Source organism: Cupriavidus sp. FW216-B1, assembly GCF_058789195.1.
The window spans coordinates 227,466-281,986 of record NZ_JBYTEL010000006.1 but is presented as its reverse complement, the minus strand read 5'-3'; the positions used below and the strand labels follow the sequence as shown (position 1 = coordinate 281,986).

General features: G+C 71.4%; 47 protein-coding genes and 1 pseudogene. 11 read left to right on the top strand and 37 right to left on the bottom strand.

What is annotated here, in order from left to right; all coding sequences use genetic code 11:
- Positions 1-89: 89 nt before the first annotated feature.
- Positions 90-602 (top strand): CYTH domain-containing protein, encoded by a 513-nt coding sequence (locus AC3WXD_RS15740; RefSeq protein WP_020205703.1) that lies wholly within the window; start codon positions 90-92, stop codon positions 600-602.
- Positions 603-679: 77 nt separating this feature from the next.
- Here the strand turns inward: AC3WXD_RS15740 and AC3WXD_RS15735 are convergent, their stop codons facing one another.
- The 3 genes from AC3WXD_RS15735 to modA all read right to left on the bottom strand — a co-directional run bounded on the left by AC3WXD_RS15735 (position 680) and on the right by modA (position 2,976).
- The gene (locus tag AC3WXD_RS15735) at positions 680-1,399 is read right to left on the bottom strand and encodes an ATP-binding cassette domain-containing protein (protein ID WP_020205702.1); all 720 of its coding nucleotides are present in this window, start codon (positions 1,397-1,399) and stop codon (positions 680-682) included.
- 7 nt (positions 1,400-1,406) lie between these two features.
- Positions 1,407-2,078: a molybdate ABC transporter permease subunit gene (gene modB, locus AC3WXD_RS15730; protein ID WP_029044182.1), complete on the bottom strand. Its 672-nt coding sequence runs from the start codon at positions 2,076-2,078 to the stop codon at positions 1,407-1,409.
- Between the two features lie 82 nt (positions 2,079-2,160).
- A complete protein-coding gene (gene modA, locus AC3WXD_RS15725) occupies positions 2,161-2,976 on the bottom strand; it encodes a molybdate ABC transporter substrate-binding protein (protein ID WP_020205700.1) in 816 nt (271 codons plus the stop codon).
- A 294-nt stretch (positions 2,977-3,270) separates the two neighbouring features.
- Here modA and AC3WXD_RS15720 point away from each other — a divergent pair, with 294 nt between their 5' ends.
- Positions 3,271-4,038: a tetratricopeptide repeat protein gene (locus AC3WXD_RS15720; RefSeq protein ID WP_492324133.1), complete on the top strand. Its 768-nt coding sequence runs from the start codon at positions 3,271-3,273 to the stop codon at positions 4,036-4,038.
- A 131-nt stretch (positions 4,039-4,169) separates the two neighbouring features.
- Here AC3WXD_RS15720 and AC3WXD_RS15715 read toward each other — a convergent pair whose 3' ends face one another.
- On the bottom strand, positions 4,170-4,568 hold the full coding sequence (locus AC3WXD_RS15715; protein WP_029044166.1) for a RidA family protein: 399 nt from the start codon (positions 4,566-4,568) through the stop codon (positions 4,170-4,172).
- 156 nt (positions 4,569-4,724) lie between these two features.
- Between AC3WXD_RS15715 and AC3WXD_RS15710 the strand changes: the two genes are divergently transcribed.
- On the top strand, positions 4,725-5,627 hold the full coding sequence (locus AC3WXD_RS15710) for a LysR family transcriptional regulator (protein ID WP_492324132.1): 903 nt from the start codon (positions 4,725-4,727) through the stop codon (positions 5,625-5,627).
- A 9-nt stretch (positions 5,628-5,636) separates the two neighbouring features.
- On the opposite strand, the pseudogene AC3WXD_RS15705 reads toward AC3WXD_RS15710, so the two are convergent.
- Positions 5,637-5,794: pseudogene (locus tag AC3WXD_RS15705) on the bottom strand (DUF2274 domain-containing protein); the annotation flags it as partial.
- 29 nt (positions 5,795-5,823) lie between these two features.
- Positions 5,824-6,018, bottom strand: coding sequence for a DUF1059 domain-containing protein (locus AC3WXD_RS15700; RefSeq protein ID WP_020205628.1), 195 nt, complete (start codon positions 6,016-6,018; stop codon positions 5,824-5,826).
- Positions 6,019-6,205: 187 nt separating this feature from the next.
- Here AC3WXD_RS15700 and AC3WXD_RS15695 point away from each other — a divergent pair, with 187 nt between their 5' ends.
- Complete coding sequence (locus tag AC3WXD_RS15695; protein ID WP_020205629.1) at positions 6,206-6,745, top strand: nucleoside 2-deoxyribosyltransferase; 540 nt, start codon at positions 6,206-6,208, stop codon at positions 6,743-6,745.
- Positions 6,746-6,768: 23 nt separating this feature from the next.
- Here the strand turns inward: AC3WXD_RS15695 and AC3WXD_RS15690 are convergent, their stop codons facing one another.
- The 6 genes from AC3WXD_RS15690 to AC3WXD_RS15665 form a co-directional block, all read right to left on the bottom strand.
- Positions 6,769-7,401, bottom strand: coding sequence for a PqiC family protein (locus tag AC3WXD_RS15690; protein ID WP_492324131.1), 633 nt, complete (start codon positions 7,399-7,401; stop codon positions 6,769-6,771).
- Positions 7,398-9,032, bottom strand: coding sequence for a PqiB family protein (locus AC3WXD_RS15685; protein ID WP_020205631.1), 1,635 nt, complete (start codon positions 9,030-9,032; stop codon positions 7,398-7,400). The genes AC3WXD_RS15690 and AC3WXD_RS15685 overlap by 4 nt, the downstream gene beginning before the upstream one ends.
- A complete protein-coding gene (locus AC3WXD_RS15680; protein ID WP_231401697.1) occupies positions 9,019-9,699 on the bottom strand; it encodes a paraquat-inducible protein A in 681 nt (226 codons plus the stop codon). The genes AC3WXD_RS15685 and AC3WXD_RS15680 overlap by 14 nt, the downstream gene beginning before the upstream one ends.
- 86 nt (positions 9,700-9,785) lie before the next feature.
- On the bottom strand, positions 9,786-10,454 hold the full coding sequence (locus AC3WXD_RS15675; protein WP_492324130.1) for a paraquat-inducible protein A: 669 nt from the start codon (positions 10,452-10,454) through the stop codon (positions 9,786-9,788).
- On the bottom strand, positions 10,451-11,572 hold the full coding sequence (locus AC3WXD_RS15670) for an AI-2E family transporter (RefSeq protein ID WP_020205634.1): 1,122 nt from the start codon (positions 11,570-11,572) through the stop codon (positions 10,451-10,453). The genes AC3WXD_RS15675 and AC3WXD_RS15670 overlap by 4 nt, the downstream gene beginning before the upstream one ends.
- Positions 11,573-11,807: 235 nt before the next feature.
- Positions 11,808-13,025, bottom strand: a complete 1,218-nt coding sequence (locus AC3WXD_RS15665) for an HPP family protein (RefSeq protein WP_492324129.1) — start codon at positions 13,023-13,025, stop codon at positions 11,808-11,810.
- 200 nt (positions 13,026-13,225) lie between these two features.
- Here AC3WXD_RS15665 and AC3WXD_RS15660 point away from each other — a divergent pair, with 200 nt between their 5' ends.
- Complete coding sequence (locus AC3WXD_RS15660; protein ID WP_492324128.1) at positions 13,226-14,992, top strand: chloride channel protein; 1,767 nt, start codon at positions 13,226-13,228, stop codon at positions 14,990-14,992.
- Here AC3WXD_RS15660 and AC3WXD_RS15655 read toward each other — a convergent pair.
- The 7 genes from AC3WXD_RS15655 to AC3WXD_RS15625 all read right to left on the bottom strand — a co-directional run bounded on the left by AC3WXD_RS15655 (position 14,979) and on the right by AC3WXD_RS15625 (position 23,500).
- Positions 14,979-16,613 carry a M48 family metalloprotease gene (locus AC3WXD_RS15655; RefSeq protein WP_492324127.1) on the bottom strand — a complete coding sequence of 545 codons (1,635 nt, stop codon included), beginning with the start codon at positions 16,611-16,613 and terminating at the stop codon, positions 14,979-14,981. The two genes, AC3WXD_RS15660 and AC3WXD_RS15655, sit on opposite strands and share 14 nt — an antisense overlap.
- A gap of 5 nt (positions 16,614-16,618) precedes the next feature.
- Complete coding sequence (locus AC3WXD_RS15650) at positions 16,619-17,023, bottom strand: hypothetical protein (protein WP_059410693.1); 405 nt, start codon at positions 17,021-17,023, stop codon at positions 16,619-16,621.
- Positions 17,024-17,028: 5 nt separating this feature from the next.
- Positions 17,029-18,693 (bottom strand): CHASE2 domain-containing protein, encoded by a 1,665-nt coding sequence (locus AC3WXD_RS15645; RefSeq protein WP_492324126.1) that lies wholly within the window; start codon positions 18,691-18,693, stop codon positions 17,029-17,031.
- A gap of 220 nt (positions 18,694-18,913) precedes the next feature.
- The gene (locus AC3WXD_RS15640; protein WP_020205640.1) at positions 18,914-19,318 is read right to left on the bottom strand and encodes a Fur family transcriptional regulator; all 405 of its coding nucleotides are present in this window, start codon (positions 19,316-19,318) and stop codon (positions 18,914-18,916) included.
- A gap of 56 nt (positions 19,319-19,374) precedes the next feature.
- On the bottom strand, positions 19,375-20,061 hold the full coding sequence (locus tag AC3WXD_RS15635; RefSeq protein ID WP_020205641.1) for a Fe2+-dependent dioxygenase: 687 nt from the start codon (positions 20,059-20,061) through the stop codon (positions 19,375-19,377).
- Between the two features lie 68 nt (positions 20,062-20,129).
- Positions 20,130-22,445, bottom strand: coding sequence for a catecholate siderophore receptor Fiu (locus AC3WXD_RS15630; protein ID WP_020205642.1), 2,316 nt, complete (start codon positions 22,443-22,445; stop codon positions 20,130-20,132).
- Between the two features lie 632 nt (positions 22,446-23,077).
- On the bottom strand, positions 23,078-23,500 hold the full coding sequence (locus AC3WXD_RS15625) for an Lrp/AsnC family transcriptional regulator (RefSeq protein ID WP_020205643.1): 423 nt from the start codon (positions 23,498-23,500) through the stop codon (positions 23,078-23,080).
- 205 nt (positions 23,501-23,705) lie between these two features.
- Here AC3WXD_RS15625 and AC3WXD_RS15620 point away from each other — a divergent pair, with 205 nt between their 5' ends.
- Together AC3WXD_RS15620 and ocd are read left to right on the top strand one after the other, a co-directional pair.
- Positions 23,706-24,605: a dimethylarginine dimethylaminohydrolase family protein gene (locus AC3WXD_RS15620; RefSeq protein WP_492324125.1), complete on the top strand. Its 900-nt coding sequence runs from the start codon at positions 23,706-23,708 to the stop codon at positions 24,603-24,605.
- 40 nt (positions 24,606-24,645) lie between these two features.
- Positions 24,646-25,722 (top strand): ornithine cyclodeaminase, encoded by a 1,077-nt coding sequence (gene ocd / locus AC3WXD_RS15615; RefSeq protein WP_492324124.1) that lies wholly within the window; start codon positions 24,646-24,648, stop codon positions 25,720-25,722.
- Positions 25,723-25,768: 46 nt separating this feature from the next.
- On the opposite strand, the gene AC3WXD_RS15610 is transcribed toward ocd, so the two are convergent.
- The 7 genes from AC3WXD_RS15610 to AC3WXD_RS15580 form a co-directional block, all read right to left on the bottom strand.
- On the bottom strand, positions 25,769-26,371 hold the full coding sequence (locus tag AC3WXD_RS15610) for a helix-turn-helix domain-containing protein (protein ID WP_020205646.1): 603 nt from the start codon (positions 26,369-26,371) through the stop codon (positions 25,769-25,771).
- 564 nt (positions 26,372-26,935) lie between these two features.
- Positions 26,936-27,991 (bottom strand): glycosyltransferase family 2 protein, encoded by a 1,056-nt coding sequence (locus tag AC3WXD_RS15605; protein WP_492324123.1) that lies wholly within the window; start codon positions 27,989-27,991, stop codon positions 26,936-26,938.
- Positions 27,972-28,538, bottom strand: coding sequence for an LbetaH domain-containing protein (locus tag AC3WXD_RS15600; protein ID WP_020205648.1), 567 nt, complete (start codon positions 28,536-28,538; stop codon positions 27,972-27,974). Before AC3WXD_RS15600 ends, AC3WXD_RS15605 begins: the two co-directional genes overlap by 20 nt.
- A gap of 336 nt (positions 28,539-28,874) precedes the next feature.
- A complete protein-coding gene (locus AC3WXD_RS15595) occupies positions 28,875-30,197 on the bottom strand; it encodes a sigma-54-dependent transcriptional regulator (RefSeq protein ID WP_492324122.1) in 1,323 nt (440 codons plus the stop codon).
- On the bottom strand, positions 30,187-32,148 hold the full coding sequence (locus tag AC3WXD_RS15590; protein WP_492324121.1) for a sensor histidine kinase: 1,962 nt from the start codon (positions 32,146-32,148) through the stop codon (positions 30,187-30,189). Before AC3WXD_RS15590 ends, AC3WXD_RS15595 begins: the two co-directional genes overlap by 11 nt.
- 207 nt (positions 32,149-32,355) lie before the next feature.
- Positions 32,356-33,666, bottom strand: a complete 1,311-nt coding sequence (locus AC3WXD_RS15585; RefSeq protein ID WP_492324120.1) for a dicarboxylate/amino acid:cation symporter — start codon at positions 33,664-33,666, stop codon at positions 32,356-32,358.
- A gap of 515 nt (positions 33,667-34,181) precedes the next feature.
- Positions 34,182-37,571 (bottom strand): diguanylate cyclase, encoded by a 3,390-nt coding sequence (locus AC3WXD_RS15580; RefSeq protein ID WP_492324119.1) that lies wholly within the window; start codon positions 37,569-37,571, stop codon positions 34,182-34,184.
- Positions 37,572-38,519: 948 nt separating this feature from the next.
- Here AC3WXD_RS15580 and AC3WXD_RS15575 point away from each other — a divergent pair.
- Together AC3WXD_RS15575 and AC3WXD_RS15570 are read left to right on the top strand one after the other, a co-directional pair.
- Positions 38,520-39,188, top strand: a complete 669-nt coding sequence (locus tag AC3WXD_RS15575; protein ID WP_029044243.1) for a response regulator transcription factor — start codon at positions 38,520-38,522, stop codon at positions 39,186-39,188.
- A complete protein-coding gene (locus AC3WXD_RS15570; RefSeq protein ID WP_492324118.1) occupies positions 39,175-40,623 on the top strand; it encodes a sensor histidine kinase in 1,449 nt (482 codons plus the stop codon). Before AC3WXD_RS15575 ends, AC3WXD_RS15570 begins: the two co-directional genes overlap by 14 nt.
- A gap of 155 nt (positions 40,624-40,778) precedes the next feature.
- Here the strand turns inward: AC3WXD_RS15570 and AC3WXD_RS15565 are convergent, their stop codons facing one another.
- The 9 genes from AC3WXD_RS15565 to AC3WXD_RS15525 form a co-directional block, all read right to left on the bottom strand.
- A complete protein-coding gene (locus AC3WXD_RS15565) occupies positions 40,779-41,369 on the bottom strand; it encodes a biliverdin-producing heme oxygenase (RefSeq protein WP_492324117.1) in 591 nt (196 codons plus the stop codon).
- Between the two features lie 206 nt (positions 41,370-41,575).
- On the bottom strand, positions 41,576-42,091 hold the full coding sequence (locus AC3WXD_RS15560) for a hypothetical protein (RefSeq protein WP_492324116.1): 516 nt from the start codon (positions 42,089-42,091) through the stop codon (positions 41,576-41,578).
- Positions 42,092-42,174: 83 nt separating this feature from the next.
- Complete coding sequence (locus AC3WXD_RS15555; RefSeq protein ID WP_492324115.1) at positions 42,175-42,765, bottom strand: A24 family peptidase; 591 nt, start codon at positions 42,763-42,765, stop codon at positions 42,175-42,177.
- Positions 42,766-42,831: 66 nt separating this feature from the next.
- Complete coding sequence (locus tag AC3WXD_RS15550; RefSeq protein WP_020206017.1) at positions 42,832-43,617, bottom strand: heme ABC transporter ATP-binding protein; 786 nt, start codon at positions 43,615-43,617, stop codon at positions 42,832-42,834.
- 1 nt (position 43,618) lies between these two features.
- A complete protein-coding gene (locus tag AC3WXD_RS15545; protein WP_492324114.1) occupies positions 43,619-44,608 on the bottom strand; it encodes a FecCD family ABC transporter permease in 990 nt (329 codons plus the stop codon).
- On the bottom strand, positions 44,608-45,447 hold the full coding sequence (locus tag AC3WXD_RS15540) for a heme/hemin ABC transporter substrate-binding protein (RefSeq protein ID WP_020206019.1): 840 nt from the start codon (positions 45,445-45,447) through the stop codon (positions 44,608-44,610). The genes AC3WXD_RS15545 and AC3WXD_RS15540 overlap by 1 nt, the downstream gene beginning before the upstream one ends.
- A 20-nt stretch (positions 45,448-45,467) precedes the next feature.
- Positions 45,468-46,502 (bottom strand): hemin-degrading factor, encoded by a 1,035-nt coding sequence (locus AC3WXD_RS15535; protein WP_492324113.1) that lies wholly within the window; start codon positions 46,500-46,502, stop codon positions 45,468-45,470.
- Positions 46,503-46,524: 22 nt separating this feature from the next.
- Positions 46,525-47,862, bottom strand: a complete 1,338-nt coding sequence (locus tag AC3WXD_RS15530; RefSeq protein WP_492324112.1) for an HmuY family protein — start codon at positions 47,860-47,862, stop codon at positions 46,525-46,527.
- A 27-nt stretch (positions 47,863-47,889) separates the two neighbouring features.
- A complete protein-coding gene (locus AC3WXD_RS15525) occupies positions 47,890-49,875 on the bottom strand; it encodes a TonB-dependent receptor plug domain-containing protein (protein ID WP_059410708.1) in 1,986 nt (661 codons plus the stop codon).
- A 315-nt stretch (positions 49,876-50,190) separates the two neighbouring features.
- Here AC3WXD_RS15525 and AC3WXD_RS15520 point away from each other — a divergent pair, with 315 nt between their 5' ends.
- Both AC3WXD_RS15520 and AC3WXD_RS15515 read left to right on the top strand, forming a co-directional pair.
- Positions 50,191-50,649, top strand: a complete 459-nt coding sequence (locus tag AC3WXD_RS15520; protein WP_492324111.1) for a (2Fe-2S)-binding protein — start codon at positions 50,191-50,193, stop codon at positions 50,647-50,649.
- Between the two features lie 10 nt (positions 50,650-50,659).
- The gene (locus tag AC3WXD_RS15515) at positions 50,660-52,933 is read left to right on the top strand and encodes a xanthine dehydrogenase family protein molybdopterin-binding subunit (protein ID WP_492324110.1); all 2,274 of its coding nucleotides are present in this window, start codon (positions 50,660-50,662) and stop codon (positions 52,931-52,933) included.
- Positions 52,934-52,951: 18 nt separating this feature from the next.
- Here AC3WXD_RS15515 and AC3WXD_RS15510 read toward each other — a convergent pair whose 3' ends face one another.
- Together AC3WXD_RS15510 and AC3WXD_RS15505 are read right to left on the bottom strand one after the other, a co-directional pair.
- Positions 52,952-53,812, bottom strand: a complete 861-nt coding sequence (locus tag AC3WXD_RS15510; protein ID WP_492324109.1) for an anti-sigma factor family protein — start codon at positions 53,810-53,812, stop codon at positions 52,952-52,954.
- Complete coding sequence (locus tag AC3WXD_RS15505; protein ID WP_020206026.1) at positions 53,809-54,462, bottom strand: RNA polymerase sigma factor; 654 nt, start codon at positions 54,460-54,462, stop codon at positions 53,809-53,811. Before AC3WXD_RS15505 ends, AC3WXD_RS15510 begins: the two co-directional genes overlap by 4 nt.
- Positions 54,463-54,521 lie beyond the last annotated feature (59 nt).

Genomic DNA, 54,521 nt, shown 5'->3' with positions numbered 1-54,521 from the left:
CAGCAACAGCAACAGCAACAGCAACAGCAACAGCAACAGCAACAGCAACAGCAACAGCAACAGCAACAGCAACAGCAAGAGGACACCCCATGCCCACCAACGTGGAAATCAAGGCCCGCATCGCCAGCGTCGAGGCGCTGGCGCCGCTGGTGGCGCCGTTGGCCGACCACGGCCCGGAACGGATCGAGCAGGACGACACCTTCTTCGCGTGCGCCAACGGCCGCCTCAAGCTGCGCGTGCTGGCCCCCGGCGAAGGCCAGTTGATCTTCTATGCGCGCGCCGACCAGGCCGGGCCGAAGGAAAGCCACTACATCATCTCGCCGACGGCGGCGCCCGATTCCCTGCGCGCCGCGCTGGCGGCGGCGTGGGGCGAGGGCGGGCGCGTGCGCAAGACGCGCGTGCTGTACCTCGTGGGCCGCACGCGCGTGCACCTGGACCGCGTGGCCGGGCTGGGGGATTTTCTCGAGCTGGAAGTGGTGCTGGCCGACGGCGAAGCGGCCGCGGCGGGCGTGGCCGAGGCGCACGCGCTGCTGGACAAGCTCGGCGTGGCGCGCGCGCAACTGGTGGAAACCGCCTACGTGGACCTGCTGCGCGCGCGCTGAGACGGCCGCGCGCGCCTGGAAGTCGTTTCAACCTGCCGTGCCGCGCGACGACGCCAGGGTCTTCCCGAAACGGCTTCCTATTCGTGCGCCGGCACGGGCGCGTAGATCTGCGGATGCCCCTTGACCGGGCCGCCGCCGTGGATGCGGCCGTCGCGCACCTCCAGCACGTGGTCGCCCAGCGCCTCGACGTCCTCGGGGTCGTGCGAGATCACCAGCATCGGCACGTCCAGGCTGGCCTGCAGCGCCCGCAATTCGTTGCGCATGCGCACGCGCAGCGCCGGGTCGAGCGCGGAGAACGGCTCGTCGAGCAGCACGATGTCGGGCTGCGCCACCAGCGCGCGCGCCAGCGCCGTGCGCTGCTTCTGCCCGCCCGAGATCTCTCCGGGATAGTTGCCGGTGATCGCGCCCAGGCCGAACGCGTCGATCCAGCGCTGCGCCTCCGGGTGGCTCGCCTTGCGGCCCGGGTTGCGCCAGCCGCGCGCGAGGCCGAAGGCGATGTTCTGCGCCACCGTCAGATGGGGGAACAGCGCGTAGTCCTGGAACAGGTAGGCCACGCGGCGCTCCTGCGGGCGCACGTCGATGCCGGCCTCGCTGTCGAACAGCGTGCGTCCGTTGAGCACGATGCGGCCGCTGTCGGGCCGCAGCAGCCCGGCGATGGCGCGCAGCGTGAGGCTCTTGCCCGCGCCGGACGGTCCGAACAGGGCGATGCGCCGGCTCTCCGAGACGAAGCTGATGTCCAGCGCGAAGCGGCGGTCGTCGGTGCCGAGATCCTTGCGGACCGTGACGTGCATGCTCATGGCCGTGTCATCCCAGGGTCTTGCGCGCGGCCGGCACCAGCCGGCCCGCCGCCACCAGCAGCACCACGCAGGTGACGGACGTCACCAGCACCAGCAGGTTGGCGGTGTTGTCGTCGCCGGCCTGCACCGCTTCGTAGATGGCCACCGACAGGGTCTGCGTGCGGCCCGGCAGGTTGCCGGCCACCATCAGCGTGGCGCCGAACTCGCCCAGCGCGCGCGCGAATGCCAGCAGCACGCCGGCGATGATGCCGCGCGCGGCCAGCGGCAGCGTGATGCGGAAGAAGATGCCGGCCTCGGGCGTGCCGAGCACGCGCGCGGCATCCTCGTACTGGCTGTTCACGCCCTCGAATGCGGCGCGCGCCGACTTGAGCACCAGCGGGAAGGCCACGATGGTGGACGCCAGCACCGCGCCCTGCCAGGTGAACACCAGCTCGATGCCGAGCTGGCCGAGCCAGGCGCCGAGCACGCCGCGCCGGCCCACCAGCACCAGCAGGTAATAGCCCATCACGGTGGGCGGCAGCACCAGCGGCAGCGTGAGGATGGCGTCGACGAGGTCGCGCGCGCCCGAGCGCCAGCGCGACAGCGCATACGCCACCGCCACGCCGAGCACGGCGTTGATCAGCGTGGCCCAGCCCGCCACCTTGAGCGACAGCGCCAGCGGGACCCAGACGGCTTGCAGGGAATTCATAGGCATGGCCGGCCGGGCGCGTCGGCCCGGCGGCGGATGGCGCCGGGGCCGCGGCGCGGCCCGGCGCGCGGGGTCAGGGCTTCAGGAAACCGTACTTGGCCAGCACGGCCTGGCCTTCGTCCGAGAGCACGTAGCCGACGAAGGCGGCGGCCTCGGCCGGCTGCTTGGCGACGGCGGTGACGGCGATCGGGTAAGTGACCGGCTGGCGGGTCGGCACGCGCAGCGCGACCTTGACCTTGTCCGGCATGATGGCCGCGTCGGTGGCGAACACGAAGCCGGCCTCGACCTCGCCGCGCGCCACGTAGTCCAGGCTCTGGCGCACGTTCTGCGCCATCACGCCCTTGGCCGACACCGCATCCCACACGCCGGCCGCTTCCAGCGCGCCCTTGGTGTAGCGGCCCACCGGCACCGAGGCCGGGTTGCCGAAGGCGATGCGCTTGAACTCGGGCTTGGTCAGGTCCTGCAGCTTGCCCACTTCCTGCCTGCTGTCGGCCGGCACGATCAGCGCGAGCTGGTTGGCGGCGAAGTCGCGGCGGGTGGCGGCGTTCACCACGCGCGCGGCCTCGGCCTTGTTCATCGCGTCCTGGTCGGCCGAGGCGAACACGTCGGCCGGCGCGCCGTTGATGATCTGCTGCATCAGCACGTCCGACGCGCCGAAGTTCAGGATCACCTTGGTCTGCGGGTGGGCGCGCTCGTAGGATTCGGACAGCGCCTTGAAGGCGTTGGTCAGGCTGGCCGCGGCGGAGACCACCAGGTCGGCGCCGAAGGCGGCCGGCGCGGACAGCGCCAGCGTGGCGGACAGCAGCAGGCCGGCCGCGAGCGAGGCGCTCCGGCGGGCGCCGCGCGGCGGACGGGGCAGGGCGGGCGGGCAGGCGGGAATCGGTTGCATGGGCATGGCTGTGCGGAGGTTGGGAGAGCGGCCGCGGCGGGCCGGAAGGCTCGGCGCGCGCGCCGCGAACGCTGGAAGCGAATGCGCGCTACATGAATTCGCAATATATGACGGTATATAACGCGGCGTCAATGGCACATTCGGTGCATGCGGGCCCCGTGGCCCGGCCTGGCGTCACGGGCGTGTCACCGCCGCGTCACCCTGCTGCCATCTGCGTTCATGACAATGGCCGCGACCTCAATGGCTGGTGCGATGGCGATGACGATGACGGCAGCGACGGCGGGAACGGCGGCAATGGTGGCAGGCAGGGCGGCGCGGCCGCTCGCGGCGGGCGGCGTCCCGCGGACTTCCGTGGCCGCCGCGCGCGTGGCCGACAGCCACGACCAGCGCCGCCTGCTCGCCGCCGTGCTGGTGGCCGTGGCGGTGGCCGCCGGCTGCGTGGGCGGCGCCTCGGTGTGGCGCGAGCGCGCCGCCGCGCGCCGCCTGGAACTCGCGCACTGGCAGGCGCAGGCGGGTGCCGACCGCCACGCGCTGGCCGCGCTGCGCGGCGCCGCGCAGCAGGGCGAGGCGGCGGCCCAGGCCGCGCTCGGCGAGGCGCTGCTGGCCGGCGGCGATGCCGCGCAGCGCGCCGAAGGCAGCCGCTGGCTGCGCGATGCCGCCGAGGGCGGCGACGCGCGCGCGCATTTCCTGCTGGGCAAGGCCGCGTTCCCGGGCGACGGCGCGGACAGCGGCGACGGCAGCGAAGCCGGCGGCACCGCGCCCGACGCCGCCGCGGCCTGGCATCACTTCGCGCTTGCCGCCGCCGCCGGCGACAGCGGCGCCGCCTACTACCTCGGCCTGCTGCACCGTGGCGGCTACGGTCGCGCGCCCGACGCCGCCAGCGCCGCGCGCTGGTTCGGCGTGGCCGCCGACGCCGGCGTGGCCCCGGCCATGTTCATGCTCGCCAACGCCTACCGCGACGGCGCCGGCGTGGCGCGCGACGAGCGCCGCGCGCTGGCATGGTACGAAGCGGCGGCCCAGCGCGGCCATGCCGCGGCGATCCGCGCGCTGGCGCGCCGCTAGGGGACGCGCTGCGCGGGAACACCAAGCATGTCGCGTAAGTCGCGCGAGGCCTGAAATCGCATACAAGGCAGTGGTTCGACATTCGCCCCGCGAGCTGATCGTCCCGTCCACGCATACTGCCATCCGGCCGCTCAAGCCGCAGGCAGTCGCGCGATCACCTTGATCTCGAACTGGAAGCCGGACAGCCAGGTCACGCCAACCCCCGTCAGTGTCGGGTATGGCGCCTCGCCCCAGTAATCCGGCAGCACTTTCCAGACGGTCTCTAGCGTGTCCTGCGGATCAATCAGGAATGCCGTGACATCGACCACATCGTCAAACGTGCATCCAGCGGCCTCCAGCACAGCATTGAGGTTGTCAAAAGCGCGTCGAATCTGTGCCTCCAACTCCGGCTCTGGCGAGCCATCCTCCCGGCTGCCGACTTGGCCGGACACGAAAAGGAAGCCGTCCACACGTACGGCCGGGGAGTAATGATTTCGTTCATACAAAGCTTGACGCCCTGCAGGGAATACAACATCGCGGGATGACGCCATGGCGAGTTCTCACTTTCTTTGTCCAGCAATCTCTGCCGGACTTCACTGGGATGAATGGAAGACTCTACAGGCGGGGATGTCATCGATAAATGGCCTATTCTCTTCACCAGAATTTGTAAAATCCAAACAATATGAATCAAATTCTCGGAACAAAAGATGGATCGGTTCGATGCGATGCGCGTCTTTGCTTGCGTGGTGGAAACAGGCAGCTTCACCAAGGCCTCGGAGACCCTGCATATCAGCCGGGCGACGGCAACCCAATTGGTGCAGCAGCTCGAGACACGCCTGCATGCCAAGCTGCTGCATAGAACCACCCGCAAGGTCAAGGTGACGGTTGCAGGGCAAACCTTCTACGACCATGCGATTCGACTGCTGGCCGACCTGCAGGAAGCGGAACGTGGCGTGGCAGGAGGATCAGACATGCTCGAAGGGCGCTTGCGGGTCGATGTGCCCAGCCCACTGGCCAGCTTGATCCTGGTGCCTGCGCTCCCCGGTTTCTACGAGCGCTACCCCGGCATTCAGCTTGACATGCGTGTCAGCGATCGCACGTCTGATCTACTGGATGAGAACATCGACTGCGTGATCCGGGGCGGGCCCATTGTTGACCAGACACTGATCGCCAGGCGGGTGGGCGATCTCCATCTACAGACCTACGCCGCGCCCGAGTACCTGCGGCGCGCCGGGAACCCCGGCCATCCGAGCGAACTCGATGGATCCGCGCATCGGATCGTGGGTTATCTGTGGGCACACAGAAACCAGCGCGTCCCGTATCCGATGCGACGTGGCGAGGAGATCGTCAGCATCCGTGGCAACTATGCCCTTGCCGTCGATGACGGCAATGCCTATCTGGCTGCAGGCGTGGCCGGACTGGGAATCGTATGGCTGCCAGACTACATGGCCCAGCGTTGTACAGCCGAGGGCACGTTGATCCGGTTGTTTCCCGAGTGGCAACTGGACCCCATGCCATTGCATGTCGCTTTCCACCCAAGCCGGCGTGCCAATGCCAGGCTGCGCGCCTTCATCGATTGGGTGGAGGAACGCATCGGCGTGATCTCCTGATCCGTTCGTTTTCGACGGCGCTGCTTTGCCAAGGCTTCCTTTTCCGAGTCCCCGATCCCCGCCATGAACGCCTCCAACATGGGCGGGATCGACTTTTCGGCATCGACCGCCTCGCCATACGTCTGCGCGTGCAGCGCGGCGTGACGGTCGAGGCCGGTCTTCAGGCTGACCTTGCCGGCAACCGGGGGTGCCGCGCTCACGCCGGCGGCGCCCCGTCCTTGAATGCGCTCTTGAGCATCTGGCGCAGCTCCGGTCCGTCTTCATGGTGATGGACCTGCACCGCATGCTGCACGGCGACCTGAAGCAGTTCTTCCTCGCTGTCGGCGCTCAGGGCGACCGTGCACTTGGATTCGCTGGGGAACTCGCGGCAATCGATATATTTGCGTCCCATGACTGGCTCCTGACGCGATGAGGGTGTATCGGCGGGGCCTCGCCGAGGCTCCGGCCGCGGCGCCGTGGCGGGCCACGCGCGGCGTGCGAGTCCAGTATAGGGCGGCCCGCGCGAAAGCCCATGCCGGGGCCGGATCGGCTATCCTCAAGCGCCTGCCCGCTGCCCAACCCGACATACCCAAGCCAAGATGAAATCGATCTACCTAGCCGGTTTCGACGTCTTCCGCCCGGACGCCGTCGCCCACGGCGAATACCTCAAGGCGCTGTGCGCCCGGCACGGCTTCCTCGGCCTCTATCCGCTCGACAAGGCGGCGCCCGCCGGCCTGCCGGGTCCCGACGCCGCGCGCTGGATCTACGAGGCCAACATCAACCTGTTGCGCCGCGCCGACATGGTGATGGCCAATCTCGACGATTTCCGCGGGCCCGGCGAGCCGGATTCGGGGACCGTGTTCGAGGCCGGTTTCGCGGTGGCGCTGCAGAAGCCGGTGTGGGGCTACAGCGCCGACGCCGGCACCCTGCTGGAGCGCGTCGGCGTGGCCAGGGGCGAGGACGGCGCCATGCGCGATGCGCGCGGCTTCGTGGTGGAGGATTTCGGCCTCGCCAAGAACCTGATGCTGGCCTGCTCGGTGAAGCTGGTGGCCGGCGGCCCGGAGGCATGCCTGGCCGCGATGGAGCAGGCCGAGCGGCGGCGCAGTTGCCGCGGCGCCGGCGCGCCGGCCGAGGACTGAGCGGCCGGGCGCGCGGCGCCGGTTCAGCGGCGCAGGCTGGCCATGCCGGCGGCGATGTCGTCCGCGGTGCCGGACACGATCTGGCGGTAGGCCGCCACCACGCCGTCCACCGCGCCCGGCGCCGGCAGCTCGGCCTGGGTGCGCCCGGCGCTGACCTTGCCGTCGGGCAGGCGGCGCACGGTCCAGTTGATGGTGGCGCTGGCGCGCTCGCCGACGCTGGCTTCCAGCCGCACCACCTCGGTGGTGATGCGGTACACGGGGGCCTCGTCCGGCAGGCCCGACAGGCCCTGCTGGTAGATGTCCAGCGCGCCGAGCCGGGCCTGCAACTGCTGCGAGAGCGCGTCGCGCAACTCATCGGGCAGCGGCGCCGACCAGCGCGACTGGTCGAGCAGCCGCAGCTCGCCGTCCTGGCCGCTGCGCACCACCAGCTGCGGGCGGTTCAGGCGCTCGGGCACGCGCACCGGCGCCACCTCGATCCACAGCGGCCGGGCGCCGGGCGCCGGGGCCGCCGCGGGCGCGCCGTTCGCGCCGTTCGCACCATTCGCGCTGCCGGCAAGCGTGTAGTAGCGCGGCTCGGGCGAGGCGCAGCCGGCCAGCAGCGCGGCCGCGAGCGGCAGCGCCAGCATGGCGGAGGAGATCATCTTGCGGGTCATCATGGGGTCTCCGGCTTGCCGCGCACCAGCGCTTCGGGGTGGCGTTCCAGGTAGTCGGTCAGCGCGCGCAGCGACACCGCGGTGCGCGTGAGCTCCTGCATCATGCGGCGCGTGTCCTGCTGCAGCGGCGCGTCGGAGGCGAGCGTGCCGTTGGCGGCGCTGAGCGTCTTGCGCGCGTCCTGCAGCGCGGCCACCACCTGCGGCGCGACGTCGCCGTTGAGCTGGCCGACCAGCTTGTCGGCGCTGGCGAGCATGGTGTTCATGGTGGCCAGCGAGGCGCGCAGGTCCTGGCCGATCTGCTCGAACGGCACCTTGTCGATCTTGTTGACGATGTCGCCGAGCTTGGCCTGCAGCTCGTCGAAGGTGCCCGGCGTGGTGGGCAGCTCGGCGATCGCGCCGTTGTAGTCCACGCCGACCGGCGGCGCCTTGGGGAAGAAGTCGAGCGCCACGTAGAGCTGGCCGGTCAGCAGGTTGCCGGTGCGCAGCTGCGCGCGCATGCCGCGCTTGACCAGCGCCTGGACGATGGTGCGCGCGCGGTTGACGTCCTCCACGTCGCGCGCGCGGAAGCCCATGCGCGACGGGTAGAGCTCCACCACCACCGGCAGGCGGAAGGCCTTCTTGTCGCCCACGTACTCGATGCCGATCGAGCGCACCTGGCCCACCACCACGCCGCGGAAGTCCACCGGCGCGCCCGGCGAGAGCCCGCGCACCGACTGGTCGAAGTTGAGCACGGCCAGCGAGGGCACCAGTTCCTCGGGCTCCTTCATGGCCTCGGTCTGGTCGCTGGAGAGCAGGAACTGGGTGTTCTCGCTGGCCGCCGCGGTGGCCCTGGAGTCGTCCGGCGCCTGGAACGCCACGCCGCCCAGCAGCACCGTCACCAGCGACTGCGTGTTGAGCTTGAAGCCGCCGGCGTCGAGCTTGATGTCCACGCCGCTGGCGTGCCAGAAGCGGGTGTCGGCCGTGACCAGCTTGTCATAGGGTTTGTTGATGAACACGCGCAGCGACAGGTCGCGCCCGTTGGGCTCGAGCTGGTAGGCCACCACCTGGCCGACCTGCACGCGGCGGTAGTAGACCGGCGAGCCGATGTCGAGCGAGCCGAGGTCGGCCGCGCGCAGCACGAACTGCTTGCCGGAGGCGTCGGTAGTGACGGCCGGCGGCACCTCCAGCCCGGTGAAATCGCGTATGCGTTCCTCGGACTTGCCGGCGTCCACGCCGATGTAGGCGCCCGACAGCAGCGTCTCCAGCCCGGAGATGCCGCTCGTCGCGAAGCGCGGGCGCACCACCCAGAAGCGCGTGTCTTTGGCCGAGAAGCTGGCCGCGTCCTGGGTCAGGTCGATCCTGGCGATCACGTGCGAGCGGTCGGGCGCCAGGCGCACCGACTTGACCAGGCCGATGTCCACGTCCTTGTAGCGCACCGGCGTCTTGCCCGGCGTGAGCCCTTCGGCGGTGCGGAAGGTGACGGTGATCTCGGGGCCGCGCTCGGCGATGGTGCGGATCAGCAGCGACAGGCCGACCACGGCGGCGACGATCGGGATCAGCCACACCAGCGAGGGCAGCCAGCGCGAGCGCCGGCGGCGCGCCGGCGAAGGCGGCTGCGGTGGCGGGGAGGGGGAAGCGTTGTCAAGATCGGGCATCGTTTGCATCCAGCGAATCCCACAGCAGGCGCGGGTCGAAACTGAGTGAGGCCAGCATGGTGAGCACCACCACGGAGCCGAAGGCCAGCGCGCCGCCGCCCGGGATGATGGTGGCGAGCGCGCCGGCGCGCACCAGCGAGGCCAGCAGCGCCACCACGAAGATGTCGAGCATCGACCAGCGGCCGATGACCTCGACCAGGCCGTACAGGCGGGTCTGCTGGCGGATGCGCCAGCGCGAGCGGAAATGCACGGACAGCAGCAGCAAGGTCAGGATGCACATCTTCAGCAGCGGCACCACGATGCTGGCGATCAGCACCACGATGGCCAGCAGGTTGGAGCCCGACAGCCACAGGTAGATCACGCCCGAGAAGATGGTGTCGTGCTGCGTGCCGAGGATCGACTGCGTCACCATCACCGGCAGCAGGTTGGCCGGAATGTAGAGGATGTAGGCCGCCAGCAGGAAGGCCCAGGTGCGCGCCACGCTGTGCGGCTTGCGGTGGTGCAGCGTGGCGCCGCAGCGCGGGCAGGGCCCGCCCTCCAGCGCGCGCGGGCTGAGCGCGTCGCAGGCGTGGCACGAGACCAGCCCCATCGAGGTGGCGGTGGGCACCTGCGGCAGCGGCTTGTCCTCGTCGTCGTCGGCCAGCTCCGCCATCACGCCGGCGGCCATGCGGCGCGAGCGCGCCAGCGCGCTTTCGCCGTTGCCGCGCGGCGCGGGAGCGGGGGCAGGGGTGGGGGCGGAATCCGGCGCGGCGCTCATCGCGGCTCCTCGTCCAGGTAGTCCCACAGGTTGCGCGGGTCGAACGACAGCATCGCCGCCAGCACCACCACCAGCGCGCCGAACGACCACAGCGCCACGCCCGGCAGCACCTGGGCCATCGTCGAGAGCTTCACCAGCGTGACCAGCACGCCGATCATGAACACCTCGATCATGCCCCACGGGCGCGTCTGGCGGATGCCGCGCACGATGCGCTCGAAGCCGGCCGGCATGCGGTGGCGCGCCATCGGCACCAGCAGGTACAGCATCATCAGCATCTCGGTGAGCGGGAACAGGATGGTGGTGGCGAACACTAGCATCGCCACCAGCTCCATGTGGTCGGCGTAGAGCGCCTGCACCGCGCCCCACAGCGTGGTCTCGGTGCGCACGCCCTTGAGGTCCATCTCGACGATCGGATAGGCGTTGGAGACCGCGAACAGGATCAGCGCGGCCAGCACCAGCGGCAGCAGGCGCGCATAGGCGCGCGTGCTCTCGCGGTAGAGCTGGCCGCCGCAGCGCAGGCACAGCGCGCGCTCGCCGTCGGCCAGGGGCTCGCGCTGGTAGACCGCGTCGCAGTATTCGCAGGCCACCAGCCGCGCGAGCGCGGCCGGATCTTGCGGCTGCGGTTGCGGCTGCGGGCGGGCGTCGTCGCGGCGCGCTTCGCTCATGCCTTGCCGGAGCCGGCCACGTCCTCGGCGGCGATGGGTTTGCCCTGCGCCAGCGCGCGCGGCGGATCGGCCAGCTGCTGCGAGCCGATGGTCCAGTCGCGCAGCAGCGCGTAGGCCACCGCCAGCAGCGTCGGGCCGATGAACACGCCGAGGAAGCCGAACGCCAGCGCGCCGCCGAACACGCCCAGCATGACCCAGATCAGCGGCATGTCGGTGCCCTTGCTGATCAGCAGCGGCTTGATGATGTTGTCGGCCATGCTGACCACGCCCACGCCCCACACCACCATGAAGATGGCCCAGCCCAGCGCGCCGGTGTGGTACAGCCACAGCGCGGCCGGGATCCACACCAGCGGCGGCCCGACCGGGATCACCGACAGGAAGAAGGTCACGAAGCCGAGGATGGCCGCGCCCGGCACGCCCGCGATCCAGAAGCCGATGCCGGCCAGCAGCGCCTGCACGAAGGCCGTGCCCAGCACGCCGTAGACCACGCCCTTGACGGTGTTGCCGGCCAGCGCCAGCAGGTGGTCGGCGCGCTCGCCGGCGATGCGGCGCATGCCCGCGCGCAGCCACGCCACCGCGAACTCGCCGCCGGTATAGAAGAAGAACGCCAGCACGATCGACAGCGCCAGTTGCCCGAGCCCGGCGCCGATCGACAGGCCCGCGCCCAGCACCGCGTGGCCGACCGGCGCGATCAGCTTGCGCAGGTTGGCCACCATGTCGGAGTCGGCGTGGATCACCTTGTCCCAGCTGGTCTGCAGGTAGCTGCCGACGTAGGGCAGGCCGCTTAGCCAGTCCGGCAGCGCCGGCAGGCCGCTGTCGATGAAGCGGTCTACCACGCCGGAGAGCTGGTCGATATGGGCCGAGAAGCTGGCGCCGGCGTAGACGAACGGGCCTAGCACGATCACGGCGGCCAGCAGCACGCAGATCATGGCGGCCAGGCTGCGGCGGTTGCCCAGCCAGCGCGACAGCACCGAATAGGGATACCAGGAACTGAACGCGAGGATGGCGGCCCACAGCAGCGCCGTGGTGAACGGCGCCAGCACCAGCAGCGAGCCGCCGATCAGGACGACCAGCGCCAGGACGGCGGCAATTTTTTCGATCAGTTGGCTGGAGTTCATCGGGTGCATCTCCGGGCATGCCGGCGTGACGGGAACGCCGACAATATATAGGAAAACATAGACCCTCCCGCCCGATAGCGGGGATGCCGGCGCGCGCGCGGGCAAAAAATGCTGCGTTGCGGTTGCTGCGCCGCGGCACGGGCGCGCGCCGGCGCGGGGTGTGGGAGTGTGGGAGGCGGGGCCGGCGCGCAGCCGCCGCGGCTCGCGGCGGCTGCGGCGGGCACGGGGCCGGGCGCTAGGCCGGCGGGTGAGCCGGCGGCGGCCCCTGCTCCAGCAGCGCCGCGATCAGGTCGGACTGCGTGACGATGCCGAGCAGCCGGCGCTGCGCGTCCACCACCGGCATCTCGTGCAGGCCGCCGTCGGAGAACGCGCGCGCCAGCTCCACCATCGGCTGCTCCGGCCGGGCGGTGGCCATGCCGGTGTGCATCAGGTCGCCGGCGCTGCCCGCGCGCGGCTGGCCGCCGGCGCGCGCGGCCAGCAGGTCGGCCAGGCCCAGCATGCCGACCAGGCGCCGCGCCTCGTCCACCACCGGCAGCGTGCGCAGGCCGTGGCGGTTGAGCAGCGCGCGCGCCTGCACGCCGCTGTGGCCGGGCTGCACCGTGACCACGTCGCGCGACATGATGTGCTCGCAGCGCACCTCGCCGAAGCGGCGGCGGTAGGCGCGCATCTGCGCGGCCACCAGGATGTCTTCCAGGTCGTCTTCCTCGATGTCGAGGAATTCGCCGCGCGCGCGCAGCACCGCGTCCAGGTCGGCGCGGCTGAAGCCCACGCGCGCGCTCGGCGGCGGATCGGCGGTGCGGTGCGCATTGGCGTGCTCGGCCGGGCGGTGCGGGTAGCGCCGCCGCAGCGCGTTGTTGAACAGCAGCGCCACCAGCAGCAGCAACATCGAATTGAGCGCCACCGGGAACGCCGCGAAGCCGAAGCCGAGCTTGGCCACGGCCGGCCCGCCGAACACGGCCGTGACCGCCACCGCGCCGCTGGGCGGGTGCACGCAGTGCAGCCGGAACATCGCCGCGATGGCCAGCGCCACCGCCGCCGCGGCGGCCAGCCCGGGGTCGGGAATCCAGCGCGCGCACGCCACCCCGATCAGCGCCGCCACCAGGTTGCCGCCGACGATGGACCACGGCTGCGCCAGCGGGCTGGCCGGCACCGCGAACAGCAGCACCGCCGAGGCGCCCATCGGCGCCACGAACCACGGGTTGAGGCCGCCGAGCATGCGGTGGCTGATCCATTCGGTGGCCAGCAGGCCGAGCAGCGCGCCCAGGCAGCTCTTGAAGCGCTCGCGCCGGCTGCCGGCGACGGGGGCGGGCACGAACGCGCGCAGCCAGGCGCGCGCCGGCGCGGGCGGGAAACCGGCCGGCGCGGCGGTGGACGCGGCGGCCGAAGCCGTGGCGGAAGCGGCTCGGGAATTGGCCGGGGAATCAGCCGGGGAAGGGGCCTGGGATGGCGGCATGGGGCGGGCCTGGTTCTCGGTTCGGTGGCCCGGGACTGGGCGCAAGGCGGGCTGCGCGGGCGCGGCGGCACGCATCCGCCGCCGGCCGCATCGCAGCAAGCCGGGCGCAAATATATCATGACGTGATACATTTCGCTGTCGCGGCGCCGGCCACGGCACCACCCCATATGCGCACCGCGCAAGCCCCCACGAGTCCCATCATGCACTTCGAAAAACGCGACTACGCCGTCAGCCGGCGCCTGCTGCTGCTGGCCGCCCTGGCGCTGCCGATCGGCGCGGTCAGCACGGCGGCGGCGCTGCTGCTGCTGAACCTGATCCGCTTCTTCACCAATCTCTTCTTCTTCCAGACGCTGTCGCTGGCCGAGCGCTCGCCGGCGCAGCACGCGCCCGGCGCGTGGGCGATCCTGGTGCCGGTGGCCGGCGGGCTGCTGGTGGGGCTGATGGCGCGCTACGGCAGCGACAAGATCCGCGGCCACGGCATCCCCGAGGCCATCGAGGCGGTGCTGTTCGGCAAGAGCCGGATGTCGCCGCGCGTGGCGGTGCTCAAGCCGCTCTCGTCGGGCATCGTGATCGGCAGCGGCGGGCCGTTCGGCGCCGAGGGGCCGATCATCATGACCGGCGGCTCGATCGCCTCGCTGCTGGCGCAATACCTGCACCTGACCGCCGCCGAGCGCAAGACGCTGCTGGTGGCGGGCGCCTGCGCCGGCATGACGGCGATCTTCGGCACGCCGGTGGCGGCGGTGCTGCTGGCGGTGGAGCTGCTGCTGTTCGAGCTGCGCCCGCGCAGCCTGCTGCCGGTGGCGCTGGCGTGCGCGGTGGCCGGTTTCCTGCGCCCGCTGGCGTTCGGTTCCGGCCCGCTGTTCGCCATGCAGACGCCGCCCGCCTCCGCCGTGGCGCTCGGCTCGTGCGTGGTCGCCGGGCTGCTGTGCGGCGTGCTCGGCGCGGTGCTGACGCTGGCGCTGTACCGCACCGAGGACCTGTTCTCCCGGCTCGGGCTGCACTGGATGTGGTGGCCCGCCATCGGCGGCGCGGTGGTCGGCATCGGCGGCCACTTCGAGCCGCGCGCGCTCGGCGTGGGCTACGACGTGATCGCCGACCTGCTGCACAACCGCCTGGCGCTGGAAGTGGCGCTGGCCCTGCTGGCGGTCAAGGCGGCGATCTGGGTCGCGGCGCTCGGCTCGGGCACCTCGGGCGGCGTGCTGGCGCCGCTGCTGATGCTCGGCGCGGGGCTGGGCGTGGCGCTCGGGCCGGTGCTGCCCGGCGGCTCGCCGCAGCTGTGGGCGCTGGTGTGCATGGCCGGCGTGCTGGGCAGCGTGCTCGGCGCGCCGCTGACCGCGATCGTGTTCGCGTTCGGGCTGACCCACGACAGCGAGGCGCTGCTGCCGCTGCTGCTGGCCACCGCGGTGGCGCACGGCTTCACGGTGCTGACCATGAAGCGCTCGATCATGACCGAGAAGATCGCGCGCCGCGGCCTGCACGTCTACCGCGAGTACGGCGTCGACCCGCTCGAGCGCCAGCACGTGGCGGACCTGATGACCACCGCGGTGGTGAGCGTGGACGGCGAGCAGGCGGTCGGCGCGCTGTGGCCGCGCCATTTCGGCGAGCACGCGCCGCACCGCGCCTATCCGGTGGTGTGCGGCGGGCGCGTGGCGGGCATGCTGGAGCGCAACGCCTTGCGCGGCCGGGAGGATTCGCCGCTGCGCGGGCGCGAGCTGATGATGCCGCTGGGCGCGGAGCAGGTGCTGCTGCCCGCGCATACCGCGCGCGCCGCCGCCGGGCGCATGGCGGCGCTCGGCGTGGGCCGCCTGCCGGTGGTGGCGGACGCGGAGTCGATGCGGCTGGTGGGCGTGGTGTCGCTGCGCGACCTGCTGCATCCCAGCGGGCAGGTGCTCGACGAAGAAACGCGGCGCGAGCGGCTGCGCGGCGCGGGCCGCGGCGGGCCCGCGCGCGCCGTCACTTCTTCGTGAGCCGGTCCATCATGCTCTTGACCTTCTGCTCGTTGCGGCGGTCGATCTCCGCTTTCTCGGCCGGGGTCAGCGCCGCCGTGTTGCAGGCGCCGGCGTAGCTGGAGAAGCGGCTAGCGCACTGCGCCGCCAGCTGCTTGGCGCGGGTCCAGTCGCCGGCCTGGCCGTAGAAGCGGATGGCGTCGGGCCAGGCCGCGGGGGCGTCGCTGAAGTAGCTCAGGCCCTGCTCCATCACCTGGCCCGCCTGCCGGCCCTGGCCGGCGCCGAGCAGCCCGCTGGCGCGGGTCACGTAGACCGTCCAGCTGCGGTCGGGCTCGGACTGCAGGTTGCGGTCCAGCAGCGCGCCGGCGCGCTGCATGCCCTGCGCGTTGCCGCCGGGGCCGAGCTCGGCCAGGCTCAGCGTCATCAGCGGCAGCGCCTGGCGCGCCGTGGGGCCGGAGCTGGCTTCCAGCGCCAGCCTGCGCGCGCGGGCGAAGTCCTGCGCCTGCAAGGCGCCCTGGGCATCGGCGGCGAGCTGGTAGTTCTTCAGCGTGGCGGCGGTGCGCCGCTGCGCCAGCGCGCGCGTCCAGGGCGCCACGCTCGGGCGCGGGCGCGGCTTGCCGGCCATCAGCGGCATGACCTGCGCGGTGAGCGAGTCGAGCCGGCCCGCGGTCGACGGGTGCGACACCGTGAGCTGGTCCCATAGGCCGCGCATGCCGTTGTCGAGGTTCTGGAACAGCCCGGCGCCGCCGGACTCCAGCGAGGCCTCCAGTTCGCGCACGGTCTGGTTGACGGCGTCGTTGCCCTGCGCCGTGCTCTTCTTGCGCGCATTGTCGGCGGCGGCCTGCTTGACCTGCTCGAGCAGGCGCTGCTGCTGGGCCTCGCGCAGCGCGGCGTTCTTCTGCTCCCAGGTGTCCTGGCGCTCGAGGAAGGCCTTGAAGCCCTGCGTGAACGAGTAGCCCAGGCGCAGGCTCACGGTGGCGCCGAAGCGGTCGGCGTTCTCTTCCTGCTGGCGGCCCCAGGCCGGCACCAGCACGCTCTTGCCGAGCGCGTAGGAGGCCAGCACGCTGTCGGCCAGGCCCCAGCCGGCGGCGTTGCCGGCCTTGCGCGCCAGCACCACGCCCACGGTGGTCCAGGTGGCGACCTTGTCGGCGGCGTCGGCCGCGCCTTCGAGCTGGTGGTAGTCGAGATAGACGTGGCCGTACTCGTGCGAGAGCAGCGCCACGATCTCGTCCTCCGACTCGGCCGAGGCCAGCCAGCCCAGCGACAGGTAGATGTTGCCGCTGCCGGTGCAATAGGCCTGCAGGTCGCCGGAGGCGGTGATGTAGACCGCGCCGGGCCAGTCCGGCACGCCGGCCGCGGTCTTGACCCTGGCCAGCAGGCCGTCGAGATAGGCCTGCATCTCCGGCATGTCGACCAGGCCGTAGCCGCGCGCGCGCTGGTTGCGCACGTCCGGGGCCGGGTCGGGCCATGTGCGCCCGGTGGGCACGGGCGGCAGCTCGCCGGTCTTGAGGGCGAAGGTGTCGCCGCCGGGCAGCGTGGCGCAGCCGGCGGCCAGCCATGCCGCGGCCAGCGCCGCCAGCGTGGCCAGCACAGGCCGCGCCGGCGCGCGGCGCGGGCGCCTGGGCTTCGGGCTTGCTCGCATGGCGCTCAGCGGCAGTTGGCTTCGCCGGCGCCCGGGGTGGAGCCGGTCGGGCTGTGGTTGCTGCCGCCCTGCATCACGGTGCCGGCGCAGCTTGCCTTGGCGCCGCGCGTGACGCGCACGGTCATGCTGTCGACCCAGTAGTCGTGCCCGGCCACGCGCACGCGGTAGAAGTCGTCCTTCGACTCGAGCACGGGCCACGGCAGGTTGTCCGGCGCCACGCTCTGCGCGGCGGCGGCGTCGCCGGGGTGCGCGTACAGCGGCAGCGGCTTGACGACGGCGCCGGCGACCTGGCCGAGGTCGGACGGCGGCGTGGCGGCGCCGGCCGGCAACGCCGGCAGGACCGGCAGGACCGGGAGCAGGGCGAGCAGGGTGGCAGCGAGGCGGGCGCGGAGGGACGGGAGGCGGCGCATGGTTTTTACTCCGGGTGGTGCGATTCGGTCAGGGGTGGCTCGTCCGGGTCGGTGCCGAGCGCGATGTCGGTGATCTTGCGGGTCCAGCCGAACCATTCGGCGGCGAGCGCCATCGCGGCGAGGTCCACCACGGGCAGCGTGCCGACGTCGAGCAGCCACTGAGCGCCGACGATGAACAGCATGATGGCCAGCGTGGAATAGGCCACGCGCCAGGCCTGCCCCGAGAGGAACGCGCCGACCCGGCCGGCGCCGAGCAGGAACGCGCTCAGGTGCCGGTTGCGCGGGCCGCGTGCGCCGGTGGTGCAGGCGTGGCGCAGGCGCGCGCGCAGGCGGCGCAGCCATACCCCGGGCTGGCGCCGCCAGCGCCCGCGCGCGTGCCGCGGCGGCGGGCCGCCGAACAGGCGCCGGCGGTGCAGCAGCAGGTGGGTCAGCGCCACCGCGACCAGGCCCAGCACGGCCAGGCGCCACGGCGGCGGCATCTCCCATTCCAGCGCGCGCTTGTAGCGCGCGCCGTAGGTCAGCAGGTTGTCGAGCGCCATCGCGTGCATGAACACGCCCGGGATCGGACCGTGCACGGGCGACGCCACCAGGTCGTTGCTGCCCGCCATCGAGGTGCCGATCAGCACGAAGCGGCCGTCGATGCGCTCGCGCAGCCGCTGCGCGTCCGCCTCGGTGGCCGGCTTGAGCTCGCGCATGGTCAGCGCGCGGCTGTAGGGGCAGATCGGCTTGAGCGCCTCGTCGCCGGCCCACAGCGCGCGCAGCGCGGGCGGCAGGACCTCGCCGGGGCCGGCATAGGGCCGGCACCATTCGGCAAAGCGCGGCAGGCCGGCATTGTCCACGCCCCAGACCAGCGCCATCGGCGCTTCCTCGCGCTCGAGCTTCACGCCGGCGGCATCCTCGGCCACCGCCAGCGCGGCGCTGCGCGCGGGCGGGGCGCTGTCTTCGTCGCGCGCTTCGCCGTGCGCTTCGCCGCGCTCCCCGCCGTGCGCCCGGTTCTCGTGCCTGCCTTCATGGCCGCCGGCCTCGCGCCACAGCGGGTAGTTCCAGATCAGGCGGTCGATGCGGTCGGCCTCGTAGTCCACGCCGACCAGCGTGAAGCACGGCGCCTCGCCGGCGGGCGTGGCCAGGCCCGGGCGCAGCGCCAGCCGGCCGTCCGCGCCGGGCAGCGCGGCCAGGAAGACCGGCACGCCGCGGTCGCGCAGCCGGCACAGCGCCAGCACCAGCGCGGGCAGCGTGGCGTCGTCGCGCGCCTGCGTGAAGGTGATGTCGACGAAGATCGCGCGCGGCTTGTAGGCCTGCCCCAGCACCGACAGCCAGCGCGCGTGCGTGCGGTACGGCACCGGCCAGCCCTGGCCGGCCTCGGCCAGGGAGGTGTCGTCGATCAGCAGCACGGTCACGTCGTCGCGGCGCGCGGCGGGGTAGAAGGCGCCCACCAGCGCGCTCTGCGCGCGCGCGGTGACGTGGGTGATGGCGTCGCTGGAGGGCACCACCTTGGGCACGCCCCACAGCATCAGGAAGGAGATCACCAGCGCGAACGGCAGCGAGACCAGGAAGCGCGTCGCCGGCTTGTAGCGCCGGGCATCTTCCCGCGCGCCGGCGGCGTGGCCGGTGGGCGGCGCGCCCGTGCCGGCTGGCGCCGCCGGCGTGGCGTGGTGAGGCGAGCTGGTCATCCTGCGGCGTTCTTGTTCTTGTCCTGGCTATGGCCGTGCGCGGCTCGCGCGCGCAGGGCTGTCCCGGGGGAGGTCAGATGTGGATCAACGGTGGCAAATGCCGGCGCTCATGATAGCTCGAAATTACATTTGCTTACATATGCCGATGTGGCTGCGGGGAGACAGCCGCCCCATCGGAGGGCGGGAGGGCGAGAGGCGGGCAGGCGGGCCGCGCGCGGGTTCAGGCGGGCTGCACGTAGACCGTGAGCTGCAGGTCCACGATGCGGTAGCCTTTTTCCGCGACGAAGCGGTCCAGCCGTTCGAGCAGGGCTTCGTCCTCGAACTTGAAGATCTTCCCGTCCTGCATGCTGACCACGTGGACGTGCCGGCTGCCGTCGGACAGCTCGTAGAACGACTTGCCGTGGCCGAGCTGGCTGCGCCGGACGATGCCGGCGTTCTCCATGTCGCCCAGCACGCGGTAGACGGTGCCGATGCCGACCTGGTTGCCGGCGTCCCGGAGGGCGACGTAGAGGGCTTCCGCGGTCGGGTGCGCGTGGGCGCAGCGCTGCAGCGCGCCGAGGACCTGGAGCCGCAGCAGGGTGGGACGCAGGCCGGCGTCGCGGAGTACGGATTCGGAAGCGCTCATGGTGGAAAGGGGGCGGGGGCGCGGCGTGGCGTGGGCCATCCGAAGGGGCTCGGCGCTCAGATCTCAGACCATTCGCGCAGCAGGTTGTGATAGTGGTGGGTCAGCGTCAGCAGCTCTTCCGACTCGCCGCAGCGGGTCCGCAGCGACTGGATGGCCTGGTCCAGCTCGAACAGCATCGTGCGCCGGCCGTCGTTGCGGATCATGCTCTGCATCCAGAAGAACGAGCACAGGCGGCTGCCGCGGGTCACGGGGGTGACGCAGTGCACGCTGGTGGACGGGTACAGCACCATGTCGCCGGCCGGCAGCTTGACTTCGTGCACGCCGTAGGTGTCGCGGATGGTCAGGTCGCCGCCGTCGTATTCCTCGGGGTCGCACAGGAACAGCGTGGCCGACAGGTCGGTGCGCAGCCAGCCCGGGCTGTGGTCGTGGGCGCGCACCGCGCCGTCGACGTGGAAGCCGTAGTGCTCCAGATTCGCGCTGTCGTAGCGGTTGAACAAGGGCTGGGCGATGCGCAGCGGCAGCGCCGCGGAAAAGAACAGGGCGTTCTTCTTCAGCGCCTCGGTGACGATGCCCGCCATTTCGATCGAGGCCGGGGCATTGGCCGGGGCCTGGCGGTTGTTCTTCACCCTGGCGCCGGCGGTGCCGACCGTGGCGCGGCCGTCCACCCATGCGCCGGACTCGAGCCTGCCGCGCAGGGTCCGGACTTCTGCGGCGCTCAGCACGCCGGGGATGTGGAGAATCATGATGTCGACATGTTGTATTGATGCCCCGCCGGCCGCGCGCGGCCGCCGGCGGGGCGGCCTGGCTGCCGTCAGAAGCTGATGTTAGCCGTCAGCAGCGCGGTGCGCGGCGCTCCCGGGAAATACCGGTAGCCGCTCTTGTTGATGGACGCGACGTAGTTCTTGTCGAAGATGTTGTACACGTTCACCTGGAAGCTCAGGTTGCGCGACACGCGGTAGCTGGCCATCGCGTCGAACACCCAGTACGGATCGGTGTGGTCCGGCGTGCCGACCGCGCCGTCCGTGCCGCGCTTGAGCCCGCTCAGGTAGCGCGCGCCGCCGCCGATGGTGAAGCCCAGCGGCAGCTTGTACGTGGTCCACAGCGAGAGCGCGTGCTTGGGCGTGTAGGAGAGCAGGTTGGAGCCGTCCTGCGAGACCGCGCTGCCCGCCGCGACGGTGGCGTTCTGCAGGGTGTAGCCGCCCGTCAGCGACCAGTTCGGCGTGATCTGCCCCGCCGCGCCCAGCTCGATGCCCTGCACGCGCTTCTTGCCGATCTGCCCGTAGGTGCCGTCGTCGAGCAACTGCACTTCGTTGGTGATGTCGGTGCGGAACAGCGCGGCCGAGGTGAGCAGCTTCTTGTCGAACAGCTCCCACTTGGTGCCGATCTCGGCCGTCTTCGCGCGCTGCGGCGAGAAGTCGATGCGGTTGGCGCTGTTGCCGCTGCCGGCCGCGGCCAGGGCGAAGTTGGCGCCGCCCGGGGGCTGCTGCGAAACCGCGTAGTTGGCGTAGACGTTGCCGTTCGGCGTCACGCGGTACAGCGCGCCCAGCTTCCAGTCGAACAGGTTGCCCGAGGTCGAGGCGTTGACCGTGGTCACGGGCGTGCCGGCGGCGACGCCGCCAGGGCAGGCCACCACGGTGCGGCCGGTGCCGCCGCACGCGGTGGCGCTCGAATAGTGGGTGTTGTAGTGGTCCCAGCGCAGCCCGCCGTTGACCTGGATGCGGTCGGTCAGCTCGACCGTGTCGAAGAGGTAGGCGGCGACGGTGTTGGTCGAGCCGCTGGAGTCGGCGCCGTTCTTGCCGTAGTTCGTCGCGAACAGGCTGCTGTTCGGGCTGTAGATGCTGACGTTGGGCAGCGTCGGCGAATTGTGGCCGTACAGGGTCTGCTCTTCGTGCGTGAATTCGACGCCGGCGCTGATGTCGTGCTTGAAGCTGCCGGTCGCGAACTTGCTGGTGACGTTGGTCTGGTTGCTCAGGATCTGGTTGACGCTGTCGCGCAGGTTGGGCGTGCGCGTCATGGTCCAGGTCGACGGATCGGCGGGGTTGGGCGTCACGATGTTGGTCGCGGCGGCCATGAACGAGGTCAGCAGGTAGTCCTGCTTGGTCTGCGCCCAGCGCGTGGTGTTGTGCAGCGTGGTGGTGTCGCTGAAGCGGTGGTCCACGCGGATGGTGGCCATGTCCGTGGTCGAGTCGTCGTGGTCCGACGCGGTGCCGTAGAAGTTGTGCGTGTCGACCCTGCCGCTCGTGTTCAGCAGCGACAGCGCGGCGTTCGGCGCGCGGTAGCCGGGCAGCCCGATGGTCGAGACGCCGCCGTCCGGCACGTTGTTCTGCTTCACGTGCATGTAGTCGATGTACACCGTGGTCGGCGTGTTCAGGCCGAACGCCAGCGAAGGCGCGATGCCCCAGCGCTGGTTCTCGGCTTCGTCGCGGCCGGCGACGTCGGCCTTGTGCCCCATCAGGTTCAGGCGGAACGCGGTGGTTTCGCCGATCGCGCGGTTCCAGTCGATGGTCGAGCGCGCGTAGCTGGACGTGCCCGCGCTCAGGCTGGCGTCGAAGCTGTTGTCGAGCGTGGGCTGCTTGGTGATCAGGTTGATCGAGCCGCTCGGCGCGCTGCGGCCGTAGTCCGAGCCCGACGGCCCCTTGATGACCTCGACCTGCTGCGTGTTGAACATGTCGCGGTAGGTGGTGTTCGTGTCGCGGATGCCGTCGACGTAGATGCTGTTCGAGGTGTCGATCCCGCGCATGTAGATCGCGTCGCCGGTGCTGGTGCTGCCGTTCTCGCCGGCGAAGAAGGTGCCCGCGCCGGGCACGTTGCGCAGCGCCTCCGTCAGCGTGGTCGCCTGCTGGTCCTTGATGATTTCCTGGTTGATGATGGTGACGGTCTGCGTGGTGTCCTTCAGCGGCTCGGTGAATTTCGGCGAGGCCAGAGTATCGGTCTTGTAGGTGCCCGAGGCGGCGCTGACCTGCACCGGCGGCAGCGTGACTTCCGACGGGGCCGCGGCCTGCGCGGCGGCGGGCAGCGGGCAGCCCAGGGTCAGGCCGGTGGCGATGGTGGCGGCGGCTCCGGCGAGCGACGGATAACCCGTGCGGGATTCGGAGGGCGAGGATTTTCGACTGCGGATGTAAGACATTTGTTGTGTTTTGGATGGGTCCGTATCGCGGCAGATACAGATCGTCATAGGGGCACCCGTTCCAGTGCATGCATGCGGCCATGCCGATGCTCATGTCGCCGGGCAGCGCTTGCCAGGTTCGCGCGTTGCGGTGCTGCCGACGCCATGTGATGACGGGGATGATTTGGATCCAAGTGGTTTAGGCGGCACCTCCTTTTGCTGTGCGGGATCCCTGTCGCGGCCGCCTCCGATCTCCCTTGGTGGCGCATGGATCACTAAGTAAATGAAAATAATTATCATTTTAGTTTCCGCAATGTATTTTTTGCAACACAGACTTAAATAAATTGAACTTATGCGCGGCAGGAGACGCCACGGCGGGCATCCCGAACATGCCGCCCGGGCGGCGCCTGGGCGGGCCGGGAGGGGCGCCCGGCGGCCATGCGGCGCGCCAGCCAGGAAGCGGGACGCCCGGGTTGGCCGCGTGTCGTCGGAGGGGGGAGGGAGAGGGGGAAAAGGCGATGCGGCGGCCCGCTGCGGGGCGCCGCGGCCGGGTGCCACGCCGGGATTACACAGGATTACGCGGGGTTACACCGGGTCACGCGCGTTTACGCCGGACCGCGCGCTCCCGGCGGGCATGCCGGAGCGCATGCCGCTCAGAGCTTGTAGCTCGACAGCAGGATGCTGGTCTCGGTGGCGCCGATGCCGTCGATCATGCGGATGCGGTCGAGCGTGCGGTCGAACGCCTCGAGCGTGTCCGCGCGCAGCTCGGCGATGATGTCCCAGCGCCCGTTGGTGGTGTGCAGGGCCTGCACGTTGGGCTCGCCGCGCAGCGCCTGCAGCACCTGGCGGCCCTTGTTGCCTTCCACGGCGATGGTCATCCACGCGCGGATGCGGTGGGCCTCGGCCTCGGGCTTGAGGCGGACCGTGTAGCCGACGATCAGCCCTTCCTTCTCCAGCCTGTCGATGCGGTTCTGCACGGTCGCGCGCGACACCCGCAGGGCCTTGGCCAGCGCGGTGGCGGGCAGGCGCGCGTTGTCGCGCAGCAGGGCGAGAAGCTGGCGGTCGGTGTCGTCCATGCGGGTTTCCGGGGGTGGCCTGGGGTGTACCTGGATCGGGTTGGCGATTCGCCAGATGAAACTGGCGATGTGAAAAGCATAGCAGGCGGATTGCGCAACCTGCTGCCTTTTAGTTAGCGCTGCACTGCACCAGAATGCAGTCACCGCGGTCCTCGGACCGCACGCACCTTCCACCCCCGCAGCCGTCACCCAGAAAGGAGCCAGCGTGATCAACCAGCCCACCATCCTGCTTGTCGACCCGACCCACTACGACGTGTCCTACAGCATCAACCCGTGGATGGACCCGGGCCTCTGGGCGCGCGATCCGCGCGGCATGCACCAGCACGCGGTGCGCTCGTTCGAGGCGCTCCACGCCGCGCTGCGCGCGTCGGGCTTCGCGGTGGAGACCGCGCCCGGCACGGCGGGCCTGCCCGACATGGTGTTCCCGGCCAACGCGGCGGTGGTGCTGGACGGCCACGCGGTGCTGGCGCGCTTCCGCCATCCCGAGCGCGCCGGCGAGGAAGCGCCGTTCGCGCGCATCTTCGAGGGCCTGCGCGAGCGCGGCCTGATCGACGCGGTGAGCGTGCTGCCCGAAGGCTGTTTCCAGGAGGGCGCGGGCGACTGCATCTGGGACGCGGTGCGCGGCCATTTCTGGGCCGGCTTCGGCCCGCGCTCGACGCGCGCCGCGGCCGACGTGATGGCGCAGCGCTTCGGCCGCGAGGTGGTGGCGCTGGAGCTGGCCACCGAGCAGAGCTATCACCTCGACGTGTGCTTCTGCCCGCTGTCGGGCGGCGAGATCCTGTACTACCCGCCGGCCTTCACGCCGCAGGCGCTGCGCACGCTGCGCGGGCGCGTGCCGGCCAGCCAGCGCATCGAGGCCAGCGAGGACGACCTGCGCCACTTCAGCGTCAACGCCGTCAACCTGCACGACCAGATCGTGATGACGCGCACCACGCCGCACCTGCGCGCCGAGCTGGGCCAGCGCGGCTACCACCTGCGCGAGGTCGACCTGTCGCCGTTCATGCTGTCGGGCGGCGGCGCGTACTGCATGACGCTGCGGCTGGACCGCACCAGCGCCGCGGCGCAGGCCACCGCCGGCACGCGCGCGGCGCCGGCCGCCGCGTGAGCGCCGGCCGGGCGCGCACGCCATTCAACGGGGGAACATCATGAGAGAGATCGCCTTGACCCGCTTCCTGGATGCCGGCGACGTGGCCGCGCTGGTGCGCGAGACCGGCGTCGCCAGCGCCATCGCGCAGATGGCCCATCACATCCGCCAGGATTTCCTGCGCTGGGACGCGTTCGAGAAATCGGCGCGGCTGGCCTCGCATTCGCCGGGCGGCGTGATCGAGCTGATGCCGGCCAGCGACGGCGTGCAGTATGCGTTCAAGTACGTCAACGGCCATCCGCGCAACGCGCTGGCGGCCATGCCCACGGTGATGGCCTTCGGCGTGCTGGCCGAGGTGGCGAGCGGCTTTCCGCTGCTGCTGGCCGACCTGACGCTGGCCACCGCGCTGCGCACCGCGGCCACCTCGGCGCTGGCCGCGCACGCGATGGCGCGGCCCGGCGCCAGGGTCATGGCGCTGATCGGCAATGGCGCGCAGGCCGAGTTCCAGGCGCTGGCCTTTCACGCCATGCTCGGCATCCGCGAGATCCGCGCGTTCGACATCGACCCGGCCGCGACCGCGCGGCTGGCGCGCAACCTCGACGGGATACCGGGCCTGAGGGTGGTGGCGGCGGCATCGGCGCGCGCCGCGGTGGACGGCGCCGACATCGTCAGCACCGTGACCGCGGACAAGACACGCGCCACCATCCTGACGCCGGAGATGGTGGCGCCGGGCGTGCACATCAACGCGGTGGGCGGCGACTGCCCGGGCAAGACCGAGCTGCACGCGGACATCCTGCGCGCGGCGCGCATCGTGGTGGAATACGCGCCGCAGACGCGCATCGAGGGCGAGATCCAGCAGTTGCCGGCCGACTGGCCGGTCACGGAGCTGTGGGAAGTGCTGGCCGGGCGCGCGTCGGGGCGCGGCGGCGCGCACGAGGTGACGGTGTTCGATTCGGTCGGGTTCGCGCTGGAGGACTACGCCGCGCTGCGCTGGCTCCATGCCGCGGCCCACGCGCGGCACCGCGGCAGCCACGTGGAGCTGGTGGCCACGCCGCCCGACCCGCGCGATCTCTACGGCTGGATGATGGCGGCGGCCGCGCCGCTGCCCGCGCGCGCGGCGGAGGCGGAGCCGGCGTGAGCCGGCATCGGCATCGGCCCCCCGTGCCGGCGGATGCCCGCGGGGCTCAGCCGGCCGCGCCGCGCGTCATCATCAGCTGTGCGCGCAGGAAGCCCTTGACCTCTTCGAGCGACGGCGTCTTCAGGAAGACCATGATGCCCCAGTGCTGCAGGGCGTCGGCCACGCCGTCGTAGGCCTGGCGGTTGGTGATCACGGCGAAGATGACGTTCTGGCGCGCGAAGAAGTTCTGCAGCTTCTCGATGGTGGCCGACTCGGCGTCGCTCAGTTCCTCCACGTAGTAGAGCACCACGCGCGGGTGCGAGCTGACCGACGTGATGATCGTGTCCACCACGTCCTCCACCACCACGCTCTTCAGCGGCAGGCCCCACTTGCCCAGTTGCGCGTGGATGCGCTGGGCTTCCTGGTGGTTGGGGTGGAACACCACGAGATCGAGCTCGTGCACCGACGGCAGGTCCTGGCCGACGCGCGTGGCCAGCAGCCGGTGCACGGTCTCCTTGTGAATGCGGCGGTGGCCCCCGTTGGTCTTCCAGGCACCGAGTTCGCCGCGCTCCACCATCTTCTGTACAGTGCCCAACGAGACATTGAGCAGCTTGGCGGCGGTACGCGTGCTGTAGTAAGGCTTTTCAGCCAGTTCTGAATCCAGTTTCATCCGTTCACCCGTTAACAAGAAAACTCCGCACTGCGGTGCGACTGGCAGTGACAGCGCGTGCCTCCCGCGCTGGTTTGGATTCCGGCCGCGCGTAAAAAAAGCGCAACGACGCATGGCGTGCCGGCACCCTGAGCCTCTTGCATGACCTGCCCGATAACCCGGGCGCCGGAAGCGGAGGTGCTCCGCAGCCATGCAAGGACGTGATCTTGCGTCACAGGTGCCTTCTTCTTCCAAGGGAAGAATGCCGGTTTCCAATCATATGCGTTATCGAACATACGCTGCCACCGGGGGTGGCAAATATTTCGAAAACGCCTCGAACGCTCCCACTTCTGTCTTTAAACGCATATTGTCGCGTTCTGGCAGACACGCGGCCAGCGGAATTTATCGCAAACAATGCAGACATCTGAAGCGGGGTCTACCCTGCACCCAGGATGCCCCGTCGCGGTGCGCGAAGGGCAGCCGGCGGCGCGCGCGGGACGCCCGCCCGCGCGCCGCGCGGCAGATGGCTTGCGTCCGCGCGCGCCGGCGTGGCCGGCGGCGGGCATGAGGGGGGCGGCGCCGGCGCTAGGCCGGCCCGGAGCCGGCGGTCTCGAGCACGGGCAGCGCGGCCGGCATCGCAGCGGGCATCGCAGCGGGCGCGGCGGCGGGCAGCCTGGCGAGGTCGGCGGCCAGCGCGGGCTCGCTGCACGGCACCAGGTCCGGCGCGGCCGGGTCGCCGTCCGCGGTGGCGGCCGCGGCCGTGGCCTGCGCCCTGAGTTCGCGCGTCTTGATGACGATGAAGTATTCGTAGATCGATTGCAGGATCGCGTAGGTCAGCCCGGCGCGGCCGTCGAGGAAGCCGCGCTTGCCCAGGTAGAGCAGCAGGAACTTGGCCAGCGGGCGCAGCGGCAGGCGGAAGAACAGTTCCTTCTGGTGCGCGCGCCGGCGGTGGAAGTCGCGCGCGAACAGCGCCTCGCGCAGGCTGAAGTCCGCCTTGCCGCGCCGGTTGTCGATGGTCTGCTGCGCCTCCAGGCTGCTGTAGCCGTTGTGGCGCGCGATCCAGTGGCTCAGGCCCTTGCTGAAGGGAAAGTGGTCGAGATAGCCGGACAGTTCGCCGACCGGACCGTCGGGGATCGAGGTGGGATTGACCAGCCGTTCGTAGCGCATGCGCTCGGGCCGGAACAGGCGCAGGTAGAACGGCGCGGCCTGCACGTGGCGCAGCCAGGTGCCGAGGAAGAAGTCGCGCCGCTGCACGCGGTAGGCCACCTCGTCGCGCGCGCCGCGCGCGGCGGCGCACACCTGCTCGACCAGCGCGGGCGTCATGCGCTCGTCGGCGTCGATGTAGAACACCCAGGGATGGCGGAAGCGGATATGGCGCAGGCCCCAGTTCTGGTGGCTGGCCCAGTTGTCGAACGGCCGCTGCGTGACGTGGGCGCCGAAGCGCCGGGCGATCTGCACGGTGGCATCGGTGCTCATGGAGTCGTAGACGTGGATGTCGTCGGACCACGCCACGCTCTGCAGGCAGCCCGGCAGGTCCTGCTCCTCGTTGCGCGTGAGGATCAGCACCGAGACGCCGGGCGCGGCGTGCCGCGGCTGCATCTGGCCGGCCGCGCTGGCCGGACTAGGCTGGGGCTGTGCCATGTCTTGTCCTCGTGCTGATGGGCCGGGCCGGGACGCCGGCGTAGACGGTCCAGGGCGCGCGCAGGCTCCGCGTCACCACGGCGCGCGGCGCGACCACCGCGCCTTCGGCCAGGGACACGCCCGGCGAGACGAAGGCCTCGGCGCAGATCCACACGTGCGATGCCAGCACGATGGGATGCGCCACCAACTGGAAATTGGCGCTGTTGTAGTCGTGGCTGCCGGTGCACAGGTGCGCGCCCTGCGAGACCACGCAGTGGGCGCCGATCTCGATCGGCGCCATGTTGTAGAGCGTGACGCCGTCGGCCACGCCGCTGTGGCCGCCCACGCTCAGTTGCCACGGCGCCCAGATTTTCACGTCCGGGTAGATGTGCACATGCGGCCCGAGGCGCGCGCCGAACAGCCGCAGCAGCGCCGCGCGCCACGCGTGCAGCGGGCGCGGGCTGGGCCGGAACAGGCACAGCCAGACGCACTGCCAGAGCTGGCGCTGGAGCCGGTTGCCCAGCGTGAACGAGGCGCCGGTGGTCGGGTCGTTGCCTTGCAGGATCATCGTCGTTGCGCTCGATGGTTGGCGGCCGCGGCACGCGCGCGCGCCCCGGCCGGCGGCCGGGCTTGGTCCCGCACCGGCCGCGCCTGGCGCCGGGAGGACGCGGGGCGCGCGGGAAGGGGTGAGCTCATGGTGGCGCGCCGGCCGGCGCGCTTCGGTGCGGCACCTCACACAGCGCGCGCGGCGGCGCGGCGCGGGCCGGCCCGCGGCGCAGCGGGGGAAGGACGAAAGGGACGGACGAAGGGGACGGACGAAGGGGAAGGACGAACGGGAAGGACGAACGGGAAGGGGGAAGGGCGGGCGGCGGCGCGGCAGTCGGCGGGCGCGCCGCCGCGCGGCTCAGAGCCGGTACTTCTTCACCTTGTCGAACAAGGTGGTCTTGGCGATGCCGAGCGCCTCGCTGGCGCGGCTCAGGTTGCCGTCGTGGCGGCGCATGGCGTCGGCCACCAGCGCGCGCTCGAACTGCTCGACGGCCTGCGCCAGCGGCAGCGCGGCCGGCGCGGCGGTGCCCTGGCCCGGGTTGCAGCCGAGCCCGAGCACGTGGCGCTCGGCGAGGTTGCGCAGCTCGCGCACGTTGCCGGGCCATTGGTAGGCCATCAGCGCGGCCATCTCGGCGCGGCTCGCCGGCAGCGCCTCGCGCTCGAAGCGCAGCGCGGCCTGCGCCACGAAATGCTCGAACAGCGGTGGCACGTCCTCGCGGCGCTCGCGCAGCGGCGGCAGTTCCAGCGTGACCACGTTGAGCCGGTAATAGAGGTCGGCGCGGAACTGGCCGGCCTCCGACAGCGCCTTGAGGTCGGACTTGGTGGCCGCCACCACGCGCGTGTTGACCGGCACCGGGGTGTTGGAGCCGAGCCGCTCCACCACGCGCTCCTGCAGCACGCGCAGCAGCTTGATCTGCATCGGCATCGGCATGCTCTCGATCTCGTCGAGGAACAGCGTGCCGCCCTCGGCGTGCTCGATCTTGCCGATGCGCCGGCGCGCCGCGCCGGTGAAGGAGCCGGCCTCGTGGCCGAAGATCTCGCTTTCGAACAGCTGCTCGGGCAGCCCGCCGCAGTTGATCGGCACGAAATGCCGCGCGTGGCGCGCGCTGGCTTCGTGCAGGCAGCGCGCCACCAGCTCCTTGCCGGTGCCGGTCTCGCCGTGGATCAGCACGTTGGCGGCGGTGTCGGCCAAGTCGGCGATCAGGCGGCGCAGCCGCTCGATGGCCGGCGAATGGCCGGTCAGGCGCGCCTCGAGCGTGTCGCGCCCGGCCAGCCTGCGGCGCAGGTCGGCCACCTCCAGCACCAGGCGGCGCTGCTCCAGCGCGCGCCGCGCCACCTCCACCAGCTGCTCGGGCGAGAACGGCTTCTCGAGGAAGTCGTAGGCGCCGTCCTTCATGGCCTGCACCGCCAGGCTGACGTCGCCGTGGCCGGTCACCATCACCACCGGCAGCGTGGCGTCGCGCGCGCGGAGCTCGCGCAGCAGCGCCATGCCGTCCATGCCGGGCAGGCGGATGTCGCTGACCACCACGCCGGCGAAGCCCGCGCCGGCTTCGCGCAGGGCCGCCTCGGCGCTGCCGGCCGCGCGCGTGGCGATGCCTTCGAGCCGCAGCGCCTGCTCGCAGCCCAGGCGCACGTCCGGGTCGTCCTCGACGATCAGTACGGTGAGCGGGCTAGTCGTCATGTGCGGTTTCCTTGCCTGGCTGGCCACCCGGGCAGCCCGGTCCGGCCCCGGGCCGCGCCAGCGGCAGCACCAGCGTGAAGCAGGCGCCGCCGTCGGGATGGTTGCTGGCGTCGAGGCTGCCGCCGAACTCGTCCAGGATGCCGGCCGACAGCGTCAGGCCCAGCCCCAGCCCCTGGCCGGCCGGCTTGGTGGTGAAGAACGGCTCGAACAGGCGCGCGAAGGCTTCCTGGGACAGGCCCGGGCCGTTGTCGCGGACGGTCAGGCGCAGCTTGTCGCCGGCCAGGTGGGCGCGAATCTCCAGCACCGGCGCGGCGGTGGCGGCCATCGCGTCGAGCGCGTTGCCGATCAGGTTGACCAGCACCTGCTCCAGGCGGTTGGGGTCGCAGGCCAGCACCAGGCCGGGCTCGAGCTGGCGGCGCAGTTCCGGGCGCATGGCCTGCAGGCGCGTGTCGAGCAGGAACAGCGCGTTGTCGAGCGCCTCGTCCAGCCGCGCGGTGCGCCCGCCCTGGCCGGGCTTGCGCGCGAACGACCGGAGCGCGCCGGTGATGCGGCCCATGCGCTCGACCAGGCCGATGATGGTGGCGAGGTTGGCCTGCGCGGTGGCATTGTCGCCGCGCGCGAGGAATTTCTGCGTGTTGCCGGAGAGCGTGCGCAGCGCCGCCAGCGGCTGGTTGAGCTCGTGGGCGATGCCGGTGGACATCTGCCCCACGGCGGCCAGCTTGCCGGCCTGCAGCAGGCCGTCCTGGGCCTGGCGCAGGGTGGCCTCGGCGCGGATGCGCTCGGCCACCTCGGCCTGCAGTTGCTGGTTGGCGGCCGACAGGTCGGCGGTGCGCTCGGCCACCTTGCGCTCCAGCTCGCTGTTGGCGGCCTCGAGCGCGGCGCGCGCGGCCAGCCGCTCGCCGGCGATGCGCCGGCGCACGTTCCAGGCCGCCGCCAGCAGTAGCACGAAGGCGGTCAGCACGCCCGCCAGCGCGGCGGTGTTGAGCGCGGCCAGGCGCGCCTGGGAGGTGTTGGTAAGCAGCGTGAGCTGCCAGTCGGTGCCGACCAGCTCCGCGTTCTGCGCCAGCATCGGCGGGCCGCGCCGCAGGCGCACCAGCGCGTCGCTGTCGGACAGCTTGCGCACCGGCGCCAGTTCGAGCTGCGGCAGCGGGGCGCGGTTGTACTGGAGGCTGCGCTGCAGGCGGACGCGCTGCTCGGCCGACAGCGGCCTGAGCGCGGCGAGCTTGAGCGACGGGTCCGAGGCCAGGATCACCACGCCGTTCTCGTCGGTCAGCAGCATCTGCGCGTCGGCGCCCTGCCAGCGGTTCTCGAGCGGCTCCAGGCCGACCTTGACCACCGCCACGCCGCGCGGCTTGTGGCGGTCGCCGAGCGGCGCGGACAGGTAGTAGCCGGGCTCGCTGCGCGTGGTGCCGACGCCGTAGAAGCGGCCGAGCTGGCCGTCGGCGGCGTCGCCGAAATACGGGCGGAAGCTGAGGTCCTCGCCCATGTAGCTGTCGGGGCGCTGGTAGTTGCTGGCCGCGCGCACGCGGCCGCGCGCGTCGAGCACGAACACCGCGCGCGTGCCGGCGCGCGCGTTGAGCGCGGCCAGGTACTGGTTGGCCGCCTCGACCCGGGCCGGGTCGTCCGGGTTGGCCAGCAGCGCGGCGATCTTGTCTTCGAGCGACAGCAGGCTGGGCACGTAGTCGTAGCGGGCCAGCTCGCTCGACAGCGCCTGGCTGTACAGGCGCAGCTGCACCTGGCCGCGCTCGCCCTGGCGCGCCAGCGCGGCGTCGTAGCTGTAGCGGTAGCCCAGCGCGCCGGCCAGCCCGACCAGCATCGCCAGCGCCAGCATGGCGAGCGGCGGCACCCAGCGGCGCAGGCGGCCGGCGCGGCCGTAGCTGGCGCAGGCGTCCTGCGCGGTGTCGCGCGGGCTGGCGGGCGGGGTGGCGTGCGAACGGAACGGGCCGGTCATGGAGCGGGCGGGGAAGGCTTGCGTGTGCTGCGGATGGCGATGGATGGCAGGGGTGGCGTGTGGTCGGGCCAAATGTGCCGCCGGCATGGCACCGCAACGGCGCCGCCCGCAGCAACCCCGTCTTTTACCACAACGCGCGGCGCCGGCCGCAAAACAAAAAGGGCCCGGCCGCCTGATCGGCGGCCGGGCCCTGGCGCGCTGGCGGTGTTACTTGCCGGCCAGGACCTGAACGGGTGTCAGGCCGCGGTTGCCGTCGGCAGCGGGGTCGTCCGCTTCTTCGGGCACCGGCGCGCCGATGGCGCCTTCGCTTTTGGCGACGACGGCGGTGGCAATGGCGTTGCCAAGCACATTGGTGACGGTGCGGCCCATGTCGAGCACGTGGTCGATGCCCAGCACCAGCAGGATGCCCGCCTCGGGCAGGCCGAACATCGGCAGCACGGCGGCCACCACCACCAGCGCCGCGCGCGGCACGCCGGCGATGCCCTTGCTGGTGACCAGCAGCACCAGCAGCATGGTGATCTGCTGCGCGAGCGAGAGGTGGATGCCGTACACCTGCGCCACGAACAGCGCGGCGAACGAGCTGTACATGATCGAGCCGTCGAGGTTGAACGAGTAGCCCAGCGGCAGCACGAAACCGGTGATGCGCTCCTTGACGCCGAAGCGGCCGAGCTGCTCGATCACCTTGGGGTAGGCCGATTCGCTGCTGGCCGTGGCGAAGCCGATCATCAGCGGCGCGCGCACCATCCCGAGCAGGCGGAACACGTCGCGGCCCAGGAAGAAGTAGCCCCCGGCGATCAGCGCCGCCCACAGCAGCGCCAGCGACAGGTAGACGCTGCCGAGCAGCTTGGCGTAGACCACCAGCACGCCCAGGCCCTCGGCGGTGATGACCGCGGCGATGGCGCCGAACACGCCCACCGGCGCGAACGCCATCACGTAGTTGGTGACCTTGAGCATGACGTGGCCGAGGCCGTCGATGGCGGCCAGCAGGGGCTTGCCCGCGCCGTCCTTGACGGTGCCCAGCGCGAAGCCGAAGAACAGCGAGAACACCACGATCTGCAGGATCTCGTTGGTGGCCATCGCCTCGACGAAGCTCCTCGGGAACATGTGGGTGACGAAGTCGCCCAGGCTCAGCGCGCCGGTCTTCAGGTTGGAGGCGGCGTCCGCCGGTGGCAGCGCCAGGTTCATGCCCTGGCCCGGCGCCAGCAGGTTGGCCATGACCAGCCCCAGCAGCAGCGAGGTGATCGAGGCGGCGAGGAACCACGCCATCGCCTTCAGGCCGATGCGGCCCACGGCGCGGCCGTCGCCCATGCCGGCGATGCCGCTGACCAGCGTGGCGAACACCAGCGGCCCGATGATCATCTTGATCATGCGCAGGAACACGTCGGTGAGGATGGACAGGTAGCCGGCGATGGACTTGGCGGCGGCGGGGTCCGGCGCGAGGTGGTTGGCTGCCGCGCCGGCCAGCACGCCGAGCAGCATCGCAATGAAAATCAGGGTGGGCAGTCGGTTCAGTTTCATCAGAAGTCGGGCCGTGCGCCCGGCGGCTCGCCGGGCGGTTGTTTTATGCGGGGACTGGCAGGCTTCGGGCCTGGCGCGTCGACCCCGGGGGCGGCGTCGCGCGGCCTGGGCCGGGGGACGTCAGCGAGGCGGGGATGGCAAGGCGGGCGCGGTCATTGTTTCCTCCGTTGTTGTGTGGGCGCGGGGGGGGGGGGGGGGGGGGGGGGGGGGGGGGGCACCGGGGGCCCCCCCCCCGCCGGCCCGGATCGTCGTCCGGGCCGGCGCATACATCGCACGAGGCGTGCCATGCCGGCGGCCCCGCCGGCCTCGCCTAAGTCACTGAAAAACAAGGGGAATTAGAAGTGCTTCCGGCGCACGGTTCGGATTTCCGTGCAAGCGCGGGTGATCGGCGTTCGGATTTCCGGATGCGCGGACGGCGCGGAGGGCGGCCGGGCGCAGCATGGCGCCCGGCGCGCATGGCCGGGAGGGGGAAAGGAAGGGGTGGCCGGAGGAAAGCGGGCGCGCGGCCGCGCGCGTCAGGCGTTGTCGGCCGGCACCGTGCGGCAGCGTTCCAGGAAGTCCTCGAGCGGCATCGGCCGCCCGATCACATACCCCTGCGCGTAGTCCACGCCGATCGCGCGCAGGGTGTGCAGGGTCTGTTCGTCCTCCACCGATTCGGCCACCGTGAGGATGCCCAGCCGGTGCCCGATGTCGTTGATCGAGCTGACGATCTCGCGGTCGACCGCGCTGGCGGCCAGGTGGCGGATGAAGCTGCCGTCGATCTTGAGGTAGTCCACCGGGAACTGCTTGAGGTACGCGAACGACGACAGGCCCGCGCCGAAGTCGTCCAGCGCCACGGTGCAGCCGGCGCTGCGCATCTCGGCCACCAGGCGGCTGGCCGCGGCCATGTTGTTGATCAGCGCGGTCTCGGTGATCTCCAGCCGGATGCGGCTGGCCGGCAGCACCGATTCATGCAGCTCGGCATGCAGGAAGGGCAGCAGGAACGGCTCGCCCAGCGAATTGGCCGACAGGTTGACGGCCACCGAGAGCCCCGGCACCGCCGCCAGGCGCGCGCCGAATTCGCGCAGCACGTGGTGGATCACCCAGCGGTCGACGTGGCCCATCAGGTCGTAGCGCTCGGCGGCCGGGATGAAGGCGCCGGGCATGATGAGCTTGCCCTGCTCGTCCACCATGCGCACCAGGATCTCGATGTGGAGTTCGGGGAGGTCGGCCTCGCCCGGCTGCAGCGCGCGGATCTCCTGCGCGAACAGGCGGAAGCGGTTGGCGTCGAGCGCCGAGTGGATGCCGGCGGCCACCTGCAGCTCCTGGTGGTGGCGCTGCGCGTCGCTCTCGTCGCGGCGGTACACCGAGACGCGGCTGCGCCCGGCGGCCTTGGCGGCGTAGCAGGCCACGTCGGCGCGGCTCATCAGCTCGCCCACCGGCGGCGTCTCGCTGTCGATGGCGGTGATGCCGATGCTGGCGCCGACGTCGTAGACGCGCCCCTCCCACGGGAAGCGCTGGCCGCGGATGGCGTCGATGATCTTCTGGCAGACCCGCTCGGCCTGGTCCACCGAGCAGTCCTTGAGCAGCAGCGCGAATTCGTCGCCGCCCAGGCGCGCCAGCAGGTCGTCGGGGCGCACGTGGTGGCGGATCACGTGGCCGAGCTCGCGCAGCAGCACGTCGCCGGCGGCGTGGCCGGCGGTGTCGTTGACGATCTTGAAGCGGTCCAGGTCGATGAAGCACAGCGCATGGTGCTGCTGCTGCAGGCGCGCCGCGTCGCAGGCCTCGCGCAGGCGCTTCTCGAACCAGATGCGGTTGGGCAGGCCGGTCAGCGCGTCGTGCGAGGCCGAGTGCGCCAGCTCGCGCTGCAGCGCGCGCGCGCTGGTGATGTCCTGGAACACCAGCACCGCGCCGATCACCTCGCCCGCGGCGGTGCGCACCGGCGCGGCCGAGTCCTGCACGTCGTGGCGGTCGCCGGTCAGGCTCTGCAGCACCGCGCCGTCCTGCAGGTAGACCGGGCGCAGCGTGCGCAGGCACTGCGCCACCGGGCTGGCGATGGGCTCGTTGCTGTGCTCGTCGACGATGCGGAACACGGTCTCCAGCGGCTGGCCGGCGGCGGCCTGGATGCTCCAGCCGGTGAGCTGCTCGGCGATCGGGTTCATGAAGGTCACGGCCATCGCCGCGTCGGTGCAGATCACCGCGTCGCCGATCGAGCTCAGCGTGATGTGCAGGCGCTCCTTCTCCTCGAACAGCGCCTCGGTCAGGCGGTGCTGCTCGGTGATGTCCCAGTTGGTGCCGATCATGCTCAGCGCGGTGCCGTCGTCGCGGCGCAGCACCATCGCCAGCGCGCGGATGTGGCGCACCTCGCCGCGCGCGTGCTGGATGCGGTATTGGGTGTCGAAGGCGCGCACGCCGCGCACCGCGGCGCGCATCTCGGCGCGCGCGCGCTCGATGTCGTCGGGATGCACCATGCCGGTCCAGCGCTGGAAGTCGGGGGCGCCGGCGGCCGGGTCGGTGCCGTGCAGCGCGTGCATGCGCGCGTCCCAGGCGATCGCGCCGCTGGCGATGTCCCACTCCCAGATCCCCACGCCGCCCGCTTCCACCGCGAGCTGGGTGCGGCGCGTCAGCGCCTCGAGCTTCTGCTGCGCGGTCTTGCGCTCCTCGATGCTTTCCACCTGCGAGATGAAATGCAGCGGCGCGCCGCTGTCCTCGTCGCGCACCAGCGAGACCGCCAGCAGGGCCCAGCGATAGCTGCCGTCCTTGTGGCGGAAGCGCTTTTCGATGCGGTAGGCGTCGATCTCGCCGGCCAGCAGGCGCTCGACCTGGTGCAGGTCCGGGCCCAGGTCGTCGGGGTGCGTGATGAGCGGGAACGGCAGCTCGAACAGCTCGCTGGCCTCGTAGCCGAACAGCTCGCAGATGGCGCGGTTGACCTGCAGCCAGCGGCCGTCCAGGCCCACCAGCGCCATGCCGATGGCCGAATGCTCCATCGCCTGGCGGAAGCGCCGCTCGCTGCCGCGCAGCTCGCTGCGGTCGCGCCGGTTCTGCTCCAGCAGGAAGGCGATGCAGACCGGGAACAGCATGATGAGCGCGGTCGACAGTTGTATCGGCTGCAGCACGAAGGGCTCGCCCGCGCCGCGGCCGAAGGCGCTCGCGGCCAGCGTCGCCGCGGTGGTGGCGCAGATCGACAGCAGCGTGAGCAGCGCGGTGGCGAACGGGTTGGTCAGCAGCGCCGCCAGCACCAGCGGCAGCGCCATCACCACGAACGGCTCGTTGCTCTTGTGCAGCGCACCCGCGCCCACCACCAGGCACAGCAGCAGCAGCGCCGCGAAACGGCGCCGGCCGGCGCGGCCGAAGGTCTCGGCGGCGCGCTCGCGCGTGATCGACACCATCAGCGGCAGCAGCATCACCACGCCCATCGCGTCGGCCGTCCACCAGGTCCACCAGACCGCGCCGAAATCGCCGCGGTAGGCGGTGGCGACGGTGGCCGCGCCGATGGTGGCACCCACCGCCGGCCCCAGCGTGCTGGCCGCGCCCAGCGTCAGGCCGAAGCGCGCCAGCGGCCCGGGGCGGGTCAGCGTGGCGCCGGCGGTCATGGCGCGCACCAGCCAGCCGGAGAAGGCCATCTCGGCCACGTTGCCCAGCGCCAGCGCCAGCGCGATGGCGGGGTGGTCGCCCATCGCCGCGTTGGCCGCCACGCCCGCGGCCAGCATGCCGCCCAGCAGCACCGGCGCGTCGCGGCGGGGCCGGTGCAGCAGCACGCCGAGGCCGAACGCATTGGCCAGCCACAGCATGGCCACGTTGCCCGGAAAGCGCGACGCGGCGATGCCGGCCACGGCCAGCAGGAAGAAGCCGAGGGCGGCCAGCACCGCGCGCTGCCAGCGCGGCGAAGGAGTGTGCAAGGAACGGACTTCCGGTTGTGGCGTCATGTCGCGTCTGCGATCTGGATAGGAGAACTTGCAATGGCGATGGCCGCCGGGCTGACGCAGGTTGCACGCGTGGCCCAGCCTAATCGATCAATATAGCGTCCATATGGCGGCAGCACGAGCCGAGAAAAATGACTCTGCCGGCGCTGTTCGGACTGGCATGCCGCGCCGATTTCCTGTATGGCCCCCTCGCTTGCCGGCCGGCTCCCGGCATCCCCGGCGGCGCTGCGGGCCGCGCCGGCGCACGGCCGGCGGCGGATTCGGGGGCGCCCGGAGAGCGCTCGGAGACAGCCGCGGCGCGTCCGCGCCGCGCTCGCCCGCGGCTGCGCCGCCGTCCGCCTCCCGCGGCCGTTTCAGGTATTTCCCCGCCGATGTGGGGTACCCCGACGGACGTCGCGAAGACGCGGGCCGGCATCGCAGCGATGACATGAGCGGACGGAGGCCGCCGCGCAACGGGTCGTGGAGCGGGTCGTGAAGCGAGTCGTGAAGCGAGTCCCGGCCCGGGGCGCCATCGCCTTCGGCGCCGCCGCCTTCGGCCCGCCGGCGCTCGCGCGGCAAGCCCCGGCCGGCCGGGCCGGTCCGCGTCCGCCGCGTCCGCGCCGACGGCGCTGCCGCGCGCGCGGCGCGATGGCGCGGCGTTAAGCAAAGTTAATGCTTGCCGCTGCCCGATTCCTGAATAATGCCGACAGAGACGGCGGCGCAGGGAGCCGCGGGCCGCTTCGCGCCGGCGATGCCCGGGGTGTGCGCCACGCGCGTGCCACGTGTGCGACGCGCGGCCGGCGCATTCGGGCCAGGCAACCTCACGTTAACCCTAGGTTTTGTCGTGGTTTGCACACAAATGCGAATGCGTCTCATGTAGAATTGTCACGTGGCTGGTACATAAGACATCCGAGCCGCCGGATGGAAGGGTCAGTTGGCGCGGCAAGCGCGCATTGGGAAGGGGGAACTGTCATGCGTGTTCTGATTGTTGAGGACGATCAGCGGGTCAGCCAGTGGCTAAGCGCCAGGCTGCAACAGAAAGGACATGACTGCCGCGTGACCGACACCGGCGAACAGGCGCTCGAGCTGATCGGATCCGAGGCATTCGACGCCGTGCTGCTGGACCGGATGCTGCCCGGCATCGACGGCATCGGCGTGCTGCGCGCGCTGGCCGATCATCCCCACCCGCCCGTCATGGTGCTCTCCGCGGTGGACCAGCCCAGCGACCGCGTCGAAGGGCTGCGCGCCGGCGCCGGCGACTACCTCGGAAAACCGTTCGACTTCACCGAACTGCTGCTGCGCCTCGAAGGCCTGGCCAAGTGGCGCGCCCTGCCGGGCGACGCGGACTGGATCACCCGGCTCGAGGACCTGTGCATCGACTGGCGCGAGCGGCGCGTGTCGCGCAGCGGCCAGGCCATCGACCTGACCGAGAAGGAATTCGCGCTGCTGCAGGTGCTGGCCACCAACGCCGGCCGCACGGTCACGCGCGCCATGCTGCTGGAAAAGGTCTGGGGATACCAGTTCGATCCGCAGACGAACCTGATCGACGTCCATGTCTCGAAGCTGCGCAGCAAGATCGACCGGAATTTCCCGCGCTCGCTGCTGCGCACGGTGCGCGCAGTCGGTTATGTCCTGGGCTGAGCGCGTTGCCCACCTGCTCGAGACCCGCACTTTCCGCCACGCCTCGCTGGTCGCGTTCCTGTTCCTGCTGGTGGCGGTCGGCACGGTACTGCTGAGCGCCCACCAGATCGACGCGCTGCTGCACAGCCACGTGCGCGACATGGTCCTGGCCGACCTCCGCGCCCAGGAGCGCAGCCATCATTTCGCCGAAGCCAAGGGGCTGGCGTTCGCGCTCGCGCACGAGGACACCCGCGAGCGCGAAGGCAACAAGTCGTTCGTGCTGTCGCCCTCGGGCGCGCTGCTGTTCGGCGACCCGAAGGTGAGGGCCGCGCTGCAGTGCGAGCCGCCGTGCGCGCTGCAGTGGCGCAACGTCACCGTGGGCGACGCCAGCGCCCAGCTCGCGCAGCTGTTCGGCGTGCAGGTGCCGCTGGCGGACGGCGGCGTGTTCTTCAGCGGGTACGACATCCTGCCGATGCGCGAGCGGCTGCGCGTGATTCCGCTGATGGCCGGCGCCGGACTGTTCGCGGTGCTGCTGTCGAGCCTGGCCATCGGGCTCTATACCAGCGTGCAAAGCATGCGCCGGGTGGACCGGATCCGCAGCGCGCTGCGCCGCTACGTGACCGGGGAGCGCGACGCGACGGTGCCGTGCGGGCCCGACGGCGACGAATTCGACCTGCTCGGGCAGGACATCAACCACGTGCTCGACCGCGTGAACCGGCTCATGGAAGAGGTCAAGAGCGTCAGCAGCCATCTGGCGCACGAACTGCGCACGCCGCTCACGCGCATCTACAACCGGCTGGCCAACCTGGCCGAGAAGGTGGACGACCCCATGCGCGAGGACGTGCTGGGCGCGCTCGAGGACGGCGAGCGCATCCAGCGCATGGTGCGCGCGGTGCTGCGCATCGGCGAGGTGGACGCGGGCCGCTGCGAGCACGCGTTCGAATGGTTCGAGGTGCGCACGCTGCTCGACGACCTGGCCGAATACTACGCGCCGCTGGTGGCGATCTCGGGCATGGCGCTGCGCATCGAGGCGGAGCCGGGGCGCGAGCTCTACGGCGACCGCGCGCTGCTGTTCCAGGCGCTGTCGAACCTGCTGGAAAACGCGATCAAGTACGCGCCCGGCGGCGAGACGCTGGTGCTGCTGGCGCACCGCCGCGGCGACGGCATCGCGCTGGGCGTGGCGGACAACGGTCCCGGCATTCCCGCCGCGCTGCGCGGCCAGGCGGTGGAGCGCTTCCGCCGCCTGGGCGGCACCTCGGGCGGCACGTCGCAATCGTCGCAATCGTCACAATCGGGCAGCGGACTTGGCCTGGCGCTGGTCAATGCCATCGCCAGGCTCCACGGCGCGCAGCTCTCGCTGGAGGAAAACCGCCCGACCGGGCTGCTGGCGGTGCTGCTGCTCGACCGCCGCCACTGGAACGACCGCACGGGTCTCAAGAGCGCGCTCAGGACGTGACGCGCGCCGCGGCCGGCGGCATGGCGCGCTAGGCGGCGCGCCGGGGCTGCGCCGGCGTCTCGGGACGCCACCACATCCGGCAGGCCCCGCGCGGCGGCGATCACCCGGCGGCGGTCGTCGACCGACACCGCCGTGACATGGCTGCCGCGCATGGGTCAGGCGGTCTCGAACGTGCGCGCAAGCAGGCGCGCAAAGCGGTCGTAGGCCGCGTTGGCGCCCGCGATGACGGCGTCGTGCGTGCGCGCGTCCAGCGCATCGCTGTCCAGCGCGGCGACGAAATTGCGCCACGCCGCGGCGCGGCCCTGCGGATAGGCGGCGAGGTTGCGCGCGCCGAATTCGGCGGACAGGCCCAGCTTCTCCTGCGCGGCCTTGAACAGGAACGCCGCGCCGAGCGTCGAGCCTTCGGAGACGTAGAGCCAGCCCAGCGCCTCGGGCATGGCAACGCCGGCGCTGGCGATATCGGCTTGCGGCAGCTCGCGCTCCAGGTCCGCGAGATCGGCCTGCGACGCGGCGGCGCGGCCGCGGCCGTCGAGATCCGGCACCGCGGCGCGCACGGCGGCGTCCTCGAACAGGTGCTCGACATCGCGCTGGAACAGATACTGCGCGGCAACGAAACGGGCATAGCCGTCGCGGCTGGCAAACGGATCGGCGGCTTCCATCAGCGTGTGCATGCGCTCGTGCTGGGCGGCCGTCTCATGCTTGAGCCGGGAAGACAGCGAGGGGCGGACTTCGGTGGAGGTGGTCATCGGGGAGGGTTCCGGGAATTGAACGGCGATAGCGGATGGCGGATAGCAGATGGCGGGCGCGATCGCGGCGCGGCGGCGCGCGGCGGCACGCATGTGCAAGGCTTCTTTTTACGTGATCGCGCCGCGCAAGACACGTTAATCTTGCTTCATATAGTTCGCGCGTCGCAGTCCGCGCGCGTGCCGGATGCGTTCGTCGCGCGCCCGGTTCACCGCGCGCCCGGCGCGTCGCCCGCCTGCCCGGGCAGGTGGCCCAGCAACTGCTGGTACTGGTAGCGGAACGCGGTGCCGTTCGTGCCCAGCAGGCGCGGCAGCGGCGTGATGAAGTCCTTGCGGATCTCCACCGTGATGCGCCAGACCGGCACGGCCCGGCCGGCGGCGATGGCGCCGTGCGCCGCATTGCCGCCGCCGATGGTGTCGAGCGAGGTGAAGCTCTCGACGGCCACGGTGGCGATGTCGCCGTCGCGCAGATAGCCATGCCCGGTGGCCGCCATGCGCACGCGCACGCGCTGCTCCATCTGCCGCGCCTCCAGCGATCCGGCGGGGTCGGTGCGGAACTGCCCGATGGCGCGCTCCAGCGCCGTGCCGCCCATGACGATGGCGAGCCCGATGTTCCCGAGCTCCGTGAACATCATCGCGCCGGCAATGATGACGGGCAGCGCGAACGCGGCCTCGACGGTCAGCGCGCCACGGCCACCATGCCGGCGTGCGAAACGGCTACGCATGGCCGCGCTCCTCGCGCAACCGCCGCCTTGCCGCGGGGCGGCGGGCGGCGGCGCGCCATGTCGGAAGGCACCCGTGCATGGCGTCAGCCGAGGAACAGCACGAACGCCGCGCCGGCGGCAATCGCGATGCTGTACGGAATGCCGGGCAGCGCATGGGCGTGCAGCGCCGCCGGGGCGGGCGGCGGCCGGCGCAGCCACGAGCCCGGCTGTCTGGCGTACCACGCGGCGCACCGCGCGCTGCACCGCTCGGCCATGCGCAGGACCGGCATGCCCAGTGCCAGCACGCCGCCGGCCAGCGACATGACCAGCAGGAACGTCGACACGTTGCCCTCCAGCCAGAGGCAGAGCACCGCCACCAGCTTCACGTCGCCCGCGCCGACCCAGCGCATGGCGAACAGTCCGTAGCCCACCACCAGCACGATCGCGGCGGCCATCGCGCTGCGCCCGAGCTCCGGCCAGGCCACCGCCCGCGCGTCCTGGAAAACCATCCACGCGGTGTGGACCGTCCACGCGGCCAGCAGCGCCAGCACCAGCCGGTTGGCGATGCGGCGGTACAGCAGGTCCGACAGCACCGTCCAGAGCAGCGCGGGCGGCAGCACCAGCGCGGCAAACGACAGCGAAGGCGGCACCAGCGCGATGGCGTCTTGCAGCAGATGGGGGAAGCGGGCGGGCATGCGGGGGCTCCTGAACATGGCGGGAACGCGTCGGCTGACGGCGAATCGTCCTGGTCCCGCCGTTGGTCAACCGAAGACGACGAACGGCACGCCTTCGTGCACGGGAGACGCCATCACCCTGGCGGCGATGCCGTAGACGCTGGCGAGATGGCTTTCCGTGAGCACCGCGGCGGGCTCGCCATACGCGACGGCCCGGCCGTCGGCCAGCAGCAGGAGCCGGTCGCACCAGCGCGCGGCGAGGTTGACGTCGTGGAGCACGAGCAGCGCCGCCAGGCCATCGGTGCGGCTCAGCGTCCTGATGCTGTCGAGCATCAGCAACTGGTGGCGCGGGTCGAGGCTGGAGATCGGCTCGTCGAGCAGCAAGGCGCGGTAGCCGTCCGGCGGGCGGCAGGCCAGCACCTGCACCAGCGTGCGGGCGAACTGGACGCGCTGCTGTTCGCCGCCGGAGAGGCTTTGATAGTCGCGCGCGGCCAGGTGCGTCACGTCGGCCAGGCCGAGCGCGCGGCGGATCAGCGCGCGGATGGCGCGGGGATCGAGTTCGGGAAACGGATAGCCGCCCATCGCCACCACCTCGGTGACGTCGAGGTCGAAGCTCAGGCCCGGCGACTGCGGCAGCACGGCGCGGGTGCGGGCGAGCTCCCGCACGGACCAGTCCGCCAGGCCGCGGCCGTTCAGCGTGACCGCCGCGGCGGGCGCGGCGATCTCGCCGGCCAGCGTGCCGAGCAGCGTGCTCTTGCCGGCGCCGTTCGCGCCGAGCACGCCGAGCACTTCGCCCGCGGGCAGGCTCAGGTCTATGTCGGACAGCACCAGGCGCCGGCCGCGGTGGCAACTGAGTTTGCGCGCAACCAGCACGTCATGTCCCCTTTCGCGTCAGCATCCAGAGCAGGAACGGCCCGCCCACGAGACTCGTCACGATGCCGATCGGCAGTTCCGCCGGAATCACCACCGTGCGGGAAAGCCAGTCGGCCAGCGTCATGGCGATGGCGCCGCCGGCCAGCGTGTTCGGCAGCAGCCAGCGGTGATCGGCGCCCAGCGGCATGCGCACCAGGTGCGGAACCACGAGGCCGATGAACGAAATCGTGCCGGTGACGGCGACGATGGGCCCCACCAGCAGCGCCGTCAGCACGATCAGCCGGCGGCGCAGCCGCTTGAGGTCGAAGCCCAGGTGCTGCGCCTCCCGCTCGCCCAGCAGCAGGGCGTTCATGGCGCGCCAGTCGCGCAGCAGCAGCGCGCACAGCACACCGACCAGCGGCACGAGCCACGCGAGCATGGGCCACGTCGCGCCGGCGAGGCTGCCCATGTTCCAGAACGTGAGGTTGCGCAGCTGCACGTCGCTGGCCTGGTACGTGAAGAAGCCGACGACGGCGGCGCAGATCGCGTTGATCGCGATGCCCGCCAGCAGGAGATTGGCCATGCCCGCGCGCCGCGAGCCCAGGCGGTAGGCGAGCGCGGTGGCGGCAAGGCTGCCCAGGAACGCCGCGGGCGCGACGCCGGCCAGGCCCTCGGCGCCCAGCACGATGGCCGCCACGGCGCCCGCCGCGCCGCCCAGCGAAATCCCGATCAGGCCCGGCTCGGCCAGCGGATTGCGGAACAGTGCCTGCATGACCGCTCCCGACAAGGCCAGCGCGGCGCCGACCGTGACCGCCAGCACGATGCGCGGCAGCCGCACCTCGATCAGCACGTTGCGCCACATGGCATCGTCGCCGCTCGCGGTGGACGACCACAGCAGCGGCAGCAGCCGCCCGCGCGGGATCGACAATGCGCCGCTGGCCGCCGCCCAGAGCGCGGTGAATACCAGCATGACGCACAGGGCGGCGAACACGCCCGGCCGGTGGACGCGCATCAGCGGGCCGCCGGCTGCCGGGCGGTCAGCCCCGCCTGCAGCAGCCGCAGCGCTTCCGGCAGGCGCGGGCCGAAGCCGAGCAGCAGCAGGTCGTCCATGACGACGATGCGCCGGTTCCTGGCCGCCGGGGTCGCGTTGAGGCCCGGCTGGGCCAGGAAGGCGTCGGCGCTGCCGCTGGCGCCCACCGACATCGTGGTCGTCACGATCACGTCCGGCTTCAGCGCGGCCGCGGCCTCGGCCGAGAACGGCTTGAACCCGGTCTGCTCGGCCAGCACGTTGGTGGCGCCCGCGAGCCTGAGCATCGCATCGCCGGCGGTGTCGCTGCCCACCGCCTGCATCTTGCCGGTATGGCTGCTGACGATCAGCACGCGCACCGGCTGGCCGACGGGGCGGATGTCGCGCAGTTCGGCGTGCAGCCGCTCGACCAGGGCCTGTCCGCGCCCGGGGATTTCCAGCGCCGCGGCCGCGCCGAGGATGCGCTGGTCCAGCGCCTCGATCGTGGGCGCGGACGGCAGTATCACGACCTTGCTGCCGAGCTTGCGGATCTGCTCCAGCGCCTGGGGCGGGCCGGTCTGGTCGGAAGCCAGCACGAGGTCCGGCTTCAGGCTGGCGAGCCCTTCCACCGAGACCGTGCGGTAGTAGCCCACCTTCGGCAGCTTCGACGCCGCGGCGGGGTAGATGCTCGACGCATCCGCGCCGACGAGCGCGCGGTCCGCGTCCAGCGCGTAGATGATTTCGGTGACGGCGCCGCCCAGCCCGACCACGCGGGCGGGCGGCGCGGCCTGGGCCATGCCCGCCGCGCACAGCAGCGGCAGCAGCGCGGAACGCAGCAGTTTCATCGTTGACTCCGGCATGCGCGTCAGGCGGCCAGCGCGGCCGGGCAGAGCGACTGGAGCAGTGTCCGCCACGCGCCCAGCTCCGGCTTGCCGGGCTTGCGCTCGCCGAAGAACTGCGCGATCAGCTCGCCATTGGCGCCGAACAGTTCCAGGGACGTCACCCAGCCGTCCACCGTGGGCTTGTTGACGACCCAGCTCGACGCCACGGCACCGGTGTTCAGGTGCAGATTGAACTTGTCGTCGAGCACGTTGAACCACGTACCGGTACGCACCAGCTTGTGCACCGGCCCCGTGTGGATCTGCACGATGCCCCGGTTGGCGACGAAGCACATGATCGGCAGGCCCGATCCGGCGGCGCGCCCGAGCACGGTCTCGATGGCCGCGTCGTCCACCTGCTGCGCCAGGTCGCTGCCCGCGCTGCGCAGCGCGCCGAGGCGCGACACGCCGAACTGCCGCAGCATGGCGAAGAAATCGTGCGTGTCCTTGAGGCCGCGCCAGTGCTCGCGCATGGCCCCGGCGTCGGCGGGCAGGTCGGCCTCGGCAACTGCGGCGATGGTCTCGACCACCACCGGCGCCACCGCGTCCACGGCGTGCCGGTCGACATACGCCTGCCACGCCGCGGCATCGGTGGCATCGGTCCGGTAGACCTTGTGCACCGCCTCGCCCGCCTTGTCGAAGAACTGCACGCTGTCGCGGCCGTTCTCCGTCACCGCGTAGAAGTAGCGCCAGGCGCCGAAGAACATGCGCAGGTCGATGTCGGGCCCGAGCACGATGCCGACGGGCCCCTCGGCTTCGATGCCCTGGTACTGGCCGTGCCGCTCGTGGACCGCATGGTCGTTGCGCGACAAGGCCATCACCGGCCCGAGCATGCCGAGGTCGCGGAACAACTGCTGCGCCGTGCCCCCGAGCTGCCGCGTCTGCACGCCGCAGCCCGCGGCGACGAGTTCGGCCTCGCTCACCCCGAGATGCCGCGCGCGGTCCCGGATGCGTAGTTTCGGTTGGGCCGCGGCCAGTTCCTGGTGCCGCCGGCGCAGCGCGTCAATGCTTTGTCGTTCCATTTCCATGCGGGTCCGGGAGGGTTCAGGGCTGGACGTCGAAGTTGATCGTCCAGGTCTGCTGGCTGCTGTTCGAGTTCGGGTCGGCGTAGGCGATCTTCGTCAGGTGGAAGCGCGCATACGTGGCACCCTCGCCGCCGCGGATCAGGCCGCCGGCGTCCGGATTGGCGCTGATCAGGTGGGCCACCGCCGGCAGGCCGTTCGCCGCGGCCGCGGCGGCGGTCGGGAAATACGAGTACCAGCCGTAGTTCAGCGGGTTCGGGTAGGCGCCGGTGTAGGTGGGATTGAGCAGCGATGCCGTCGCATCCTTCTTCCACTGGCTGGCCGCGGTGGGCAGGCTCATGTCGGCGGCGGTCAGGTCCGCCAGCGTGGTGGTCACGCTGTTGACGTTGGTGAACGCCGATGCCACGGGCTTGTTCGACGCGTCATAGAACCCGGCGGGCGTCTTGCCCAGGAAGCCGGCCACCGTGCCGGTGCCCGATTCGCCGCCGTTGAGCTTGACGTTGTAGCGGTTGAACGCGATGTGCCACGGACCCGTGGCCGTGGTTTCCACGCGGTTGACCAGATCGTAGTAGACCCAGTCGGCCGAGGCGTTGACCGTCGCCGTGTACACGGTGCCCGGGGCGCTGCGGTCGACGAAGCGGAAGCTCGGATAGCCGGAGGTGGTGCCGCCCGGGCCGCCGTAGTAGCCGGTGATCTGCAGCGCGAACACGGGCGCCGCCACGGTGCCGGTGGTATCGGGCAGCGCGCTGTTGGTGGTGATCAGGAACGTGCGGAAGGTGGGATACAGCGAGTGGTCGGTGGCCGCGCCGGTCACGCCGTACTCGAACACGGCCGAACCGATGTCGTTGCTGCCCGCGAACACGCCGCTGGCCGAATCCTTCAGGAACACCGCGGCGGGCAGGGCGCCGTTGACCGGGTCGATGGTCGCGTTCTTCCACGCCGTCAGCGCGGTCCAGGTGTGGTCGAAGGGGCTGCCGAAGGCGCCGCCGTTGCCCGTGCCGGTGGTGCCGCTGTTCGTCCACAGCGTGGCGGTGCGCCCGCCCGTGTCGGTCTTGACCTTCAGGTCCCACGCGGTGCCGGTGCAGGCCGTCTCCGCCTTGGTGTTGAAGTCGTAGCAGAGCGACGCGCTGGCCGCCGGCAGCGCGAAGGTCCATTCGGCCGACTGCGTGAATGCCGTGGTCGTGGCGGGCGGGGTGGTGGTGCCGCCGCCCGTGGTGCCGTTGCCCCCCGTGCCGCCGGTGCCGCCGGTGGTGGTGCCGCCGTCGTCGCCGCCGCCGCAGGCGGCCAGCGCCAGGGCGAGCGTGATCGTGCCGAGCGCGCCGGGCAGCCGGCGGCGCAGAGAGAGTGTGTCATTCATCATGATGCGTGTTTCCCCATTGATTTCTTGTTAGCGGGCGACGTCGACGTTGAACCGCGCGCCCAGGTAGATAAAGCGCCCCGCCACAGGCCCGAAGTCACTGGCATTCGCGAAATCGCGTTGACGATTGAAGAGGTTGTTGACGCCGGCGAATGCGGTGACGCTGCGGCCGATCTTCTGGTTCAGCACGAGGTCGAGCGTGGCCCAGCCCGGCGAGCGCGCGGCGGCGGCGGAGTCGGTCAGCTCGCTGCTCTGGAAGCGCGCGCGGGTCGACAGCTCGGTGGACGGAAAGACGCGCCAGTCGATGCCCGCGCGGCCCATGTGGCGGGGCCGGCGGGTCAGCTCGGTGCCGGTGTTGAGGTCTTCGGTGTCGGTGAAGGTGTAGGCCGCCGTCAGGTTGAGCTGGTTCGTGGCGCGCCAGCGCAGCGACGTCTCGGCGCCCTGCGTCCGGGCGCGCGCCACGTTCCGGTACGTATAGACCGCGATGCCGTTGACCATCGAGAAGTTGGTCATGTCGGTCTGGATCAGGTCCGTGACGCGGTTGTAGAACAGGTTGGCATCGAGCGTCACGCGCTCGCGCCAGGTGAGCTGGCCGCCGAACTGGAAGCTGTTCGACGACTCCGGCTTCAGGTCCGGGTTGCCCAGCACCATGTAGCCCAGCGAGCTGTGGTCGAACAGGTAGTGGCGTTCCTTGAGGTTGGGCACGCGGTAGCCCTGGCCATAGTTGGCGCGCAGCACGCCTTTCCAGGTGTCGCTGGAGAGCAGGTTGGCGCGCAGGCCCACCTTGGGCGCGAAGTGGCTGCCGAAGTCGGAATCGTGCTGGCCGCGCAGCCCGACGATCATTTCCCAGGTGTCGTTGAACAGGATGTCGTTCTGCACGTAGAGCTCGCCCGCGTGGCGCTCGGCGCTGCCGGCGCCGGTCAGCTCCGACGCCCCGTTGACGTTCTGGTTCAGCGTCTCGCGGTGGAAGTCGCCGCCAAACTGCCAGAGCTGGCGGTACCACGCCGGCATGTCGAACTGGGCGGAGACATGGTCGGTCTGCTGCGAGGAATCGCGCGTGGCGGTCTGGAAGCCGTTCGAGTATTCGCGGGAGGTGCTGTCGTAGGTCTCGTGCACGCCGGCCAGCCGGGCGCGCACGCCGTTGGCGAATCCCCATTGCCCGCCATAGGTGTAGCGGTTGCGGTCGATGTCCTCGGTCTTGCGCTGCGGCACGTAGTTCGGCGGCGCGTAGTACTGGTAGCGCTGCTCGTCCGTCTCGCGGTAGGCGCTGGCGTCGAGCCAGAACTTGCCCGTCGCGGTGGGGAGCCATTCGAGCCGGCCCGCGTATTGCCCGCGGCGGACCTTGTCGCCGTGGCGCGTCCAGTCGTCCGCGTCGACGGCGTAGCCCTTGTTGTCCAGCGCGTCCGCGCTGATGCGCGCCCGGAACTGCTCGGTGCCGCCCTCGACCCGGACATTGCCATGCAGCACGCCAGGCGAACCGTCGGCGTTCTGGCCGCCGTAGGTGCCGGTATCGGCGGTGACCGCGCCCGAGAGGCCCTTGGCGACCGGCCGCGTGATCACGTTGATGACGCCGCCCATCGCCGAGCTGCCGTACTGGGCCGAGCTGGCGCCCTTGACCACTTCGACGTGGTCGACCTCGGTGAGCAGGTATTGCGAGACGTCGACCGTCGAGCCGGTGCTGGCCGTGATGGGCAGGCCGTCGATCAGGATCAGCACCTGGTCGCTGGTCATGCCCTGCAGCGTGACTTCATAACCCGACTTGCCGTGGATCTCGCGCAGCTGCAGGCCGGGCACGTTCTCCAGCGCGTCCTTGAGCGTGCGCGCATGGGTGCGCTCGATTTCCTGGTGGTCCACCACCTCGGTGCGGATCGGCGTCTCGTCCAGCGTCTTCTCGCTGCGGGTGCCAGTGACGACCACCGTCGGCAGCGGGTCTCCCGGCGCGGCCTGTTGCGCCCGCGCGTGCGGCGTAGCGGAAAGTAGGGTGCTGGCGACGACGGCAAGGTATTTCAGACGCATGGGGGGCGGAACCGGCCGCGACAGATCCGGTAGATACAAAGGGATGCAGAATGATAATGATTCTCGTCTGCATCTTCCGTTAAGATTGCTTAATGCAGTTTCACCAGCGCTGTTTCCCCGGCGCAGGCCGGCATGGCCCTGCAAAAGAAGGTGCGTGCCCGGCCGCGCCGCTCCGGTGCGGCGTACGGCACGTGCGCGGCTTTTGCACTATCCTCAGGGGGCTTTGCGGCGCGCGCCCACCGGGCGGTGGACGGTGCCGCCGGCCGGCCGCGCCTTGCGCGGACCAGGGCAAACAGACCCAAGGAGTTCCCCCCAATGACCACCCTAGACATCAATGGCAAGCCATTGCAGGTCGACGTCGACCCCTCCACGCCGCTGCTGTGGGCGCTGCGGGACAGCCTCGGCATGACCGGCACCAAGTTCGGCTGCGGCATCGCCTCGTGCGGCGCGTGCACGGTGCACGTAAACGGCCAGCCCACGCGCAGTTGCGTCACGCCGGTTTCGGCGGCGCAGGGCGTGCGCATCACCACCATCGAAGGCGTGGCCGGCGACAAGATCGGGCGCGCGGTGCTCGACGCCTGGATCAAGCATGACGTGGCCCAGTGCGGCTACTGCCAGAACGGCCAGGTCATGAGCGCGACAGGGCTGCTGCGCAACAAGAAGCACCCGACCGACGCCGACATCGACCAGGCGATGGCGGGCAACGTGTGCCGCTGCGGCACCTACCAGCGCATCCGCGCCGCCATCAAGGATGCGGCGCGCGCGCTGGCATAGGGAGACCATCATGCGAATCCAGAATCTCGAAGCGCTGGTCGGCAACGGCTGGCGCACGGACGCAGTCGCCGGCACCGTCGATGCCGCCGCCGCCGCCGAATCCCCGGCCACGCTCGGCCGCCGCAGTTTCCTCAAGCTCGCCGGGTTTGCCGGCGGCGGCCTGGCGCTCGGCGTGCTGCCGCTGTCCGCCGCGCAGGCGCAGGAAGGCGGCGCGCCCAAGGCGCCGCCCTCCGCGCCGCAGGCCTTCGTGCTGATCGCGCCGGACAACACGGTCACGGTGGCGGTGAACCGCCTCGAATTCGGCCAGGGCGTGCATACCGCGCTGCCGATGGCGCTGGCCGAGGAGCTCGACGTGGACTGGCGCAACGTGCGCGCCACGCTGGCGCCCGCCGGCGACGCCTACAAGGACCCCGCCTTCGGCATGCAGATGACGGGCGGCTCCTCCGCACTCAACCATTCCTTCCAGCAATACCGCGAGCTCGGCGCGCGCGCCCGCGCCATGCTGGTGGCCGCGGCGGCCAGGCAGTGGCAGGTCGATCCCGCCAGCTGCCAGGTGGCGCTCGGCGTGGTGACTTCCGGCAGCCACCGCGCCACCTACGGCGAGCTGGCGCAGGCGGCGATGGCGCTGCCGGTGCCGCAGCAGGTGGCGCTGAAGGACCCCGCGCAGTTCAGGATCATCGGCAAGCCCACGCCGCGCCTGGACGCGCGCGGCAAGCTGGAATCCACCACCGCGTTCGGCATCGACACCCGCCTCGAAGGCATGAAGGTGGCGCTGGTGGCGCGCCCGCCGCGCTTCGGCGGCAAGGTGAAATCGTTCAATGCCGACAAGGCGCGCGCGATCAAGGGCGTGGCCGACGTCATGCTGGTGCCGGTGGACCGCGGCGGCACCGGCGTGGCGGTGGTGGCCGACGGCTACTGGCCCGCCAGGCAGGGGCGCGACGCGCTCGAGATCGTGTGGGAAGACGCCGGCTCGAAGGTCACGTCCAAGGACCTGTTCGCCGACTACCGCAAGCTCGCCGCGCAGCCCGGCGCGGTGGCGGTGGCGGGCGACGTCGGCGCGCTCGCGGGCGCGGCGCGCACCATCGACGCCTATTACGAGTTTCCCTATCTCGCCCACGCGCCGATGGAGCCGCTGAACTGCACCATGCAGGCCGAGCTGTCGGGCAAGACGGTGCGCTCGGTCAAGGTCTGGGTCGGCTCGCAGTTCCAGACCGTGGACCAGGCCGCCATCGCGCGCACGCTGGGGCTCAAGCCCGAGCAGGTCACGCTCAGCACCATGATGGCGGGCGGCGGTTTCGGCCGGCGCGCGGTGCCCACCTCCGACTACGTGGTCGAGGCCGCCAACGTGCTGCAGGCCTGGATCCGGAACGGCCATGCCGAGCCGCTCAAGGTGATGTGGAGCCGCGAGGACGACATCCGCGGCGGCTACTACCGCCCGCTGCACCTGCATCACGCCCGCATCGGCACCGATGCCCGCGGGCAGGTGGTGGCGTGGGACCACACCATCGTCGGGCAGTCGATCCTCGCCGGCACGCCGTTCGAGGCCTTCGCGGTCAAGGGCGGCGTCGACGGCACGATGGTCGAGGGCATCGCCGAGAACGACTACGGCTTTCCGCTGCGCCTGAGCGCGCACCACCCGCAGGTGGACGTGCCGGTGCTGTGGTGGCGCTCGGTGGGCAACACGCACACCGCCTTCGTCAAGGAGACCCTGATCGACGAGATCGCGGCGGGCGCGCGCCAGGACCCGGTGGCGTTCCGGCTCGCGCGCCTCGACGAGGCCAAGCACGCGCGCCACCGCGCGGCGCTGCAGCTGGCGGTGCAGAAATCCGGCTACGGCAAGCGGCGCCTGCCCAAGGGCCAGGCCTGGGGCGTGGCCGTGCACGAGTCGTTCGGCACCGTGGTGGCCTACGTGGCGGAGGTGTCGCTGGTGAAGAACGAGCCGCGCGTGCATCGCGTCACGGCCGGCGTGCATGCCAACCGCGTGGTCAACCCGATGTCCGCCGAGGCGCAGGTCCAGGGCGCGTGCATCTTCGGGCTGGCCGCGCTGCGGCCGGGCTTCGCCATCGAGATCGAGAACGGCGTGGTGAAGAACAGCAATTTCCCCGACTATCCGCCCGTGCGCATGCCCGACGCGCCGCCGGTGGACGTGTTCTTCGTGCCCTCCGAAGACCCGCCTACCGGCCTGGGCGAGCCGGGCGTGCCGCCGATCGCCCCGGCGGTGGCCAACGCGCTGTTTACGCTCACCGGCAAGCGCCAGCGGCAGTTGCCGTTCGTGCTGGCCTGAGCGGCGCGCGCGGCCCGGTCAGCGCGCGCGGCCGTCCGCGGCCGCGCGCCAGGCCTGGGTGAAGCGCAGCAGGTCGTCGGCGGAAGCATCGGTGACGGCGGCATAGTGCATGCCGTCCGCTTCCCAGCGGGCCAGCTGGTAGCCCTGGTGCGATTCGATGGCGGGCGGCAGGGCGGCGGGATCGGCCCCGGCCGCCTTTTTTTCGTCGGCCAGCGGCAGCACGAACATATCGATGGGATGCTGGCTGTCGCGGTACACCAGCACCGCCACCGCGCGGCCATGCACGTAGTCGAGCCGCCCGCCGGCCAGCGGGAAGCCCTGCGCGGCGAGGTCGCGCACCGGCGGCGCGTAATCGAGCCGGCCGTTGAACCACGGCTTGACGGTATGGCGGTCCGACGAAGCCACGTCGATGGCGTGGCCGGACAGCAGCGCGCGCACGTGGCTGCTGACCACCTCGCGCGCCACCGTCGGTTCGGCGGCGTCGCGCAGCGCGTACTGCGCCACGCCGATGCCGAGCGCGGCCACCGTCACCGCGGCCATCGCGGCATTGGCGGCCGGGCCCCAGGCGAAATGGCGGCGCAGCGGTTGCCACCAGCGCCACCAGCCGGCGGCGCCCGGCGTGCCGCGCGGCCGCGCCGCGGCGGCGCCGTCCGCCGGGGCCGCGTCGAGCGCGGCCAGCACCCGCACGCGCAGCGCCGGACTGGCGCGGTGGTACGGCGCGTGCGCGCGCAGCGCGGCACGCATCTCGCGCAGCCGCGCCAGCCGCGCGCGGCACTCGGGGCATTGCGCCAGGTGGCGCTCCACGCGCAGCGTGTCGCCCGCGCCGGATTCGCCGTCCGCGCAGGCTTGCAGCAGCATGCCGATCTCATCGCAGTTCATGGCCCGTCTCCCCGGCGGGAAGCGGCGGGAAGCGGCGCCGCCGCGCTCCTGCCTGTCGTGGTGGCCGGCGCCGCGCCGCCCGCCGCGCGCGCGCCCTGCATTTCCTGCGCGCGCTGCGCCAGCACCGCCGCCGCCAGCAGCTTGCGCGCGCGCGCCAGGCGCGACATCACGGTGCCCAGCGGAATCTCGGCAATGGCGGCGATGTCGCGGTAGGGCAGGTCCTCCAGCTCGCGCAGCACCAGCACCTCGCGGAACGCCAGCGGCAGGCGCGCCAGCGCCACGTGCAGCAGGCGCACGTCCTCGGCGCGCAGCAGCCATTGCTCGGGGCTGTCGCCGTGGCCGTCCTGCCAGCCGGGCAGCGCGGCGCCGTCGAAATGCGCGTCGTCGTAGCCGGCGCTGGCGCCTTCGCCCGGCTGCTGGCGCTTGCGCCACGCGGTAAACCAGGTATTGCGCACGATCGCCAGCAGCCACGCGCGCGGCTGGTCGCCGCGGAAGCTGTCGAAGAAGCACAGCGCGCGCAGGCAGGCCTCCTGCACCACGTCGTCGGCCTCCGTGGCGCTGCCCGAGAGCCAGCGCGCCAGGTTGTAGGCGGCATCGAGATGCGGCAGCACGAGTTCGTCGAATCGGCGGCGCCGGTCGGCAGCGTCCACGTCACTCCTTTGGCTGGGCGGGGGGGGGGGGGGGGGGGGGGGGGGGGGGGAGGGGGAGG

Coding starts and splice junctions, on each gene's coding strand:
- AC3WXD_RS15740 (WP_020205703.1), top strand. CDS start 90: ATGCCCACCAACGTGGAAATCAAGGCCCGCATCGCCAGCGTCGAGGCG.
- AC3WXD_RS15735 (WP_020205702.1), bottom strand. CDS start 1,399: ATGAGCATGCACGTCACGGTCCGCAAGGATCTCGGCACCGACGACCGC.
- modA (WP_020205700.1), bottom strand. CDS start 2,976: ATGCAACCGATTCCCGCCTGCCCGCCCGCCCTGCCCCGTCCGCCGCGC.
- AC3WXD_RS15720 (WP_492324133.1), top strand. CDS start 3,271: ATGGTGGCAGGCAGGGCGGCGCGGCCGCTCGCGGCGGGCGGCGTCCCG.
- AC3WXD_RS15715 (WP_029044166.1), bottom strand. CDS start 4,568: ATGGCGTCATCCCGCGATGTTGTATTCCCTGCAGGGCGTCAAGCTTTG.
- AC3WXD_RS15710 (WP_492324132.1), top strand. CDS start 4,725: ATGGATCGGTTCGATGCGATGCGCGTCTTTGCTTGCGTGGTGGAAACA.
- AC3WXD_RS15700 (WP_020205628.1), bottom strand. CDS start 6,018: ATGGGACGCAAATATATCGATTGCCGCGAGTTCCCCAGCGAATCCAAG.
- AC3WXD_RS15695 (WP_020205629.1), top strand. CDS start 6,206: ATGAAATCGATCTACCTAGCCGGTTTCGACGTCTTCCGCCCGGACGCC.
- AC3WXD_RS15690 (WP_492324131.1), bottom strand. CDS start 7,401: ATGATGACCCGCAAGATGATCTCCTCCGCCATGCTGGCGCTGCCGCTC.
- AC3WXD_RS15685 (WP_020205631.1), bottom strand. CDS start 9,032: ATGCCCGATCTTGACAACGCTTCCCCCTCCCCGCCACCGCAGCCGCCT.
- AC3WXD_RS15680 (WP_231401697.1), bottom strand. CDS start 9,699: ATGGCCGCCGGCGTGATGGCGGAGCTGGCCGACGACGACGAGGACAAG.
- AC3WXD_RS15675 (WP_492324130.1), bottom strand. CDS start 10,454: ATGAGCGAAGCGCGCCGCGACGACGCCCGCCCGCAGCCGCAACCGCAG.
- AC3WXD_RS15670 (WP_020205634.1), bottom strand. CDS start 11,572: ATGAACTCCAGCCAACTGATCGAAAAAATTGCCGCCGTCCTGGCGCTG.
- AC3WXD_RS15665 (WP_492324129.1), bottom strand. CDS start 13,025: ATGCCGCCATCCCAGGCCCCTTCCCCGGCTGATTCCCCGGCCAATTCC.
- AC3WXD_RS15660 (WP_492324128.1), top strand. CDS start 13,226: ATGCACTTCGAAAAACGCGACTACGCCGTCAGCCGGCGCCTGCTGCTG.
- AC3WXD_RS15655 (WP_492324127.1), bottom strand. CDS start 16,613: ATGCGAGCAAGCCCGAAGCCCAGGCGCCCGCGCCGCGCGCCGGCGCGG.
- AC3WXD_RS15650 (WP_059410693.1), bottom strand. CDS start 17,023: ATGCGCCGCCTCCCGTCCCTCCGCGCCCGCCTCGCTGCCACCCTGCTC.
- AC3WXD_RS15645 (WP_492324126.1), bottom strand. CDS start 18,693: ATGACCAGCTCGCCTCACCACGCCACGCCGGCGGCGCCAGCCGGCACG.
- AC3WXD_RS15640 (WP_020205640.1), bottom strand. CDS start 19,318: ATGAGCGCTTCCGAATCCGTACTCCGCGACGCCGGCCTGCGTCCCACC.
- AC3WXD_RS15635 (WP_020205641.1), bottom strand. CDS start 20,061: ATGATTCTCCACATCCCCGGCGTGCTGAGCGCCGCAGAAGTCCGGACC.
- AC3WXD_RS15630 (WP_020205642.1), bottom strand. CDS start 22,445: ATGTCTTACATCCGCAGTCGAAAATCCTCGCCCTCCGAATCCCGCACG.
- AC3WXD_RS15625 (WP_020205643.1), bottom strand. CDS start 23,500: ATGGACGACACCGACCGCCAGCTTCTCGCCCTGCTGCGCGACAACGCG.
- ocd (WP_492324124.1), top strand. CDS start 24,646: ATGAGAGAGATCGCCTTGACCCGCTTCCTGGATGCCGGCGACGTGGCC.
- AC3WXD_RS15610 (WP_020205646.1), bottom strand. CDS start 26,371: ATGAAACTGGATTCAGAACTGGCTGAAAAGCCTTACTACAGCACGCGT.
- AC3WXD_RS15605 (WP_492324123.1), bottom strand. CDS start 27,991: ATGGCACAGCCCCAGCCTAGTCCGGCCAGCGCGGCCGGCCAGATGCAG.
- AC3WXD_RS15600 (WP_020205648.1), bottom strand. CDS start 28,538: ATGATCCTGCAAGGCAACGACCCGACCACCGGCGCCTCGTTCACGCTG.
- AC3WXD_RS15595 (WP_492324122.1), bottom strand. CDS start 30,197: ATGACGACTAGCCCGCTCACCGTACTGATCGTCGAGGACGACCCGGAC.
- AC3WXD_RS15590 (WP_492324121.1), bottom strand. CDS start 32,148: ATGACCGGCCCGTTCCGTTCGCACGCCACCCCGCCCGCCAGCCCGCGC.
- AC3WXD_RS15585 (WP_492324120.1), bottom strand. CDS start 33,666: ATGAAACTGAACCGACTGCCCACCCTGATTTTCATTGCGATGCTGCTC.
- AC3WXD_RS15580 (WP_492324119.1), bottom strand. CDS start 37,571: ATGACGCCACAACCGGAAGTCCGTTCCTTGCACACTCCTTCGCCGCGC.
- AC3WXD_RS15575 (WP_029044243.1), top strand. CDS start 38,520: ATGCGTGTTCTGATTGTTGAGGACGATCAGCGGGTCAGCCAGTGGCTA.
- AC3WXD_RS15570 (WP_492324118.1), top strand. CDS start 39,175: ATGTCCTGGGCTGAGCGCGTTGCCCACCTGCTCGAGACCCGCACTTTC.
- AC3WXD_RS15565 (WP_492324117.1), bottom strand. CDS start 41,369: ATGACCACCTCCACCGAAGTCCGCCCCTCGCTGTCTTCCCGGCTCAAG.
- AC3WXD_RS15560 (WP_492324116.1), bottom strand. CDS start 42,091: ATGCGTAGCCGTTTCGCACGCCGGCATGGTGGCCGTGGCGCGCTGACC.
- AC3WXD_RS15555 (WP_492324115.1), bottom strand. CDS start 42,765: ATGCCCGCCCGCTTCCCCCATCTGCTGCAAGACGCCATCGCGCTGGTG.
- AC3WXD_RS15545 (WP_492324114.1), bottom strand. CDS start 44,608: ATGCGCGTCCACCGGCCGGGCGTGTTCGCCGCCCTGTGCGTCATGCTG.
- AC3WXD_RS15540 (WP_020206019.1), bottom strand. CDS start 45,447: ATGAAACTGCTGCGTTCCGCGCTGCTGCCGCTGCTGTGCGCGGCGGGC.
- AC3WXD_RS15535 (WP_492324113.1), bottom strand. CDS start 46,502: ATGGAACGACAAAGCATTGACGCGCTGCGCCGGCGGCACCAGGAACTG.
- AC3WXD_RS15530 (WP_492324112.1), bottom strand. CDS start 47,862: ATGATGAATGACACACTCTCTCTGCGCCGCCGGCTGCCCGGCGCGCTC.
- AC3WXD_RS15525 (WP_059410708.1), bottom strand. CDS start 49,875: ATGCGTCTGAAATACCTTGCCGTCGTCGCCAGCACCCTACTTTCCGCT.
- AC3WXD_RS15520 (WP_492324111.1), top strand. CDS start 50,191: ATGACCACCCTAGACATCAATGGCAAGCCATTGCAGGTCGACGTCGAC.
- AC3WXD_RS15515 (WP_492324110.1), top strand. CDS start 50,660: ATGCGAATCCAGAATCTCGAAGCGCTGGTCGGCAACGGCTGGCGCACG.
- AC3WXD_RS15510 (WP_492324109.1), bottom strand. CDS start 53,812: ATGAACTGCGATGAGATCGGCATGCTGCTGCAAGCCTGCGCGGACGGC.